This window comes from Helcobacillus sp. ACRRO, from assembly GCF_022347125.1.
Lineage (GTDB): Bacteria > Actinomycetota > Actinomycetes > Actinomycetales > Dermabacteraceae > Helcobacillus > Helcobacillus massiliensis.
Genome location: NZ_JAKRNG010000004.1, coordinates 1 through 57671, shown reverse-complemented (window position 1 = coordinate 57671; position 57671 = coordinate 1). Strand labels below are relative to the sequence as shown.

Here is a 57671-nt window from a genome sequence, read left to right as displayed (position 1 = left end):
GCATCATCGCGCTGGCCGCGGCCTCCGGGGTGCTCGTGTGGGCGACCGGTGCCGAAGTGACGCTGCTGATCCAGATGTACATCGTGGGCGTGTTCGTGTCCTTCGCGTTCGGGCAGGCGGGCATGGTCCGTCACTTCAATGCGCGCCTGCGGGTCGAGGCGCAGTCCGCCCGCCGGCAGCGGCTGCGCCTCGGCCGCCTGATCAACCAGATCGGTTTCGTCATCGTGGCGACCGTGCTCGCGGTCGTCGTGATCACGAAGTTCGCCGAGGGCGCCTGGGTGGCGCTGCTGCTGATGGCGGTCCTTCTGCTGCTGATGACCGGCATCTCCCACCACTACGAGGACGTCCGCTCGCAGCTGGAGCTGCCGCAGACGGCCGCTGACTCGGACGCGGCGGCCCCCGTCGGCATCCAGGACGCCGCCGGCGACTCCGCCGGGGAGCGCACCTCCTCCAGTGCCGACCAGGACTCCGACTCCGGCTTCAGCTGGCAGCGCCGCGCCCTCTCCTCCCGTGCGGTGGTGCTGGTGACAGCGCTGAACCGGCCCGCGATTCGGGCCCTCGACGTCGCCGCCGCATCCCGCCACATGGAGGTGGAGGCGCTGACGGTGAAGAACGACGAGGCCCGCACTCGTCAGCTCATCGACCGGTGGCGCGACCTCGACATCCCGATGTCCCTGCGGATCGTGTACTCGCCGTACCGCGAATTCTCCGGTCCGATCCTCGCGTACGTCTCATCCCTTACCAGGCGACACCCGGATGATGTTGTGGTCGTCTACATTCCGGAGTACCTCGTGGGACACTGGTGGGAGGCACTGCTGCACAACCACGCGATGAACCGTCTCAAGCACCAGCTGACGATGCTGCCCCGCGTGGTCATCGCAACCGTGCCGTGGCAGCTCACATCAGCGCGCGAGCGGTCGAGGTTCTTCCGCGACCATCTTCAGCGCGCCCGAACCAGGAGAGGGCGCAGACCATGACGGACGCCAGTGCGACCGAGGGACGCATCATCACGGTCACCACGTCGAAAGCGGCGAACGGGGGCACCTTCGTGGCCCGGCATGAGGGCCGCGTGGTCTTCGTCCGCGGCGCCGCACCCGGGGAGACCGTCGCCGCCCGTGTTCTTCCGGAGGACGACCGCGACAGCGCCCGCTTCTGGCGCGCCGAAGTCATCGAGGTCATCGACCCGTCCCCGGACCGCGTGGAGTCGATCTGGCCCGAAGCCGGCACCGGCGGACTCGGCGGTGCCGACTTCGCCCACATCGCCCTGAACGCACAGCGCCGCATCAAGACCGACATCCTGCAGGAGCTGCTCACGCACGCGCGTCTGAGCACGATCGACATCGCCGATGTCTCCGTGGAGCCGGCCCCCGGAGACTTCGACGGACTCGGTTGGCGCAGCCGAGTCCGGTTCTCCGCCGACGGCGGCCGCATCGGCATGCGCGGCTGGCGGTCCCACACGGTCCACGGCGTGGGGGACAACCCGCTCGCCGCGGAGCCGATCGCCCAGATGCACCTGTCGGACATCACCGTGCCGGAGTGCGTCGGTGCGATCGACGCGGTGGCCCCGTCGGCCTCCGGACCCCTTCTCGTGATCCGGTCGCACCAGCCGCTCACCCTGGAGGACCTGGCGCTGCCGAGGCGCCTGGACGATGTGGACGTCGCCGTGGTGACGCGCCGCGGCAGCGACGTGCTGCGCGGCAGTGAGCGGGTTCGTGAACGGGTCGGCGAGGACGAGTTCGAGCTGTACGGCGGCGGCTTCTGGCAGATCCACCGCTCCGCCCCGCGGGTTCTGACCACCGTGGTCTCCCGCATGCTCGGCGCCCAGGAGGGGGAGACGGTCTGGGACCTGTACGGCGGCGCCGGTCTGCTCAGCGTCGGTGCGGCCCGCGCCGTGGGGGAGAGCGGCTCCCTCGTGTCCGTGGAGGGATCGGCGCGCGCGAGCCGTGACGCCGAAGGCAATCTGTCCGCCTTCCCCCAGGCGTCGGTCGTCGCCGCGGATGTCACCGATTTCGCGGCCCGCGCCGACACGGGCGCCGATCGGATCATCATGGACCCGCCGCGCGCCGGTGTCGGGGAGAAGACGATCCGCCGCCTGCTGGAGCTGACGAGGCAGCGGGCCGTGTACGTGTCCTGCGAGCCCTCCACCCTCGCCCGTGATCTGCGCGCCGCCGAACAGGCGGGCTGGCGCATCATCGACTTCCGCGCCTTCGATCTGTTCCCGCACACTCACCACCTCGAATCTGTGGTGACGCTGGAACCGGCGACGGCCGGGTGAGGCTTCGCACACGGCGGAGCCTCGTGATAGATTTATCTTGAGATCAAGATATCTGTGAGGAGATGCCCGTGAGCACCGTCAATTCCTTCGACGCCAAGACCTCGCTCAAGGTCGGCGACACCGACTACGAGATCTACGACCTCGGCAAGGTGGAGGGCGCCAGCCGCCTCCCGTACTCGCTGAAGATCCTGCTGGAGAATCTTCTGCGCACCGAGGACGGCGCTGACATCACCGCTGACCACGTCCGCGCCCTCGCCGAATGGGACCCGAAGGCGGACCCGTCCACCGAGATCCAGTTCACCCCCGCCCGCGTTATCATGCAGGACTTCACCGGCGTGCCCTGCGTGGTGGACCTCGCCACCATGCGCGAGGCCATGGAGGACCTCGGCGGCGACGCCTCCAAGATCAACCCCCTCGCACCGGCCGAAATGGTCATCGACCACTCCGTCATGATCGACGTGGCCGGCCGCCTCGACGCCCTCGAGAAGAACATGGAGCTCGAGTACGGCCGCAACCGTGAGCGCTACCAGTTCCTCCGCTGGGGCCAGAACGCCTTCCAGGACTTCAAGGTCGTGCCCCCGGGCACCGGCATCGTCCACCAGGTCAACATCGAGTACCTCGCCCGCACCGTCATGACCCGCGAGGTCGACGGCGTCCTGCGCGCCTACCCGGACTCCTGCGTCGGCACCGACTCCCACACCACGATGGTCAACGGCCTGGGCGTGCTCGGCTGGGGCGTGGGCGGCATCGAGGCGGAGGCGGCGATGCTCGGCCAGCCCGTGTCCATGCTGATCCCGCGCGTGGTCGGCTTCAAGCTCACCGGCGAGATCCCGCCGGCCGCCACCGCGACCGACGTCGTCCTCACCATCACCGAGATGCTCCGCAAGCACGGTGTGGTCGGCAAGTTCGTGGAGTTCTACGGCGAGGGCGTGGGCCAGGTGCCGCTCGCCAACCGCGCCACCATCGGCAACATGAGCCCCGAGTTCGGCTCCACCTGCGCCATCTTCCCGATCGACTCCGTCACCACCGACTACCTCCGCCTCACCGGCCGCTCCGAGGAGCAGGTGGAGCTGGTGGAGAAGTACGCGAAGGCCCAGGGACTGTGGCACGACCCCGCGAACGAGGTCGAGTACTCCGAGTACCTCGAGCTGGACCTGTCCACCGTGGTGCCGTCCATCGCCGGCCCGAAGCGCCCGCAGGACCGCATCGTGCTGTCCGAGGCGAAGAAGGGCTTCCGCGAGGTGCTGCCCGCCTACGCCCGTGACGCCGCTGCCGGTGACGACACCGTCGCCGTGGACGAGGGCGACGGCTCCTTCCCCGCCTCCGACCCCGCGAACGAGGGTCACGAGGAGGACAAGCCGGCCCGCGAGAAGGTCGCCGGCCGCGCCTCCAACCCGACCCCGGTGAAGGGCCACGACTTCGAGATCGACCACGGCATCGTGTCGATCGCGTCGATCACCTCCTGCACCAACACCTCGAACCCGTCGGTGATGATGGCCGCGGGCATCCTGGCGAAGAACGCCGCTGAGAAGGGCCTGGAGGTGAAGCCGTGGGTCAAGACGTCCATGGCTCCCGGCTCTCAGGTGGTCACCGGCTATTACGAGAAGGCGGGCCTCTGGCCGTACCTCGAACAGCTGGGCTTCCACCTGGTGGGCTACGGCTGCACCACCTGCATCGGCAACTCGGGCCCGCTCGCCCCGGAGATCAGCGAGGCCATCGCCGAAGGCGACCTCGCCGTCACCTCCGTGCTGTCCGGCAACCGCAACTTCGAGGGCCGCATCAACCCGGACGTGAAGATGAACTACCTCGCGTCCCCGCCGCTCGTGATCGCCTACGCACTCGCCGGCACCATGGACTTCGACTTCGATGTTGATCCGCTGGGCCAGGACAAGGACGGCAACGACGTGTTCCTCAAGGACATCTGGCCGAACCCCGCCGAGGTGGAGAAGGTCATCGGCGAGTCCATCACCCGCGAGATGTACCAGAACGACTACGCCGACGTGTTCCAGGGCGATGAGCGCTGGCGCTCCTTGGAGACTCCGGAGGGCGACACCTTCGCCTGGGACGAGGACTCCACCTACGTGCGCAAGCCTCCGTACTTCGAGGGCATGGGTGCTCAGCCGGAGCAGCTCACCGACATCTCCGGTGCTCGCGTCCTGGTGAAGGTCGGCGATTCGACCACCACCGACCACATCTCGCCCGCCGGCTCCATCAAGGCGGATTCGCCCGCCGGCGTGTACCTGAAGGAGCACGGCGTTGACCGCAAGGACTTCAACTCCTACGGGTCCCGCCGCGGCAACCACGAGGTGATGATCCGCGGCACGTTCGCGAACATCCGCCTGCGCAACCAGCTTCTGGACGATGTGGAGGGCGGCTACACGAAGAACTTCCTCACCGGGGAGCAGTCCTTCATCTACGACGCTGCGCAGGACTACGCCGCCAAGGACATCCCGCTGGTGGTCATCGCCGGCAAGGAGTACGGCACCGGCTCCTCCCGCGACTGGGCTGCGAAGGGCACCAAGCTGCTCGGCGTGCAGGTCGTCATCGCGGAGTCCTACGAGCGCATCCACCGCTCGAACCTCATCGGCATGGGCGTGCTGCCGCTGCAGTTCCCGGAGGGGCAGACCCCGGACTCGCTCGGCCTGACCGGCGAGGAGACCTTCTCCTTCACCGGCATCGAGGCGCTGAACGACGGACCGATCCCGTCGACCGTGCACGTCACGGCCGAGCGCGAGGGCGGCGAGACGGTCGAGTTCGACGCGGTGGTCCGCATTGACACCCCGGGCGAGGCGTCCTACTTCCGCAACGGCGGCATCCTGCCGTACGTGCTGCGCCAGCTCGCGGCGAAGTGATGGCTCCGGCCTGACCCGCGCAGCGGCCCCGTTCCCCTCCATCGATGGGGGAGCGGGGCCGCTGCCCTGTGAAGGGCGGCGCGGCGTGTGCACACGCCGTTCTCACACTTGTGATCATCTGGTGAATTTCTGCACGTATGTGCAGATGCGCTCGGAAACCGCAGATGGGGAGCGTAGTCTCGCGGTATGAGCAGAACGCAGACGGAGATCGTTGAGCACGCCGCCACCCCCGCGGCCGCCCCGTCCATCCCCGCCGACCCGGCAACCCTGCGCGCCCTGAGCGCCGCCGAGGTCGATGCTCTGCTGCCGCACCTGCGGCGCAGCCTGCTCGACATCGTCGCCGCCAGCGGCGGCCACGTGGGCCCGAACCTCGGCGTCCTCGAACTCACCGTGGCCCTGCACCGCGTGTTCGACTCCCCGCGCGACCCGATCGTGTTCGACACCGGCCACCAGGCGTACGTCCACAAAATGCTGACCGGCCGCCCCGACCTCGCGGGGCTGCGCACCGAAGGCGGCATCTCCGGCTATCCGAGCCGATCGGAGTCCGAGCACGACCTCGTGGAGAACTCCCACGCCTCCGGCTCGCTCGCGTGGGCGCTGGGTCTCGGCATGGCGTTCTCCGCCGACGCGGCTGCGCTGTCCGACGGGTCCCGCTCCCGCACCTCCGTCGCGGTGATCGGCGACGGCGCCCTCACCGGCGGTGTGGGGCTGGAAGCACTGAACCTCGCGGTCGATCATCCCCACGCACGCACCGTGTTCGTCCTCAACGACAACACCCGCAGCTACGCCCCCACCATCGGCGGTCTGGCTCGCTGCCTCAGTGAGCTGCGCAGCGGCACTGCTGCCGCGAACCCGTTCGAGGTGCTCGGCTACCGCTACATCGGTCCTGTCGACGGGCACGACGTCCACGCCCTCGAAGCCGCCCTGACGCAGGCGCGGGACGCCGCCGGCCAGGGCGCGGTTCCGCTCGTCCACGCCGTCACAGCGAAGGGCCGCGGCCTTCTCGCCGCCGAACTGCACGAGGTGGACCTGTGGCACGCCCACGGCCCGTTCGACATCACCACCGCCCAGTCGACCCCCGACCCGGTGCCGACCGGCCCCGGCGCCACCTGGACCGACCGCTTCGCCGCGACCGTGCTCGGCATCGCTGACCAGCGCGACGACATGGTGGCGCTGAGCGCCGCCATGATCGACCCCGTCGGCCTCACCCCGATGCAGCAGGCCCACCCCGCACGGGTCCTCGACACCGGCATCGCCGAGCAGGTGACCCTGGACATCGCCGCCGGCCTCGCGAACGCCGGCCAGCGGCCCCTGGTGGCGCTGTACTCCACGTTCCTCACCCGCGCGATCGACCAGCTGCTGATGGACATCGGCCTGCACAGCGAGCCGGTGACGATCACCCTGGATCGCGCCGGTGTCACCGGTGATGACGGCGCCAGCCATCACGGCATCTGGGACCTTGCGCTCGCTGCGCAGGTGCCGGGCCTGGAGGTGTGCGCGCCGCGCGACGGGCAGCGGCTGGAGGACGCCCTGCGCCGCCGCCTCGGTGGTGATGAGGCGCCGACGGGTCCCGGCCTGATCCGGTTCCCGAAGGGCTCAGTCGGCCCCGATGTGGCCGCGGCGGCCTCGGTGCCCGCCGGAGATGTCCTGTTCGCGTCCTCCGACGCCGCGCTGGCGTGCGCGACGGGCGAGGCGCTCGATGCTGAGGCGCCGACGCTGATCATCACGATCGGGTCGCTCGCTGGCCGCGCCGTGGCGGCGGCGAAGACGCTCGCCGCGACCGGCGCAGAGGTGCTGGTCATCGACCCCGTCATCGCCCTGCCGCTCGCGGGACCCCTCCTGGACCTGTGTGCGCGTGCGTCGGCCGTGGTGACGATCGAGGACGGCGTGCGGGAGCGCGGCATCGGGGCGGCGCTGCGGTTCGCCCTCGCGGACCGCGGCGTGCAGGTGCCGAGCGCCGTGCTCGGTGTGGACCAGGCGTTCATCGATCACGCGAAGCGCGACGCGATCCTCAGCCGTGAGGGCCTGGACGCGGAGGCGATTGCGGAGGCTGCGGCGCGCCTGCGCTGACCAGCGGGCCCGCGCCGCTCTGCTGAACGGGTGCGGTTCAGGCGATGCTGGAGCGCGGCGACGGGTCGTCGGCGCGGCCGGTCAGGATGATCGGAGCACCGTCGGTCACGATCAGCGTGTGCTCCGCGTGGGCGCCGGTGGAGCCGTCATCGGTCTCGACCGTCCAGCCGTCCCGCTCGGTGATGAACAGGGACGCCGTGGTGGGGGACAGGAACGGCTCCACGGTGATAGCCATTCCCGCCTCCAGGCGCTGACCCGTCCCGGGCTGACCCCAGTTCGGGATGAACGGCTCCTCATGCATGGTGCGACCCACGCCGTGCCCACCGAAGCGGGTATTGATGCTGTAGCCGAGTGCGTGCGCCCGTGACTCGACCGCGTGCCCGATGTCGCCCACGCGAGCGCCGGCGACGGCGGCGTCGATCCCCGCCCACATGACGTCCTCGGTGTCCTGGATGAGGCGGCGGTGCGCGTCGGACTGCTCACCCACGCTGATGGACAGGCAGGAGTCGGCGACCCAGCCGTCGAGTTCGACGGCGAAGTCGAGGGACAGCAGGTCCCCGTCGGCCAGGACGCGGTCGTAGGGGCGGCCGTGCAGCACCGCCTCGTTGACGGAGGTGCAGATGACGTGCCCGAACGGGGAGCCGCCGAAGCTGGGGTGGTAGTCGAGGTAGCAGGAGGCGGCGCCGGCTTCGCGGATCAGGCGGTGCGCTTCGGCGTCGATCTCCAGCAGGTTCATGCCGGGCTCCACGACCGTGCGCAGGTGGGAGAGCACACCAGCGACGAACTCGCCGGCGGGCCGCAGCTGCTCGGGGCTGGGGCGGTTAGTGCGCGGGCGTCGGCGTCGCAGCATGGGCGCCGGCCTCCTCATGGTCGACTGCGGTCTTCTCCCGCCACGTGTACAGGCTGGAGCCCACCCAGGAGATGCCGCCGGCGAACAGGGCGGCGCCGGTCATGTGCAGCGCCACGAGCAGCTCCGGCAGCCCCAGCAGGTACTGGGTGTAGCCGATGACGGCCTGCAGGGCGGTCACCACGACGAGTGCGAGGGCGGCGCGGCGGGCGGGGCGGTGCGCCCCGGAGGCGACGAGCGCGACCAGCAGGCCCACAAGGAGCCCTGCGAACAGCATGACGACGTCCGCGTGCAGCCAGGAGATGGTGCGCGGATCCACCATGAAGCGAACCATCGTGTTCGCGTCACCGGAGTGGGGGCCGGAGCCGGTGACGATGGTGCCGAGGATGAGCACGAGGAACCCGGCCGCTGCCATCGGCCAGAACAGCAGCCGCACTGGGCGGGCCACGGCGGGACGGCCGGTGTCATTGCCGTCGTACAGGCGGTACAGCAGCAGGCCGGAGACGAACACCAGGATGGGGGAGACCAGGAAGTGCAGGCTCACCCATTTCGGGTCGAGGTGCAGCACCACCACGCCCATGCCGAGCAGCGCCTGTACGAGGGTGAGGATGAGCGGCACCCACGCGAGGACGCGGAAGCCGGCCCCCTTGTGCTTGAGCCACAGATAGGTGAGGACCAGGACCGCGACGGCAAACACCACCAGCACTCCGGTGAGGGTGCGGTTGCCGAACTCGATGAACGGCCGGATGCCCATCTCAGGGTGGTAGCGGGGCGTGAACTGGCCCGGTTCGCAGTTCGGCCAGGTGGAGCAGCCGAGGCCGGACCCGGTCAGGCGGACCACGGCGCCGGTGACGATGATGCCCATCTGGGAGATCATGTTGCCCCAGAAGGCGATGCGCAGCAAGAGCGACTGCTTCGGGGTGAGGCCGATCAGGCCCTGGTGCGGGGTGGAGCTCATGCGGTCATTGTAGGAAGGGGCCATCGGGACGAACGTCTCACGCACTGGTCCATTTGAAGAACCTCACCGTGAGGACCGTGAACAGCACGGTCCAGCCGGCGAGGATGAGCGCGGAAAGCCAGGGCAGCGCAGCACCGTTGAGGGCGGCGCGGACCAGCGCCATCAGCGCGCCGGAGGGCAGCAGCTGCACGAGCGGCTGCGCCCATGAGGGGAACGATTCGACCGGAAGGGCGACCCCGCCACCGGCGACCAGGGCGATGAACGCGAGGTTCGCCAGCGCCAGCACTCCTTCCGCGCGCAGCGTCCCGGCGATGAGGAGCCCGAGGGCGCCGAACGCGGCGGTGCCGAGCAGCCATGGGAGCACCGCGGTGAGGACCTGGGCGGCCGACGGGTGCCAGCCGAGCGCGAGGGCGAGGGCGCCGAGGGCGGCGACCTGCAGCAGATGGATGAGACCGAGCGCGAGGAGCTTGCCGGCCATGTAGCCGGAGCGGCCCAGGGGAGTGGTGGCGATCCAGCGCAGCACGCCTGCCCGTCGGTCGAAGCCGGTGGCGATGGACTGCGAGGTCATCGAGGTGGCGATGATCGCGGTGACGGCGGTGGCGGCGACCTTGTCGCCCATGGTGAGGGCACGACCGTCGAACATCGAGTCGGGCAGGGGGATGAGGTGCAGGCCGAGCAGGACGAGGGCCGGCAGGACGATCGCGACCATGAGCTGTTCGCCGTTGCCGAGGAGGGTGCGGGCCTCCAAGGAGGCGTGGGTGAGGATGCGGCGGCCGGTGCTGGCGGCGCGCTGCGGCGTCGGGGCGGCCGCCGGCGTCTGCGGGGCGGTGGCGGTGCTCATGCGCGGACCTCCTCAGCGTCGTTGGTGAGCTGCACCAGGATGTCCTCCAGCGCGTCGGAAGCCGGCGCGGCCTCCAGGGTGAGGCCCTTCTCGACGGCGGCGCGGTGCATCTGCTCGGTGAACGCGGCACGGTCCTCATCGGTGCCGCCGCCCAGGGTGAGGGTGGTCCGGGTCGGAGCGGAGTCCTGCAGCTGGGACACCACGTCGGCGGTGGAGCCGGAGGCGAGCATGCGGCCCCCGGCGATGACCACGACGTGGTCGGCGAGGGCCTCGACGTCGTCGATGGCGTGGGTGGTGAGGATGACCGCGGCGCCGCGGTCCGCTTCGGCGCGGATGATGTCACGGGTGCGGCGGCGGATGGCGGCGTCCATCCCAGCGGTGGGCTCGTCCAGGAACAGCAGGTCGGGTTGCGCGATCAGGGCGAGCGCGAGGGACAGCCGCTGCTTCTGGCCGCCGGAGAGCCGCCGCACGATGGTGGAGGCGAACTGGTCGATTCCGAGCTGGCGGGCGAGTGCGTCAGCGTCCCGGGGCTGCTGCACCATGCGGGCGGCGTAGGCGAGCAGCTGGCGGGGCTTCGCGCTGGTGCTGAGGCCGCCGTCCTGCAGCATCACACCGATGCGGGCGCGCCCATCCGCTGTGGTCCGCAGGGGGTCGGCGCCGAGGGCGCGGATGGTGCCGGAGTCGGGAGCGAGCAGGCCGGTGGCGCAGGCGATCGTGGTGGATTTGCCGGCGCCGTTGGGGCCGAGGATGGCGGTGACCTCACCGCGGCGGGCGGTCAGACTCACGCCGTCCACGGCGGTGACGGACCCGAAGCGCTTGGTGAGGGAGTCGATGACCAGGCCGTCGGAGGCGCGGGCTGGATGGGGCAGTTCAGTCATGGCTGCTCCATCGTAGGCCCGCCCCGTCGAGCTGGGTGTGACCGGGGTGGTCATCGGTGCTGCGCGGTGCTGCACACCTCAGCGGTGCGTGATCTCCAGCGGCGTGTTCTCCTGGGCGACCGTCTCGGATTCCAGCGGGGGCAGCGGTGCGGTGCCGCCGTCGCCCCACGTGTTCGTCTCGAACCGGTCGCGGCCGTGCGGCTCCAGCAGCCACTCCATAGTCGGCCCCTTCGGCACGATCTGGGTGGGGTTCACGTCTTCCTGGACGATGTAGTAGTGGTCCTTGATCTGCTGGAAGTCGACGGTGTCGCCGAAACCGGGTGTCTGGAACAGGTCGGCGAGGTAGCCGGAGAGGTTCTCCATCGAGCGGATGGTCTGGCGGTTCGCCTTGAAGTGACTGTGGTAGACGGGGTCGAAGCGCACCAGCGTGACGAACAGGCGCACATCGGCCTCCGTGATGGAGCGGCCCATCAGGTAGCGGCGGGCCGAAAGGCGCTCATCGAGGACGTCGAGGGCGTCCCACAGCTCGTCATAGGCCTCCTCGTAGGCCTCCTGCGTGCCGGCGAAGCCGCACTTGTACACGCCGTTGTTGACGCGGTGCAGGATGAAGTGGTTGAGCTCCTCCATCTCCTCGGCATGCTCGGCGGGCCACAGGTTCGGGGCACCGTCACGGTGGAACTCGGTCCATTCGGAGGAGAAGTCGCGGGTGATCTGGTCGAAGTCGTTGGTGACGACTTTGCCGTCGCGGGTGTCGACGATCGCGGGGACGGTGATGCCGCGCTCGTAGTCGGGGAAGCGCTGGAAGTACGCCTCCTGGAGGCGTTCGATGCCGAGCACCGGGTCCTTGCCGCCTTCGTCGAGGTCGAACGTCCAGGAGCGGGCATCGTGCGTGGGCCCCGGCATGCCGACCGAGATGGCCTCTTCGAGGCCGAGCAGGCGTCGGACGATGAGGGTGCGGTTGGCCCACGGGCAGGCACGGGCGGCGATGAGGCGGTAGCGGTGCGCTTCGACCTCGTAGCCGTCGCGCCCGTCGCGGGTGATGCGAGTGGGGATGTAGGTCATGTCGCGCTCGAAGGCTTCGCCCTCATGCACGTAGGAGCCCTTGGTGGAATGCTGGGTGGTGTCGTCGGGAGTCATGGTGCCTCCTTCTCCGGCGGTGGGCCGACGGATGCTCGTCGGCGGTTGGAGTCCACTCTAGCGACCGATAGTTGAATAGTGAAGCATCGTGGGCAAGCGGCCGATGACTTAGGTCCCCCTTCGTTTCTTTTCGCAACGGCCGGGTTGTAGAATCGGTGTCAATGTCGTCGAGCAGCGGAAAGAGGTGAACGATGACCGATCAGAGTCCCGCACCCGCGGGAGTCGGTGCTCCTGAGAGCACCCGTGATCGCCTCGTCGAAGCCATCTCCGTGGACGGCCCCATCGCAGCCGGTGACCTCGCCGAGCGCTTCGGCCTCACTGGCGCCGCCATCCGCCGCCATCTCGCTCAGCTGGAGGCCGACGGCGTCATCGAGGAGCGCGAACCGGCCACCGTCAAGCGCGGTCGCGGGCGCCCCCGCCGCGAATTCGTCCTCGCCTCCTCAACGCCTCGCGACCTCGCCTCCTCCGAGGCGGACGAGATCGCCATCGCCGCCATGCGCGAGCTGGAAGCAGCTGGGGGAGCGGAGGCCGTTGTGCGCCTCGCCCGCGCCCGCACTGATCGCTGGGAGCGCGAGTTCGCCAGGCGCCTCACGGCCGAGCAGGCCGACGGGGCCGAGGTCACCACGGCCCGCCGTCTGGAGATCGTCGTCGACCTGCTGCAGGAGCGCGGCTATGCCGCCTCCATGCGTCCCGTCGCAGTGCGCCTTCCCGGAGGTGGGCGGACTCTGCGCACCGTTCAGCTGTGCCAGGGGCGCTGCCCCATTCAGGACATCGCAGCTGAGCACCCTGAGCTGTGCGACGTCGAGACGTCCGCACTCGCCCGCATGCTGGGGGCGCCGGTCCAACGGCTGGCGACCCGCGCTTCGGGCGCCCATGTCTGCACCACCCACGTCACTCCGATGCCGGGTGGTGGGGACGAGCTGCCCGACCACGAATTGTTCACAGAAGGAAGGACACCATGACGAGTGCACCTGAACAGCTGACCCAGGACGAGATCATCTCGTCCATCGGAAGCTATGAGTACGGCTGGAGGGACTCTGACGAAGCAGGTCAGAACGCCCGCCGCGGTCTGTCCGAGGATGTTGTCCGCAACATCTCCGAGCTGAAGGACGAGCCGGAGTGGATGCTCAAGCGCCGCCTGCGCGCCCTCAGCCTGTTCGAGAAGAAGCCGATGCCCACCTGGGGCCCCGACCTCTCCGGCATCGACTTCGACAACATCAAGTACTTCGTGCGCTCCACCGAGAAGCAGGCCACCAGCTGGGAGGACCTGCCGGAGGACATCAAGGAGACCTACGACCGCCTCGGCATCCCCGAAGCGGAGAAGGAGCGCCTGGTCGCCGGCGTCGCCGCGCAGTACGAGTCCGAGGTCGTCTACCACCAGATCCGCGAGGACCTCGAGGCCCAGGGCGTCATCTTCGTGGACACCGACACCGGCCTGCGGGAGTACCCCGAGCTGTTCGAGGAGTACTTCGGCACCGTTATCCCGTCGGGCGACAACAAGTTCGCCGCTCTGAACACCGCCGTGTGGTCCGGCGGCTCCTTCGTGTACGTCCCGCCGGGTGTCCACGTGGAGATCCCGCTGCAGGCCTACTTCCGCATCAACACGGAGAACATGGGCCAGTTCGAGCGCACGCTGATCATCGCGGACGAGGGCTCCTACGTCCACTACGTCGAGGGCTGCACCGCCCCGATCTACAAGTCGGACTCGCTGCACTCCGCCGTGGTGGAGATCGTCGTGAAGAAGGACGCCCGCGTCCGCTACACCACGATCCAGAACTGGTCGAACAACGTGTACAACCTCGTAACCAAGCGCACCACGGTGGAAGAGGGCGGCACCATGGAGTGGGTCGACGGCAACATCGGCTCCAAGGTCACCATGAAGTACCCGGCTGTCTGGCTGATGGGCGAGCACGCCCGCGGCGAGACCCTCTCGATCGCGTTCGCCGGCGAGGGGCAGCAGCAGGACACCGGCTCGAAGATGGTGCACATGGCACCGAACACCTCGAGCTCGATCGTCTCGAAGTCCGTCTCCCGCGGCGGCGGCCGATCCTCGTACCGCGGCCTGGTGCAGGTGAACAACAATGCCCGGCACTCGGCCTCCACCGTGCTGTGCGACGCCCTGCTGGTGGACACCCAGTCCCGCACCGATACCTACCCGTACGTGGATGTGCGCGTGGACGATGTCCAGATGGGCCACGAGGCGACCGTCTCCAAGGTCAGCGAGGAGCAGCTCTTCTACCTGATGAGCCGCGGCCTTGAAGAGACCGAGGCGATGGCGATGATCGTGCGCGGCTTCATCGAGCCGATCGCGCGTGAGCTCCCGATGGAGTACGCGCTCGAGCTCAACCGACTCATTGAACTGCAGATGGAAGGAAGCGTTGGCTGATGACAGTCACAGACCACTCGAAGGCTGAGCTGGAGTCCGAGGGCATCGCCCTCGGTGCCCACACGGAGGATTCCCGCGCGTACCGCTACGCCGCGTTCGGCGTGGACAACCACGAGATCCCGACCGGCCGCGAGGAGGAGTGGCGCTTCGCCTCCCTGCGCGAGATCTACCCGCTCCTCCAGGCCACCGAGACCACCGTGTCCGAGGACGTCGTCGCCTTCGACGTCGACGAGGTCGAGGGCATCACCGTCGGCTCCCTGGGGGCCGACGAGGCGCCCCGCAACACCCTGCTCGTCCCGGAGGACCGCATCGCGGCCGCAGCCGCTGAGCTGACCGCGAACGCCCTCCACCTGAAGGCGCCGAAGAACACCGTGGTGGAGCAGCCGCTGCGCGTGGAGATTACCGGCAAGGACGGCTCCACTGCCTCGCACGCCGCGATCGTGCTCGAAACCGAGGAGTCGGCTCGCGCCACCTACATCCTCAACCACACCGGCACCGCCCTGTTCGGTGAGAACGTGGAGATGGTCGTCGGCGACAACTCCGAGATGACCGTCATCTCCCTGCAGGACTGGGACGACGACGCCATCCATGTCGCCACCCACGTGGCGCACCTGGGCCGCGATGCGAAGCTCAAGCACATCGTCGTCTCCCTGGGCGGCCGTGCCGTGCGCGTGAACTCCACGTCGAAGTTCAACGCCCCGGGCTCGGAGATCGAGCAGATCGGCCTGTACTTCGCCGATGACAAGCAGCACCTCGAGCACCGCCTGTTCGTGGACCATGCCGCCCCGAAGTGCACCTCGGACGTCACCTACAAGGGGGCGCTGCAGGGCAAGGGCGCTCGGTCCGTGTGGGTCGGCGATGTGCTGATCCGCAAGGAGGCCGAAGGCACCGACACCTACGAGCTGAACCGCAACCTGGTCCTCACCGAGGGGGCGCGCGCGGACTCCGTGCCGAACCTGGAGATCGAGACCGGTGAGATCGAGGGCGCCGGCCACGCCGCCGCCACGGGTCGCTTCGATGACGAGCAGCTGTTCTACCTGCGCTCGCGCGGCATCCCCGAGATCGAGGCCCGCCGCCTGGTGGTCCGCGGCTTCTTCCAGGAGCTGATCCAGAAGATCGACGTTCCGGAGATCCGCGAGCACCTCACCGACTCCATCGAGGACGAGCTCCGTCGGAGCATGAACTGATGACCCCGACCTTCCACGCGGCTGCGAACATCGCGGACATCGCCCCCGGAGAGGTGCTCAGCGTGAGCGTCGCCGGTGTCGATGTCGCCCTGGCGCGCGACGCCGACGGCACCCTCCACGCCCTGGAGGACCGCTGCAGCCATGGGGAGGTCGCCCTGTCCGACGGAGACGTGTTCGAGGGCACGCTCGAATGCTGGAAGCACGGCAGCCAGTTCGATCTGCGAACCGGTCGTCCCCGCCAGCTGCCCGCCACCGAACCCGTGGCCGTCTATCCCGTATCCATCGATGAGGCCACCGGCGCGATCAGCGTTGCGGTGACCGACCCCCACAGCTGACTGAAACTCGAAAGGACATCATGTCTGTTCTTGAAATCAAGGACCTCCACGCAACCGTGGAGACCCCCGAAGGCGACACCAAGGAGATCCTCAAGGGCGTCAACCTGACCATCAAGTCGGGTGAGACCCACGCGATCATGGGCCCGAACGGCTCCGGAAAGTCCACCCTCGCCTACGCCGTCGCCGGCCACCCGAAGTACGAGATCACCCAGGGCGAGGTCCTGCTCGACGGTGAGGACGTGCTGGAGATGTCCGTGGACGAGCGCGCCAAGGCGGGCCTCTTCCTCGCCATGCAGTACCCGGTGGAGGTGCCGGGCGTGACCGTCTCGAACTTCCTGCGCACCGCGAAGACCGCCGTGGACGGCGAGGCCCCGAAGCTGCGCACCTGGGTGAAGGACGTCAAGGGCGCCATGGACCAGCTGCGCATGGACCCGAAGTTCGCCGAGCGCAACGTCAACGAGGGCTTCTCCGGCGGCGAGAAGAAGCGCCACGAGATCCTCCAGATGGAGCTGCTGAAGCCGAAGATGGCGATCCTGGACGAGACCGACTCGGGCCTGGATGTGGACGCTCTGCGCGTCGTCTCCGAAGGCATCAACCGCGTGAAGGAGAACGAGGGCCTGGGCGTCATGCTCATCACCCACTACACCCGCATCCTGCGCTACGTGAAGCCGGACTTCGTGCACGTGTTCGTCAACGGCCGTGTTGCTGAGCAGGGCGGCCCGGAGCTCGCTGCGCGCCTGGAGGAAGAGGGCTACGACCGCTTCCTCACCGCAGCGAACGCCTGAGACCTGAGCGCACCCGCGCAGAAACGAGGCAGACATGGCTGAATCCAAGCCCGTTACTGAAGAGGACCTGATCGAGGCCCTCAAGGACGTCATCGACCCGGAGCTCGGCATCAACATCGTTGATCTGGGTCTGGTGTACGGCGTCACTCTCGAGGACGGTCACGCGGTCGTGGATATGACACTGACGTCCGCGGCGTGCCCGCTGACCGATGTGCTGGAGGAGCAGACCTTCGCCGCGCTGGATCCGATCACCGAGTCGCACCGCATCAACTGGGTGTGGATGCCGCCGTGGGGCATGGAGAAGATCACGGAGGATGGTCGCGAACAGCTGCGCGCGATCGGCTTCAACATCTGACGCCTGTCCCTGACAGTCACCGGCGCCGTTCCCCTTCGTGGGGGCGGCGCCGGTGGCGTTCCAGGAGGGGGCCGACGAGTGCCCGCGAGTGTGGAATCCGGGTGGGGGGCAGGATGGTTCGTTCGGTCACACCACGGTTGCGTCCGAATCGACCCGAATGATCAGTAGCTTTCTAGGGTGGCCGATGGGGCGAGGAATGGACCAACGCCCCGTGTCCCCTCGTCTCAGAAGGACTTTCATGACCAATCAGATTTCCCGCCGAACCCTGGCACGCGGTGTCGCGTGGTCGGTTCCCGTTGCCACGGTGAGCGTCGCCGCTCCCGCCTATGCGGCGAGTGGACCCTGCAAACCTGTCCTGGACTCAGGCGGCGGTTACTCATACGACTGGGGAGTAGCGAATACGACGACCGTTCAGACCCTGAAGGCGGCAGGCAGTCTGACGGTCAGGAACCTTCCGGCCGACGCTGTCATCACCACGGTGGATTACCGTCTCATCGTCATGAACCGCGTTGATGGCCCGGCGGGCACCAACTGGCAGGACTACGGCGCCTACGACCCGGGCCACGGCAAGGTGAATTGGAAGGACTACTACGGCCACCGTACGACGTGCTTGGCCGATTACAGCACGATTAAGGGCTGTGACTTCACCGCGCTCTACAACACGACGGTGGCGCCCGGTAGCGCTGCGCTGGAATCGAAGACCTGCGGAAAGCTGCTCTACCGGAGCTCGTCGGGAACCGACCCGATCTGGGTTACCGGCAACGCTCAAATCTTCCTCGAAAGCAACTGGGTGGACCGGACCTTCCAGGATGGTAAAAAGGGCAAGGCCTGGACGCTGAAGTTCCAGTCCGACCCGAGCAAACTCACGCCATCCCACTGGACCACGAATTCCACCACCGGGTGCAAGACGCTCACCATCAAGGACACCCCGATCTTCGAACTCGGGTACAGAAGTGTCAGCGGTCCCACCGCCAAACAGTCGACGTGGCCGACAGCCGACTGGCAAGTCGTTGTCGAATACACCACCAAGGATGGCCGGAAGTGGCGCATGACCCGGGTCTGCCCGAGCGACCCGCGAACCGGTGGAACCTGCACTTCGTCCACAGTTCAGATCTGAAGCCGACCATATGACGAAGCGGCGGGCCCCTGTGGGGGCCGGCCGCTTCGTCATTCCCGCGTGGAAACTGTCCACGAGGCGGGGAGCGCCTCAGCCGAGAACGCTGCTGATCTCCTTCACGTCGATCCCGAGTGCTTCGCCCACACCGGCGTTGGACAGAGAGCCGCCATGCGTGTGCAGGCCCTTCGCGAGTGCTGCATCGTCGGCCAGCGCAGCCCTCCAGCCCTTGCCCGCGATCGCCATCACGAACGGCAGCGTCGCATTGTTCAGCGCCGTCGTCGCGGTGCGCGGAACCGAGCCCGGCATGTTCGCCACGCAGTAGAACGTGGTCTCATGCACCCGGAACGTCGGATCATCATGCGTGGTCGGCCGGCTGTTCTCGAAGCAGCCACCCTGATCGATCGCCACATCCACCAGCACCGCGCCCGGCTTCATGCCGCGCACCATCTCATCGGTCACCAGCTTCGGCGCCTTCTTACCCGGGATCAGCACCGACCCCACGACCACATCCGCGTCCCGCATGTGCTCCGCCAGATCGAGGCTGGTGGAATACGCAGTGCGGATCGACCCACCATGCGTCAGATCGATCTGACCCAGGCGCGCCACATTCACATCCATCACGGTGACGTCGGCCTGCATGCCGCGCGCCATGATCGCGGCCTGCTCACCGACCACACCGCCGCCCACCACCAGGATCCTCGCCTTCGGTGTGCCCGGGACACCGCCCATCAGCACACCCGCACCGCCCAGCGGAGCCATCAGATGGTAGGCCCCCACCTGCGCCGCCAGACGCCCAGCGATCGCGCTCATCGGCGCCAGCAGCGGCAGCGACCCATCCGGGCGCTGCACCGTCTCATACGCGATTGCGGTGGTGCCCGCCTCCAGCAGAGCCCGAGTCAGCGACTCATCCGCCGCCAGATGCAGGTAGGTGAACAGGATCAGGTCACTGCGAAGGTATCGGTACTCCTCCTGCAGCGGCTCCTTCACCTTCACCACCATGTCCGCCCCAGCCCACACCTCGTCAGCAGAGGGCAGAACCGATGCGCCGGCCTGCTCATACGCGGCGTCATCGAAACCGGCGCCCACACCCGCACCCGCCTGAACGGACACGCTGTGCCCGGCCGCAACGAGCTCATGCACCGCGGCGACCGACAGGCCCACCCGATACTCGTGGTTCTTGATCTCCTTCGGCACTCCGATGCGCACAGCAGCTCCTTCCTGTTGATGGGGAGCGCCGGCCGCTCCGACACTCACCCCGGCTGGTCACCTCCATCACATCACAGAGGTCTCGGGACCTGTGTCGGTGCGCGTAGGATCAACAGGGCCCGAAACAGCGAGACGCAGAGGTGTTCATGATCAGCGTGCAGGACCTGGAGATCAGAGTGGGCGCACGCCTCCTGATGGAGAACGTCAGCTTCCAGGTGAACAAGGGGGACCGCGTCGGCCTCGTCGGCCGCAACGGCGCCGGCAAGACCACCCTGACCCGCACCATCGCCGGCGACCTCCAGCCCGCGAACGGCACCATCGACACCCGCGGCCAGATCGGCTTCCTCCCGCAGGACACCCAGGTCTCCGATCCCACCCAGACCGTCCTCGCCCGCATCCTCTCCGCCCGCGGCCTCGACGAGATCCACCGCCGCCTGGCCAAGGCGGAACATGAGATGGCGGACATGTCCATCAGTGCGGACCGCCGGGAGAAGGCCCTCAACCGCTACAGCCGCCTCTCCAATGAACTGGAGATCCAGGGAGGCTACGCCGCTGAGGCGGACGCCAAACAGCTCGCCGCGAACCTCGGCATCCCCAACAGCCTCCTTGAGAACGAACTCGGCACCCTCTCCGGTGGCCAGCGCCGCCGCGTGGAACTCACCCGCATCCTCTTCTCCCAGGCCGAAACCCTCATCCTCGACGAACCCACCAACCACCTCGATGCCGACTCCGTCAGCTGGCTGCGCGACTTCCTCATGACCTACCCCGGCGGGATGGTGATCATCTCCCACGACGTCGCCCTCGTGGAACAGGTGGTCAACAAGGTGTTCTACCTCGACGCCAACCGCCACGTCATCGACATCTACAACATGGGCTGGAAGAACTACCTGACCAAGCGTGAGGACGATGAGAAGCGCCGCCGCCGCGAACGCCTCTCCGCCGAGAAGAAGGCCGCAGCCCTCACCACCCAGGCCGAGAAGATGAAAGCGAAGGCCACCAAAGCCGTCGCGGCGCAGAACATGCTCCGCCGCGCCGAACGCCTCCTCGACGGGGTCGAGGAGGACCATCAGCGGGACAAGGTTGCGAAGCTCCGCTTCCCATCCCCGGCGCCCTGCGGACGCACCCCGCTGAAGGCCGACGGGCTCTCGAAGTCCTACGGGTCCCTGGAGATCTTCACCGGTGCCGACCTCGCCATCGACCGCGGCTCCCGCGTGGTCGTGCTCGGCCTCAACGGCGCCGGCAAAACCACCCTTCTGCGACTCCTCGCCGGAGTGGAGACCCCCGATTCCGGCGAGGTCATCGCCGGGCACGGCCTGCGCCTCGGCTACTACGCACAGGAGCACGAAACCCTCGACGGTGACCGCACCGTCCTGGACAACATGCAGCGCGCCGCCGGCGATATGGCTGAAGTGGAGGTGCGCAAGATCCTCGGCTCGTTCCTCTTCACTGGGGACGATGTGCACAAGCCCGCGCGAGTCCTCTCCGGCGGCGAGAAGACCCGCCTGGCCCTCGCCACGCTGGTGGTCTCCAGCGCCAACGTCCTCCTGCTCGATGAGCCCACCAACAACCTCGACCCCGCCAGCCGTGAGGAGATCCTCGGTGCCCTCCACGCCTTCGAAGGCGCGATCGTGCTGGTCAGCCACGACCCGGGCGCCGTGCGCGCCCTCAACCCGGAGCGCGTGCTCGTGATGCCGGATGCGACCGAGGATCTGTGGGGCCCCGACTACGAGGAGCTGATCGAGCTCGCCTGACGCAGTGCTGCGTCCCGTGTGTTCAACGGGTCACCACCGTCTGCGACCTGCACGATCACCGGGCCGGCTCTTGTAGGATGGGGCGGACATGCGCCCGCGACCGGGACGAGCCCGAACGAGAGCGCTCAGAGACTATCGAGGAGACCCATGGCAACGAGCAACGACCTCAAGAACGGCATGGTGCTGAAGATCGACAACGGCCTCTGGCAGGTCGTGGAGTTCCTGCATGTGAAGCCCGGCAAGGGCCCGGCCTTCGTGCGCTCCAAGCTCAAGAACGTCCTCACCGGCAAGACCGTGGACAAGACCTTCAACGCCGGCGTCAAGGTCGAGACCGCCACCATCGATCGCCGCGACATGCAGTACTCCTACAAGGACGGCGACATGTTCGTCTTCATGGACACCAGCACGTGGGAGCAGACCAACCTCACCGAAGAGCTCGTCGGCGACAGCGCTGACTACATGCTCGAAGGCCAGGACATCGTTATCGCCTTCCACGAGGGCAACCCGCTGTTCGTGGAGCTGCCGCCGTCGGTGGTCCTCACCATCACCCACACCGAGCCGGGCCTGCAGGGCGACCGCTCCTCCGGCGGCACCAAGCCCGCCACCCTCGAAACCGGCAAGGAGATCCAGGTGCCGCTGTTCCTCGAACAGGACACCAAGGTCAAGGTCGACACCCGCACCGGCGAATACACCGGGCGCGCCTGAGCATGACCGACCTCCCCCTTCCGGAGCGCGACGGAGCGGACGTCGAGCTCGTCCGCTCCGTCGCTGCGGACACCTCCGGCTTCAGCGCCACCACCCGCGCACGCCTGCGCGCCGTCGATGTGCTGTTCGAAGCCGATCTGCGCGGCGCCGACACCGCCGAGATCGCCGAGAGCCGCACCCAGCGCTCCACGGCCCAGACCACCCTGCCCGAACGGGTCCGCGCCTTCGCCGACCTCTACGCCCGCCACCGCGCAGATGTCGACGACGCTCTGCACACCCACTCCGAAGCGTGGCAGCTGTCGCGCATGCCGGCCGTGGACCGTGCCATCCTGCGCCTGGGCACAGCGGAGATCCTCTTCTCCGAGCAGGACACCCCGCCGGCGATCATCATCCGCGAGTACGTCCGGATCGCGGAGCAGATCTCCACGGAGAAGTCGCCCGCGTTCGTCAATGCGCTCCTGCAGCGGATCGCCGACATGAAGGAGCTCCTCGGCTGAACCCGTCGGCCCGGGCGCTCCGCCCACCCGCCCTTTAAAATCGCGTCCAGAGAGGCGCGGAAGGGAGCCACACATGACCGATACACCCACCACCCGCACCGAGGTCCTCCGGGCGGACGAGATCAGCCGAGCGCTCACCCGCATCGGCTTCGAGATCGTCGAAGCGCAGAAGGGCGAAGACGACTTCGTCATCCTCGGCATCCACAACCGCGGCGTCCCCCTCGCACGCCGCATCGGCGAATCGCTGCGCCGCACCGGCGCCACTGACCGCGAGATCGACGACTTCGTCGGCACCCTGGACATCACCATGTTCCGCGACGACCTCGCTCAGCACCCCACGCGCGTCCCGTACTCCACGGACCTGCCGCCCAGCGGCATCGACGGCCGCACCGTCGTCCTCGTCGACGACGTCCTCTTCTCCGGCCGCACCATCCGCGCCGCATTGGACGCCCTCAGCTCCCTGGGCCGCCCGCGCAACGTGCGCCTGGCCGTCCTCGTGGACCGCGGCCACCGCGACCTGCCGATCCGCGCAGACTTCGTCGGCAAGAACCTCCCCACCTCCCGCCGCGAAGCCGTCCGCGTCCACCTCACCGAGACCGACGGCGACGACGCTGTCCTCCTCGAACGCCCCCTCACCGAGGAGGAGACCCGATGAAGCACCTCATCTCCATCGACGACCTCACCCGCCAGGACGCCATCGACGTCCTCGACACCGCGGAGCACATGGCGCAGACCCAGTCCCGCTCCATCCGCAAACTCCCCACCCTCGTGGGCCGCACCGTGGTCAACCTCTTCTTCGAGGACTCCACCCGCACCCGCATCTCCTTCGAAGCGGCCGCCAAGCGCCTCAGCGCCGACATCATCAACTTCTCCGCCAAGGGCTCCAGCCTGTCCAAAGGGGAGTCTCTGAAGGACACCGCGCTCACCCTCGACGCCATGGGGGCGGACGCCATCGTGGTCCGCTCCTCCTCCTCGGGCGCCGCGCACCTGCTCGCCAATGCCGGCTGGATCGACAAGCCGATCGTCAACGCCGGTGACGGCACTCACGAGCACCCCACGCAGGCGCTGCTGGACGCGTACACGCTGCGCCGCCGCCTCGTGGAGGGGCCGACGGGCTCCGACCTCGCCGGCAAGCGGGTCATCATCGTCGGCGACATCCTGCACTCCCGCGTGGCCCGCTCCAACGTGAAGCTGCTCAGCCTGCTCGGAGCATCCGTCACCCTCGTCGCACCGCCCGCCCTCATCCCCATCGGCGTCCAGTCGTGGCCGTGCGAGGTGTCCTACAGCCTGGACGCCGCCATCGCCGAAGGCGCCGACGCCGTGATGATGCTGCGCGTGCAGCGCGAGCGCATGGTCGGCGGCGGATTCTTCCCCACCGAAGGGGAGTACTCCCGCCGGTTCGGCCTGTCCACCGACCGCGCCGACCGCCTCCCGGACCACGCCGTCGTCCTGCACCCCGGCCCGATGAACCGCGGATTCGAGATCGCCAGCGATGTCGCCGACGGTCCCCGCAGCGTCATCGTCGAGCAGGTCAACAACGGCGTCAGCGTCCGCATGTCCGTCCTCTACCACGTCCTCGCAGCCCACACGGAGGAAGCATCATGACCTCGATCCTCATCACCGGCGCCTCGCTGTACGGCGACACCATCGCCGACGTCCTCATCGACGGCGAGGACATCGTCGCCGTCGGCCCCGAAGCGACCGGCCGCGTCACCGCCACCACCGAAAAGGTCGACGGCACCGGATGCATCCTCCTGCCCGGCCTCGTGGACCTCCACACCCACCTGCGCGAACCGGGCGGCGAAGAGGCCGAAACCGTCGACACCGGCACCATGGCCGCAGCCCGCGGCGGCTTCACCGCCGTGCACGCCATGGCCAACACCACCCCCACCGCCGACACCGCCGGTGTTGTGGAGCAGGTGCACCAGCGCGGTCAGGAAGCCGGGCACTGCGACGTGTTCCCCATCGGCGCGGTCACCGTCGGCCTCGAAGGCGAACGCCTCGCCGACCTCGGTGCCATGGCCGAATCCGCTGCCCGCGTCCGCGTCTTCTCCGACGACGGCAAATGCGTGTTCGACCCCCTCCTCATGCGCCGCGCCCTCGAATACGTCAAGACCGTCAACGGCGTGATCGCGCAGCACGCGCAGGACCCCGCCCTGACCCCCAACGCGCAGATGCACGAAGGCGCCGTCAGCGCCGAGATCGGCCTCATGGGCTGGCCCGCCGTCGCCGAGGAGTCGATCATTGCGCGCGACGTCCTGCTCGCCGAGCACGTCGGCTCCCGCCTGCACGTGTGCCACCTGTCCACCGCCGGCAGCGTCGACATCATCCGGTGGGCGAAGCAGCGCGGCATCGCCGTCACCGCCGAAGTGACCCCGCACCACCTCATCCTCACCGACGAGAAGGCCCGCACCTACAGCGCCCGCTACAAGGTGAACCCGCCGCTGCGCACCCAGAAGGACGTCAACGCCGTCCGCGAAGGACTCGCCGACGGCACCATCGACATCGTCGCCACCGACCACGCCCCGCACCCGCGGGACGCGAAGGACACCGAATGGGACCGCGCCGCCTTCGGCATGACCGGGCTGGAGACCGCCCTCAGCATCGTGCAGGCCACCATGGTGGACACCGGCCGCCTCACCTGGCGGGACGTCGCCCGCATCATGAGTGAGAAGCCCGCCCAGATCGGGCTCGACGCCCGCCACGGCCGCCCCATCGCGGCAGGGGAGCCGGCGAACCTGCTGCTGTGGGACCCGTCGACCACCGCCACCGTGGACCCCGCCGACCACGCCTCGCGCTCCTCCAACACCCCCTTCGAGGGAATGGACCTGCCCGGCACGAACCGCGCCACCATATTCAACGGCCGGTTCACCGTGCGCGACGGGGAGCTCGTGCATGGATGAGCTCCTCAGACCCGACCGCTTCATGCCGCTGGCGGTCCTCGGCGTCCTGTTCATCGGCATCCTCGTCGCCATGTGGTTCGGATGGAAGAACCGCACCGACTCCGACTCCGACCTCCCTGAACCGCTCCCGGTCTCGAACCTCGACCTTCCCAGTGAGGACGAGATGACCGAAGCGGTCGAGGAGCACCCGGCGCCGTCCGCCTCGGACCGCTGGGAGGCCGACGGGATCTACGTCTCCACCACGAAGGCGCGCCAGCCGCTGGAACGGGTCACCGTCCACAACATGGGCGCCCGCAGCGAAGTGACCGTCCGCCTCGGCAGCGACCGCATCCAACTGGTCCGCTCCGGCGCCACCAGCTTCGAAATCCCCATGCAGTCCGTTCTGCAGATCACCACCGCGCGCGGCATGGCCGGCAAGGTCGTCGGCAGGAACGGCCTGTCCGTCATCCGCTGGCGACTGGGGGAGCGGGAACTGGACACCGGCATCCGCTTCCACACCCGTGACGACCACAACGAATTCCTGACCCGCAGCACCACAATCCACCAGGAGAACTCATGACGCGCGATGGCGCCCTTCTGATCCTCGAAGACGGCACAGTCTTCCGCGGCGACGCCTACGGCGCGCGCGGCACCACCCTCGGCGAAGTGGTCTTCACCACCGGGATGACCGGCTACCAGGAGACCCTCACCGACCCCTCCTACACGGGCCAGATCGTGGTGCAGACAGCCCCGCACATCGGCAACACCGGCACCAACGCCGAGGACATGGAGTCCTCCCGCATCTGGGCCGCCGGATACGTTGTGCGCGACGCCGCCCGCCGCACCTCCAACTGGCGCAGCGAGAAGCCCCTCGTCGACGCCCTCACCGACGCCGGGATCGTCGGCATCGCCGGCATCGACACCCGCGCCCTCACCCGTCGGCTGCGGGAGTCCGGCGCCATGCGCGGCGGCATCTTCTCCGGCCCCGCCCTCGACCAGGCCGACGAGGCTGCCCTCCTCGAGCAGGTCCGCACCGCTCCCACCATGGAAGGCGCCTCCTTCGTGGACGAGGTGACCACCCGCGAGGCGTACATCATCCCCGCGGAGGGCGAGAAGATCGGCACCGTTGCGGCGCTCGACCTCGGCATCAAGTCCGCCACCCCGCGCCACATGGCCGCCCGCGGACTCGACGTCCATGTCCTGCCAGCCGCCTCGGGCATCGAGGACATCCTCGCGATCAGCCCCGACGCGGTCTTCTTCTCCAACGGCCCCGGTGATCCCGCCACCGCCGATGAGCAGGTGGAGGTGCTGCGTGAGGTCCTGCGCCGCGGCCTGCCGTTCTTCGGCATCTGCTTCGGCAACCAGCTGCTCGGCCGCGCCCTCGGCTTCGGCACCTACAAGCTCAAGTACGGCCACCGCGGCATCAACCAGCCCGTGCAGCGCCTTTCCACCGGCCAGGTGGAGATCACCAGCCACAACCACGGATTCGCTGTCGACGCACCCATCGGCGAGGCCGTCACCGCCCCGCACAACGACGGCGAGTTCGGCCGGGTCCGCGTCAGCCACGTCTGCCTGAACGACGACGTGGTCGAAGGCCTCCACCTGGAGGACCGGCCCGCGTTCTCCGTCCAGTACCACCCCGAATCCGCGTCCGGCCCGCACGACGCCAACTACCTGTTCGACGCCCTCGTGGACATGATCCGCACCCACCGCGCAGGAAAGGACTCCTGATGCCCCGCCGCACTGACATCTCCTCCGTCCTCGTCATCGGCTCCGGCCCGATCGTCATCGGCCAGGCCGCCGAGTTCGACTACTCCGGCGCTCAGGCGTGCCGCGTCCTGAAGGAAGAGGGCCTGCGGGTCATCCTCGTCAACTCCAACCCGGCGACCATCATGACCGACCCGGAGATGGCCGACGCCACCTATGTCGAGCCCATCGACCCGGACGTCATCCGCACCATCATCGCCAAGGAACGGCCCGACGCGATCCTGCCGACCCTCGGCGGGCAGACCGCGCTCAATGCCGCCATCGCGCTCGATGAGCGCGGCATTCTCAAGGAGTTCGGCTGCGAACTCATCGGCGCCTCCATCCCCGCCATTGAGAAGGCGGAGGACCGCCAGCAGTTCAAGGACGTGGTGGAGCGCGCCGGTGCCGAATCGGCCAGGAGCCGCATCTGCAACTCCATGCAGGAATGCCTCGACGCCGCTGACGAGCTCGGCTACCCGATGGTGGTCCGGCCGTCCTTCACCATGGGCGGCCTCGGCTCCGGCATGGCGTACGACGAAGAGGACCTGCGGCGCATTGCTGGCGACGGCCTCCACTACTCGCCCACCACCGAGGTGCTCCTCGAGGAGTCCATCCTCGGCTGGAAGGAGTACGAACTGGAGCTGATGCGCGACCGCAACGACAACTGCGTGGTCGTCTGCTCCATCGAGAACGTGGATCCCGTCGGCGTCCACACCGGTGACTCCATCACCGTGGCCCCGGCGATGACGCTCACCGACGTGGAGATGCAGAAGATCCGCGACATCGGCATCGCCATCATCCGCGAGGTCGGCGTCGACACCGGCGGCTGCAACGTCCAGTTCGCGATCCACCCCACCACGGGCCGCATCGTCGTCATCGAGATGAACCCGCGCGTCTCCCGCTCGTCGGCGCTCGCCTCCAAGGCGACCGGCTTCCCGATCGCGAAGATCGCCACCCGAGTCGCCCTCGGCTACACCCTGGACGAGATCCGCAACGACATCACCGGCACCACCCCCGCCAGTTTCGAACCCGCCCTCGACTACATCGTGGTGAAGGTTCCGCGCTTCGCGTTCGAGAAGTTCCCCGCCGCCGACCCCACCCTCACCACCACCATGAAGTCGGTCGGTGAGGCGATGGCGCTCGGCCGCAGCTTCACCGAAGCGCTCGGCAAGGCGCTGCGCTCCATCGACGTCAAGGGCGCCGGGTTCCACTGGCGCGGAGACGCCCCCACCGGGGAGGAGCTGGACGCCCTCATCGAGCAGGCCGCCACCCCCACGGATCGCCGCCACGTGCAGGTGCAGCAGATCCTCCGCGCCGCCGCCTGCGGCGACCGCGGGGCCGACGAGCTCATCGACCGGCTCTACGAATCGACCGGCATCGACCCGTGGTTCCTCGACCAGATCCTGCTCGTCAACGAAGTGGCCGCCGAACTGCGCGACGCCGCCGTGCTCGACGAGCCGCTGCTGCGCCGCGCCAAGCGCCACGGCCTCAGCGACGAACAGGTCGCTGAGATCCGCGGCATCAACGACGACGTCGTGTTCGGGGTCCGCAAGGCCCTCGGCGTGGTGCCCGTGTTCAAGACCGTCGACACCTGCGCCGCCGAATTCGAGTCCCGCACCCCCTACTACTACTCCTGCTTCGATGAGGAGACCGAGGTGGAGCCGCGGGAGAAGCCGGCCGTGCTGATCCTCGGCTCCGGTCCGAACCGCATCGGCCAGGGCATCGAGTTCGACTACTCGTGCGTCCACGCCGCCATTGCGCTGCGCAACCCGGAGCTCGGGTACGACTACGAGACCGTCATGATCAACTGCAACCCGGAGACGGTCTCCACCGACTACGACATCGCTGACCGCCTCTACTTCGAACCGCTCACCTTCGAGGACGTCCTCGGGGTGTACGAAGCGGAGAAGGCCGCCGGCCCCGTCGCCGGTGTGATCGTGCAGCTCGGCGGCCAGACCCCGCTGTCGCTCGCGCGCCGCCTCGAAGAGGCCGGTCTGCCGATCATCGGCACCAGCCCCCACGCCATCGACATGGCGGAGGACCGCGGCCACTTCGGCTCCGTGCTGCAGGACGCGGACCTGCCCGCCCCTCCGTACGGCACCGCCTACCAGCTCGACGGCGCCCTCGAGGTCGCGAACACCGTCGGCTACCCCGTCCTGGTGCGCCCCTCGTACGTGCTCGGCGGCCGAGGCATGGAGATCGTGTACGACGACGAGCAGCTCCGCTCCTACGTCCAGCGCAACCTCCCCGAATCCGGCCGCGCCGACGCCCCGATCCTCATCGACCGGTTCCTCGACACCGCCATCGAGATCGACGTCGACGCCCTGTTCGACGGCGAGGAGCTGTTCATGGGCGGCGTCATGGAGCACATCGAAGAGGCCGGCATCCACTCCGGTGACTCCGCCTGCACCCTCCCGCCGATCTCCCTGTCCGATGCCCAGTGCGAACGCATCCGCGAATCCACCGAGGCGATCGCCCGCGGCGTCGGGGTGCGCGGACTGATCAACATCCAGTTCGCGATGACGCAGGACATCCTGTACGTGATCGAAGCGAACCCGCGCGCCTCCCGCACCGTCCCGTTCGTCGCGAAGGCGACCGGGGTGCCGCTGTCCCGCGCCGCCGCCCTGATCATGGCCGGCTCTTCGATCCAGGACCTGCGCGAGCGCGGCGTGCTCCCGGCCGAGGGCGACAACACCCTCATGCCGCTGACCCAGCCGATCGCGGTCAAGGAGGCCGTGCTGCCGTTCAAGCGCTTCCGCACCGCCAGCGGCCGCTCTGTGGACTCCATCCTCGGCCCCGAGATGCGCTCCACCGGCGAGGTGATGGGCATGGACCGCACCTTCCCGCGCGCCTTCGCGAAGGGGCAGCTCGCCATCGCCGGGAAGGGCCTGCCCACCAGCGGCACCGTGTTCATCTCCGTCGCCGATTCGGAGAAGCGCGCCATCGTGTTCCCCGCGAAGCGCCTGCTCGACCTCGGCTTCGAGATCGTCGCCACCGCCGGCACCGCCGGCATCCTCCGCCGCAACGGCGTGGACTGCACCCTCACCCGCAAGAAGTCCGAAGCGGCCGACGGCAGCAGTGAGCCCACCATCATCGACCTGATCGACACCGGGAAGATCGACATGGTGGTCAACACCCCGACCGGCTCGTCCGCGCGGGCCGACGGGTACGCGATCCGTGCCTCCACCACCTCAATCGACGTGCCCATCATGACGACGATCTCGGAGTTCTCCGCGGCTGTGCAGGCCATCGAATCCCTCGCCGACGGGCCCTTCGACGTCATGTCGCTGCAGGAGCACCAGCGGGACCTGGAGGGCGTGCGCCGATGAGCTTCGGAACCGATCTGCAGGCGTCCGTCGCCGAACGCGGCCCGATCGTCGCCGGCATCGACCCCCACGCCTCCGTTCTGGAGCAGTGGGGCCTGCCGAACACCGCGGCCGGTGCCCGTGACCTGTCCCTGCGCATGCTCGAGGCGGTCCAGGGCCGGGTCAGCGCGATCAAGCCGCAGGCCGCGTTCTTCGAACGCTTCGGCGCCGACGGGTTCGCCGTCCTCGAGGAGCTGCTGCAGGCCGCCCGCGCCGCGGGCGTCCTCACGATCCTCGATGCGAAGCGCGGCGACATCGGCTCCACGATGGGTGCCTACGCTGAGGCGTTCCTCGCGCCCGGCGCACCGATGGAGGTCGACGCCCTGACCGTCTCCCCGTACCTCGGCTACGGCTCCCTCGAGCCCGCCGCCGAACGGGTGTGCTCAGCCGGCAAGGGCATGTTCGTCCTCTCCCTCACCTCCAACCCCGACGGCCCCGAAGTGCAGCACGCCCGCACCGCGGACGGCGTTCCGGTCGCCTCCGTGATGGCTCGCCACGCCGCCGAGGCGAACGCTCAGGCGCGCGCCGCGGGGGAGTGGGGGAGCGTCGGACTCGTCGTCGGTGCGACCATCGGCTCGGCCGCCGCGGACCTCGGCATCGATCTGGACGCCGTGGGCGGGCCGCTGCTCGCTCCCGGATTCGGTGCCCAGGGCGCCGGTCCCGCACAGCTGCGCAGCGTGTTCGGCTCTGCCGCGCCGCGCGTGCTGGTGTCGATGTCGCGTTCGCTGATGGCGGCCGGCCCCGATGCCGGTGCGATCAGCGCTGCCTGCGAGAGCACCCGCGCCGACTACGCGCTCTGACCGGCCACGCGCCTGTCTGGGGATTCATCCCCGAGAGGGTGGGTTCTGACCATATCGCTCCGCTATCCTCAGTCGTGAGCGGGATCGCAGGCACACCCGGTGCTGTGCACCCGTCGGCCATTGGAATGAAGAGGTGACGAAGATGGCTCTTCCGACACTGACCCCCGAGACGCGCGCCGCTGCGCTCGAGAAGGCGGCGCGGCTCCGTCAGGAGCGGGCCGCGGTCAAGGCGCGCCTGAAGTCCTCGACCGGCAGCCGAGCGGACGAGATCCGCCGCCTGCTCGGCGAGGTCGACGAGTCCGAGGCCGTAGCGCGGCTCAAGGTCTCCGCCATGCTCGAATCGCTGCCCGGCATCGGCAAGGTGAAGGCAGCGCAGATCATGGAGGAGATCGGCATATCGCCGTCCCGCAAAATGCGCGGCCTGGGACGCCACCAGGCGCAGAAGCTCCTTGACCACTTCGCCGACTGACTGACTGATTGAGACACGTGACGACCCCTTCCTCTCGAACCCCCCGTACGACCCCCTCGCCGGCGGCTGAACCAGCCCGCGTGACCGTTCTGGCCGGTCCCACAGCCGTCGGCAAGGGCACGGTCGTGAACCGCCTGCTGGAGAAGCAGCCGAACCTCCACCTGTCGGTCTCGGCGACCACCCGGCCGCCGCGCCCCGGTGAGAAGGACGGCGAGCACTACCACTTCGTCAGCGAGGACGAGTTCACCTCCCTCGTGGACGCAGGCGACATGCTGGAATGGGCCATCGTGCACGGCAAGCACCGCTACGGCACCCCGCGCGGCCCCGTCGTCGAACAGCTCCAGGCGGGCCGGCCCGTCCTGCTCGAGATCGACCTCGCCGGCGCCCGCCAGGTGCGCGCCTCAATGCCGGAGGCGCAGTTCGTGTTCCTCGCCCCGCCGTCCCGCGAAGAACTGGTCCGCCGCCTCATCGGCCGCGGCACCGAAACCGCTGAGGAGCGCGAACGCCGGCTGCTCACCGCTGAGACCGAGATGGCGGCCGAAAAGGAATTCGATCTGACGATCGTCAACGACGACCTCGACCGTGCCGTTGAGGAGCTCGCCCGCGTCATCGGCGTGGGAGACGTCACCGCCGCCTGAGGCGGCCGCTCCTTCCACCCGAACACCCCACCGCCTATGATGGTGGGTTGCAGTACGAACCGCTCGATGAAAGGACACCTGTGTCCGGAACAGTCGCACAGCCCGAAGGCGTCACGAATCCGCCGATCGACCGTCTCCTGGAGACCGTCGATTCGAAGTACGCTCTCGTGCTCTACTCGGCGAAGCGTGCTCGCCAGATCAACTCCTACTACTCGCAGATGGAGGACGGCCTCCTCGAGCACGTGGGACCGCTGATCGACACTGATCCGCAGGAGAAGCCGTTGTCGATCGCGCTGCGCGAGATCGATGAAGGCCTGCTCACCGCCAAGGAGCATGATGACTCCGAGCCGGAGAAGCCAGCGCGTCAGCCGCTCAAGCTCGGCGATGACGCCCCCGAGGCACCGATCAGCTTCGAACTCTGAGCACCCCCGGACCCGGCATGACGCATCAGCCCCTGGCAGGTGAGCGCATCGTCGTCGGCGTCACTGCGGGAATCGCCGCGTACAAGGCCGCGCATATCGTGCGCGGCCTTGCCGCGTGGGGAGCGGACGTCCGCGTCATCCCCACCCCGTCCTCCCTCGAGTTCGTCGGCGCCGCCACCTGGGAGGCCCTCACCGGGCACCGCGTCCTCACCTCCGTGTTCGAGGACGTCGACCAGGTCGCGCACGTCGCCACCGGCCAGGACGTCGACGCGATCCTCATCGCCCCCGCCACTGCGGACTTCCTCGCCCGCGCCCGCATGGGCCGAGCCGACGACCTGATGACCGCCTCCCTCCTCGTGGCCCGCGGCCCCGTCATCATGGCGCCCGCCATGCACACCGAAATGTGGGAGCACCCCGCCACCCGCGACAACGTGACCGTCCTGCGCGAGCGGGGAATCGACGTGATGGAGCCCGCCGTCGGCCGCCTCACCGGCCCCGACTCCGGGCCCGGCCGCCTGCCCGAACCCGAGCAGATCCTCCACCGCGTCCTCGCGACCCTGCGCGCACCCCGCGCCGCCGCACCCACCGGCAGCGCCCGCGCTGCCGCTGCTGGCGCGCCCCTGCGCGACCTCGCCGGCCGACGGGTCCTCATCACCGCCGGCGGCACCCGCGAAGCGATCGACCCGGTCCGCTTCATCTCCAACCACTCCTCCGGCAAACAGGGCGTCGCCCTCGCCCATGCTGCCGCAGCCCGCGGCGCCGATGTCACCCTCATCCTCGCCGGCGCCGTCACCGAACCGCTGCCCACCGGCATCGCCGTGGAGCGCGTCGACTCCGCTGCCGAGCTCGCCGAGGCCGTCCACCGCCACGAAGCAGACCACGACGCCGTCATTATGGCCGCCGCCGTCAGTGACTTCGCCCCGACCGGTGGGGGAGCGGGCAGCAAGCTGAAGAAGACCTCGCCGAAGGCCGGCCTCACCCTCCAGATGGAACAGACCGAGGACATCCTCCGCAGCCTTGTGACGAATCGTGAACGCGCCGGCAGCGGGCCTACTGTCATCGTCGGCTTCGCCGCCGAAACCGGTGACGAGCACGCCACCGCGCTGGACCACGCGCGCGACAAGGCTCGCCGCAAGGGCGCGGACCTCCTCGCATTCAACAACGTTGCGGAGCACGCATTCGGCTCCGCGGACAATGCCGTCGTACTGTTGGACGGCTCCGGCAGCGAGATCGACCGTGCTGACGGCACCAAAACGGATGTCGCCCACGCCATCCTCACCGCCATCGCCCGCCTGCTCACCCCGAGCGGCGGAGCCTCTGACCCCGAACGAAAAGGACGCCGAGAATGACCCAGGGACTGCGCTACTTCACCTCCGAGTCGGTCACCGGCGGCCACCCGGACAAGATCTGCGACCAGATCTCCGACGCCATCCTCGACGACATGCTCGCCCAGGACCCCAGCTCCCGGGTCGCCGTCGAAACCCTCGTCACCACCGGCCTCGTCCACATCGCCGGCGAAGTTCGGACCGAAGGCTACTCGGACGTCAACCGCATCGTCCGCGACACCATCCGGAAGATCGGCTACGACTCCTCCGAGAAGGGCTTCGACGCCGACTCCTGCGGCATCGAAGTGTCCATCGGCAACCAGTCCGAGGACATCGCCCTCGGCGTGGACACCTCCCACGAGCACAAGTCCGGCCTCACCGAGACCGGCAACCTTCAGGGCGCCGGCGACCAGGGCCTCATGTTCGGCTACGCCTGCAACGACACCCCCGAACTGATGCCGCTGCCGATCCACAGTGCGCACCGCCTCGCCCTCAACCTCACCACCGCCCGCGAAGACGGCATCCTGCCGTTCCTCCGCCCCGACGGCAAGACTCAGGTGACCATCGGCTACGACGACGACAACATCGCCCGCAGCGTCGAGGCGATCGTCGTCTCCAGCCAGCACGCCGCCGACGTCGACCTCGCCGACCAGCTCACCCCCGGCATCCGCCAGGTGGTCATCCAGCCCGTCCTCGACGAGCTGGCCGAGCTCGGCCTCGACACCTCCCAGACCCGCCTCCACATCAACCCCACCGGCCGCTTCATCATCGGCGGTCCAAAGGGGGACGCCGGCCTGACCGGCCGCAAGATCATCGTCGACACCTACGGCGGCATGGCCCGCCACGGCGGCGGCGCATTCTCCGGCAAGGACCCGTCGAAGGTGGACCGCTCCGCCGCGTACGCGCTGCGCTGGGTGGCGAAGAACGTCGTCGCCGCTGGGCTCGCTGAGCGCTGCGAAGTGCAGGTCGCCTACGCCATCGGTGTGGCGGCGCCCGTCGGCCTGTACGTGGACACCTTCGGCACCGGCAAGGTCGCCGACTCCGCCCTCGCCTCCGCCATCACGAAGGTGTTCGATCTGCGACCCGATGCCATCATCGAGCAGCTCGACCTGCTGCGCCCGATCTTCTCCCAGACCTCCGTGGGCGGCCACTTCGGCCGCGAGCTGCCGGACTTCGAGTGGGAGAAGACCACCCGCATCGACGAGCTCACCCGCGCCCTGTGAGCGCCGAGGCCGCCTCCATCCGCTGGGGGGCCGACGGGCTCATCCCCGCCGTCGTGCAGGACCACACCAGCCGTGAGGTGCTCATGCTCGGCTACATGGACGCCGAAGCGCTGCGCCGCACCCTCGAGGAGGGCCGCGTCACCTTCTGGTCCCGCTCCCGCCGCGAATACTGGCGCAAGGGCGACACCTCCGGCCACGCCCAGTACGTGCGCCGCGCCCGCCTCGACTGCGACGCCGACACCATCCTCATCGAGGTGGAACAGATCGGCGCGGCCTGCCACACCGGCACCCGCACCTGCTTCGAGGAGGAGGGCGCCGACGGGTCCGTGCGCGGCCGGGACCTGCCCGCAACCATCGACGCTGCCCCAGAGGAGACCACGCAGTGAGCACCGAGCAGTCCCGCACTATGCAGAGCGCCCAGATCTACCCCGAGCAGATCCAGGGCCTCACCAGTGAACGCCTCGGCGAGGTCTGGCCGGACCGCGAACAGTTCCGGGTCCTCGCCGCGCAGCAGCGTGTGGTGCCGGTGGTGCACCGCGTCCTCGCTGACCAGGACACCCCCATCAGCGTGTACCGCAAACTCACCGCCGCCACCGGCACCGACGGCACGTTCCTGCTGGAATCCGGTGGCGAAGGGGAGGACGCCCGCTGGTCGTTCATCGGCACCCGCGCCCGCGCTTCTCTCACCGAGAAGGACGGCGCCGCCCGCTGGTTCGGCGACGTCCCCGCCTCCGTCCCCACCGACGGGGACCCCCTGGAGGCACTGCGCGCCACCGCGGATGAGTTCCGTGCGGCGCGCCTGCCGAACCTGCCGCCGTTCACCGGTGGCCTCGTCGGCTTCATCGCGTACGACGCCGTCCGCCGCTGGGAGCGACTCGGCGAGAAGCCCGCCGACGAGATCGGCACCCCCGATCTGTGCATGCTGCTCGCCGAAGACGTCGCCGTGTACGACCACGTCGACTCCACCGTGCTGCTCGTCGCCAACGCCCTCAACATCAACGCCCTCGACACCGGGGTCGACGCCGCCTACGACGCCGCCCTGCAGCGCCTCGAGGTGATGCGCCGGGCTCTCGCCGCCCCTGTGGACACCGCGCCCGTGGTGTACGAGAACCGCGACGGCGACGGCGGCACCTCCCACCTCGACCAGGCCCTCTTCGAAGAGATCGTCCGCACCGCTGTGGACCGCATCCGCGACGGCGACATCTTCCAGGTGGTGCCGTCCCGCCGCGTCTCCCACGACAGTGCCGCCGACCCCCTGGACGTGTACCGGGTGCTGCGCCGCCTCAACCCCAGCCCGTACATGATGCTGGTGCGCGCGCACGACGGCGACGGGAACCCGATCGACATCGTCGGCGCCAGCCCCGAAACCCTCGTCCGCGTCCGCGCCGGCGAAGCGATGACCTACCCCATCGCCGGGTCCCGCCCGCGCGGCCGCACCGCGGAGGAGGACGCCCACCTGCGTGACGACCTCCTCGCCGACCCGAAGGACGCCAGCGAGCACGTCATGCTCGTGGACCTGTCCCGCAATGACCTGCAGAAGGTGTGCGAACCCGGCAGTGTGGTGGTGCGCGAATTCAAGCACGTGGTGAAGTACTCCCACGTCATGCACATGGTCTCCACCGTCACCGGCCGCCTCCGGGACGGAGCCACCAGCTTCGACGCTCTGCGCGCCACCTTCCCCGCCGGCACCCTGTCCGGCGCGCCGAAGCCCAGCGCCATGCAGATCATCGACGAAGTGGAGCCGGTTTCCCGCGGCATCTACGGCGGCACCGTCGGCTACCTCGACTTCGCCGGCGACATGGACATGGCGATCGCGATCCGCACCACCGTCATGAAGGACGGCCGCGCCCACGTGCAGGCCGGCGGGGGAGTGGTCGCCGACTCCAACCCCACCATGGAGTTCCGCGAATCCGAGCAGAAGGCTGCCGCCGCGGTCCGCGCCGTCGCCTCCGCCGCCACGCTCCGCCCCGACACGCCCGCGCCGCGCACGGAGCCGGGGGCCGACGGGTCCCGAGGGGACGCCTGATGCGCTCACTGAAGCTCCTGCCGCTGCTCGGCATCGCCCTCGGCGCCGGCACCCTCGGCCTCACCCGCACCGTGTGGCTGCACGCCACCGCTATGGACCTGACCGGCACCGCTGTCGCGCAGAACGTCGTCGGCTCCTCCGCCGCACCCGCCGCCGCAGCCCTCGCCGTGGTCGTCATCGCGGCGTTCCTCGCCTCCGCGCTGGCCCGCGGTACCGCCCGCACCGTCATCGCCGGGATCGCGGTCCTCGCCGGGGTCAGTGCCGCCGTCGCCTCCCTGCTGGTGCTGCTCGACCCGGAGGCAGCGGCCGCAGGCGCCGTCTCCGAAGCAACCGGTGTGCTCGGTGGTGAGGTGGTCGCCCGCACCACCACCATGCCGATCCTCGCCGCTCTCGCGGCCTTCGCCGCCGCAGCGGTCGCCAGTGCGCTGACCGTGACGAGCCGCCGCGCCGCACGCGCGGACGGGCAGGACCCGTCGGCCCCCACCGCCAGCCGCTACAGCCGCTCCGCCGACCGCTCCGCCACCGGCGCGAAGACCGCCCGGTCCGACGCCTCCGATTGGGACGCCCTCAGCCGCGGTGACGACCCCACGTGAGCGTGCGCGGCCGAGTCCCTGGCACATGGCACAATAGGGGAGGAGCAGCCCGCTCCTCCCGACCCCTTCCGATCCCGTTCGATGGAGAGATCACCTGATGTCGAAGACCTACATGGTTCCGCCGTCCCCGCCCGCGAACGAGGGCAAGACCCTCGCAGCCTGGGTGCTGTCCGTGCTGGTGGTCGTCGGTGCGATCGTGGCGGCCTTCGGCCTCGCCACCGCGTCGCAGCTGGTCATGATCATCGGCGCCGCCGTCATCGTGGTCGGCCTCATCGCCGGCTTCGGCCTTGCGAAGGCGGGCAAGGGCCAGCCGCGCGAGCACACGGCCTGAGCACTCCCACCTGCTGAACACCGGCGGCCCCGCACCCGGGGCCGCCCCTTTGGCGGCGCCCTGACGAAAGGTTCCCATGAGCACCACTGTTCTGGATTCGATCATCGACGGCGTGCGCGCCGACCTCGACACCCGCCGCGCCGCGACCCCCCTCGCGCGCATCCGCGACCTCGCCGCCGAGACCACCGCCCAGCGGCCCGCCGCCGACGTGTGCGCCCGGCTCGACGGCCGCGACACCGTCGGCCTCATCGCTGAGATCAAGCGCTCCTCACCCTCCAAGGGCGCCCTCGCCGACATTCCCGAACCCGCGGACCTCGCCCGCTCCTATGAGGCCGCCGGCGCCACCGCCATCTCCGTCCTCACCGAACAGCGACGCTTCGGCGGGTCCCTCCACGACCTCGACCGCGTCCGCACCGCAGTCGACATCCCGCTGCTGCGCAAGGACTTCACGGTCGAGGAGTACCAGATCTACGAGGCCCGCGCCCACGGCGCCGACATCGTTCTGCTGATCGTTGCCGCCCTCACTGACGCCCAGCTCGCCGAGCACCTGCAGCTCACCCACGAGCTCGGCATGCGGGCACTCGTCGAAGCGCACAGCGCCGACGAGCTCGAGCGCGCCCTCGCCACCGACGCCCGCCTCATCGGAGTCAACGCCCGCAATCTCAAGACCCTCGACCTCGACCTCGACGGCGCCGCCGCCCTGCTGCCCACCATCCCCGGTGACCGCTTCGCCATCGGCGAATCCGCGGTCCTGAAGAAGGCTCACGTCGAGACGTACGCCCGCCACGGTGCCGACGCGGTCCTCGTCGGCGAAGCCCTCGTCACCGACGGCGACCCGGAAGCGACCGCACGCGACTTCCTCAGCGTTCCCGCGCAGACCGACGAAAGAAGGAACCGATGAACATCACGGACGTCCAGGGACCCTACTTCGGCGAGTACGGCGGCCGCTGGCTCCCCGAAGCGCTCATCCCCGCACTCGACGAGCTCGCCGAAGCATGGGAGAAGGCGAAAGCCGATCCCACCTTCGATGCGGAGGTGCAGCGTCTGTTCCGTGACTACACCGGGCGCCCCTCTCTGCTGACCGAAGTGCCGCGCTTCTCCAGGATCGCCGGCGGTGCCCGCATCTTCCTCAAGCGCGAGGACCTCAACCACACCGGCAGCCACAAGATCAACAACGTTCTCGGCCAGGCCGTTCTCACCAAGCGGATGGGCAAGAAGCGCGTCATCGCGGAGACGGGCGCCGGTCAGCACGGCGTCGCCACCGCCACCGCCGCCGCCCTGCTCGGTCTCGACTGCACCGTCTACATGGGCAGGGTCGACACCGAACGCCAGGCCCTCAACGTGGCCCGCATGCGCCTGCTCGGCGCCGAAGTGATCTCCGTGGAGCAGGGCTCCGCCACCCTCAAGGACGCCATCAACGAGGCGTTCCGCGACTGGGTCGCGAACGTGGAGACCACCCACTACCTGCTCGGCACCGTCACCGGCCCCCACCCGTACCCCACGATGGTGCGGGAGTTCCACTGCTGCATCGGTGAGGAGGCGCGCGACCAGATCCAGGAGCAGATCGGCCGCCTCCCGGACGCGGTCGTCGCCTGCGTCGGCGGCGGTTCCAACGCCATCGGCCTGTTCCACGCGTTCCTCGACGACGAGGACGTCCGAATCATCGGCTGCGAAGCCGGCGGCTCCGGCATCGAATCCGGTGAGCACTCCGCCACCATCAACGCCGGCTCCCCGGGCGTCCTCCACGGCGCTCGCTCCTACGTGATGCAGGACGAGGACGGCCAGACCATCGAATCGCACTCCGTCTCCGCCGGCCTCGACTACCCGAGCGTCGGCCCCGAGCACTCGTTCCTGCACGACATCGGCCGGGTCGACTACCGAGCCGTCAACGACACCGAGGCGATGGAGGCGTTCGCGTACCTCTCCATGACCGAAGGCATCATGCCGGCCATCGAATCGGCGCACGCCCTCGCCGGCGCCATCGATCTCGGCCGCGAGATGGGGGAGGACGCGGTCATCATCGTGAACCTCTCCGGCCGCGGCGACAAGGACGTGCACACCGCCTCCGCCTGGTTCGGCCTCGTCGGCGACGACGGACGCGCCGATCTCGCCGAGATCCGCCGCACCGTCGCCGACGCTCTCGAGAACGCACCCGTCGGCCCCGCTGCGCCGGCCGCACCCGCCGGAAAGGACGAGAACTGACATGACCCGCCTCCGCTCCGCCGACGTCATCGACCGGGCCCGTGCCGAGGGCCGCAGCGCCCTCATCGCCTACCTGCCCGTCGGCTTCCCCACCCTCGACCGCTCCATCGACGCCGCCCACGTCCTCACCCAGTCCGGTGTCGACGCCATCGAATTCGGCGTGCCCTACACCGATCCGGTGATGGACGGCCCCGTCATCCAGCAGGCCGCCGACATCGCCCTGAAGAACGGCACCCGCCCGCGCGACGTCATCGCCGCCATCGATGAGCTCTCCGGCCGCGACTGCGACGCCGCTCTGCTCGTCATGAGCTACTACAACCCGATCCTCGCCTACGGACCCGACGCGTTCGCCCGCGACCTCGCCGCCGCAGGCGGCGCCGGCGTCATCACCCCGGACCTCGTGCCCGACGAAGGCGCCGAATGGATCGACGCCGCAGCGAAGCATGAGGTGGACCGCGTTTTCCTCGTCGCCCCCAGCTCCGACGCGCAGCGCCTGGAGTACGTGGTGCGCAGCGCCAGCGGCTTCATCTACGCCGCCTCCACGATGGGCGTGACGGGCATGCGCGCCTCCGTCGGCTCCCGTGCCCGTGACCTTGTGGACCGCACCCGCCGCGCCGGCGCTGAACGGGTCTGTGTGGGCCTCGGCGTCTCCACCGGCGCACAGGCGGCCGACATCGCCTCCTACGCCGACGGCGTCATCGTGGGCAGCGCGTTCGTCCGCGCCATCCTCGAAGCCGACGACCGCGCCGATGCCCATCGCCGCCTCGAGGCCCTCGCAACGGAGCTGCGCCGCGGCGTGGAGGGCGCATGAGCCTCGCCACCATCCCCAGCCCGACGGTCAACGCGATCTCCCTCGGACCGCTGACGATCCACTTCTACGCCCTCTGCATCCTCACCGGCATCGGTGTGGGTCTGTTCTGGGCGACGAAGCGGTGGCAGAAGCGCGGCGGCACCTCCGACAGCATCTTCGACATCTGCTTCGTCGCGATCATCGCCGGCATCATCGGCGCCCGCCTCTACCACGTGCTGATCACCGACCCGGCCACCTACTTCGGTCCTGGCGGCAACCCGATCGAGATCCTGCAGATCTGGAAGGGCGGCCTCGGCATCGGCGGCGCCGTCGTGGTGGGCGGGCTCGCCGCCTGGGTGATGTGCCGCATGAAGGGCGTGAGCATCGCCGTGCTCGCTGACTCGATCGCACCGGCGCTGTTCGTGTCGCAGGCGATCGGCCGCATCGGCAACTGGTTCAACCAGGAGCTGTACGGCGGCCCCACCGACCTGCCGTGGGGTCTGGACATCACCTGCGAGCAGAACGGCCAGATCATCGCCGGCTGCGTCGCCGGCGCATACCACCCCACCTTCCTGTACGAAGCGCTGTGGAACCTCACCATGTGCGTGCTCGTGCTCGTCATCTCCGAGCGTCTGCGCATCGGCGGCGGCCGCGTCTTCTGGATGTACGTGATGGGCTACTCACTCGGCCGCTCCTGGATGGAGACGATCCGGATCGACGACGCCCCGATCATCGCGGGCCTGCGCATCCACTTGTGGGTGTATCTGATCGTGTTTTTGATCGGCGCGCTCGTGTTCGCGGCCCTGACGGCCCGGTATCGTCGGCGCAGCTGGGAGGCCCGACGGGTGCACGACATCCACGGCCCCACCGCCAGCGCTGCCGGCCCCGACAGCGACGATGAGGACGTCCCGGCGATCGCACGCGCTGTCGACGAGCGCGCCGAGCGCACCGATCAGGACTGATCTCCTGGCACATGCGCGCAATGTGACCTAGACTCGAGACAAGGATCTCGGCGTCGCGACCTGTATGGCTCTAGACCCGATCCCGCATCCGTCCACCCATGCTGGTCCGGCCCGACAAGCAACGAATTGGGTTGAGATGCGCAAAGCGAAGATTGTCTGCACACTTGGTCCGGCGACCAACACCTACGACCAGATCAGGACTCTGATCGAGTCGGGGATGAACGTGGCCCGGATGAACTTCAGCCACGGCACGCACGAGGACCATCGCCAGGTCTACGAGAACATCCGCGCTGCGGCTGACGACCTCGGTCGGTCCGTCGCCGTCCTCATGGACCTGCAGGGCCCGAAGATCCGCCTCGGCAAGTTCGAGAACGGACCTTATGAGCTGAACGTGGGCGACACCTTCACCATCACCACCGATGACATCCTCGGCACGGCCGAGCGCGTCTCCACCACCTTCTCGGGTCTCCCCGGGGACTGCCGCCCCGGCGACATCCTCCTCATCGACGACGGAAAGGTCTCCGTCCGCGTCCTCGAAGTCTCCGACACCGACGTGAAGACCGTGGTCGAGGTCCCCGGCCCCGTCTCCGACAACAAGGGCATCAACCTGCCCGGTGTCGCCGTGTCCGTGCCGGCGCTCAGCGAGAAGGACATCGAGGACCTCCGCTGGGGCCTGGAGCTCGGTGCCGACATGGTCGCCCTGTCCTTCGTGCGGGACGCCCACGACATCGACGGGGTGCACCGCATCATGGACGAGGTCGGCATCCGTCGGCCCGTGATCGCGAAGATCGAGAAGCCCCAGGCGGTGCGCTCCCTGCGCGCCATCGTGTCCGCATTCGACGGCATCATGGTCGCCCGCGGCGACCTCGGCGTGGAACTGCCGCTGGAGCAGGTGCCGCTGGTGCAGAAGCGCACCATCGAGCTGGCGCGCCGCAACGCGAAGCCGGTCATCGTCGCCACCCAGGTGCTGGAGTCGATGATCGAGAATCCCCGCCCCACCCGGGCCGAAGCATCCGACTGCGCCAACGCCATTCTCGACGGCGCCGACGCCGTCATGCTGTCCGGTGAGACCTCCGTGGGCAGCTACCCGTTCGAAGCGGTCCGCACGATGGCCCGCATCATCTCCAACACGGAGCAGAACGGTGCGGACCGCATCATGGAGCTCGGCACCATCCCGCACACCCGCGGCGGCGCCATTACCCGCGCGGCCGCCGAGATCGGCGACCAGCTCTCCGCCCAGTACCTGGTGACATTCACCGAATCCGGTGACACGGCGCGCCGACTGTCCCGGCTGCGCCCCACCATCCCCCTGCTCGCGATCACCCCGTACGACCATGTCGCGAACCAGCTCGGCCTGTCCTGGGGCATCGAGGCCTTCCTGGTGTCGATGCAGAAGAACACCGACGAGATGATCGAGGGCGTGGACCGGCTGCTGCGGGAGAAGAAGGGCCTGCAGCCCGGCGACCTCGTGGTGATCGCCGCCGGTTCGCCCCCGGGCCAGCGCGGCTCCACCAATACGCTGCGCGTGCACCGCATCGGCGACTTCGACGGCACCGCCGCGGCGCGCGTCGAGGCAGAGGCGATCGCGCGCGGCGAGTCCCCGACCCACCGCTGACCCGCGCGGCCGCTCGGCGGCGACTGCCGCGCGGCCCCGTCCGCAGCAGAAGAGCCCCGGAGCGATCCAGGGCTCTTCTGCTGAAACGGTTCTCCCGGGACTGCTGCCCGGGAGGGATGCGGTGCCGGATGCGGGACTCGAACCCGCACGCCCGAAGACAAGGCATTTTGAGTGCCCCGCGTCTACCATTCCGCCAATCCGGCGAATCCGCTGACTGTCCAGCCAGCGGGCCGCTCTAGGATACAGTTGACGGCTTCGCCTCCCACCCGGCCCCGCCGGATCGGTGGTGAACCTCGCACAACCATCCGCGCACGATCGCGAGATCCCAAGGAGGGACCATGACCGACGTCCACGACCCCATCGAGCCGGACACCGCCGCCGAGGCGGACGCCCTCGAGGACACCGCAGCTGATGAGACCGCATCCCGTCAGCGCACCGCCGTGGTCGCCGAAGATGAGTCCCTGATCCGCATGGACATCGTGGAGACCCTCTCCGAAGCGGGCTACGAGGTCCTCGCCGCCGTCGGCGACGGCGCCTCCGCCGTGGAGAAGGTGCGCGAACTGCGCCCCGACATCGTGGTGATGGACGTGAAGATGCCGCAGATGGACGGCGTCACCGCGGCCGAGAAGATCGGCGAGGAGAACCTCGCCCCCGTCGTGATGCTGACCGCCTTCAGCCAGAAGGAGCTGGTGGAGCGGGCCCGTGACGCCGGTGCGTTCGCGTACGTCGTCAAGCCGTTCACCCCGGCTGACCTGCTGCCCGCGATCGAGATCGCCGTCTCCCGCTTCCAGCAGATCACCGCTCTGAACGAAGAGATCAAGGATCTCGGGGATCGGTTCGAGACCCGCAAGCGGGTGGACCGGGCGAAGGGCCTGCTGCAGTCGAACATGAACCTGTCGGAGCCGGATGCGTTCCGCTGGATCCAGAAGACGTCCATGGATCGCCGCCTGACCATGCGCGAGGTCGCCGACGCGGTCATCGACCAGCTCGGCTCCGCCAAGTAGTCCCTGCCGCTCGGCGTGAGCCTCAGTCGCGCGGCGGCAGCATCTGCACGCTCATCATGACGGTGGACAGCAGGCGCTCGTCCTGGTCGCGCACATCCACCATGTAACTGGCGACGGTGCGGCCCAGGTGCCGCGCCGTCGCCGTTGCCGTCACCAGGCCGCTCCGCCCGGACCGGTAGTGGGTGGCGGACGCCGTCGTGCCGACGCCCTGAGCCGTTGGTCCGTAGAGGTTCCTGGCGCGCAGGATCCCCGCGAACGACGCCAGGGACTCCGCCAGCGCGATCGTCGCGCCGCCGTGCAGCAGGCCCGCGGGCTGCGTATTGCCCTGAACGGGCATCGTCATGACGCCGCCGTCCTCAGACAGCTCCGTCAGGCGCATTCCGAGTCGTTCGCAGAGGGTGCCGCGCAGCATGTCGTTGAGCTGGTCGAGTTCAGCGGGGGAGAGGCTGGTCGAAGTCATGGGCCCAGCGTGCCACACTTATGCTCATGAGTGAGCAGTCCTCCCACCAGCGCATCATCCTGATCGACGGCCACGCCATGGCGTTCCGCGCGTTCTTCGCGCTGCCGCCGGAGTCGTTCAAGAACGGTCAGGGCCAGGCCACGAACTCCGTCTACGGGTTCGCCCGCATGGTCTTCAACGTCATCAAGAACGAACAGCCCACTCATATCGCGGTCGCGTTCGACCTCGCCGGCGGCACCTTCCGCGACCGCATCTATGACCAGTACAAGGGCGGGCGCGACGCCACCCCGGAGGAGTTCAAGGGCCAGGTCAAACTGACCCAGAAGATGCTCGACGCCTTCGGCATCACCTGGTACACGGTCGAGGACTACGAAGCGGACGACATCGTCGCCACGCTCGCCACCACCGCGGAGAAGGCGGGGGTGGAGCCGCTGCTGCTCACCAGCGACCGCGACGCGATCCAGCTCGTCACCGACAGGACCACGCTCCTGCAGCCCGTCAAGGGCGTCACGGAGCTGCGGCGCATGGACCCGTCGGCCGTTCAGGAGAAGTACCTGGTGCCGCCCCACCTGTACCCCGACCTCGCGGCCCTGGTGGGGGAGAGCGCCGACAACCTGCCCGGCGTGCCGGGCGTGGGCCCCAAGACCGCCGCGAAGTGGATCGGCCTGTACGGCGACCTCGACGGCATCCTCGAACATGCGGAGGAGATCAAGGGCAAGGCGGGGCAGAGCCTCCGCGACAACCTGGAGGCGGTGCGGCGCAACCGGCAGCTGAACGAAGCGGTCCGTGACCTCGACCTGCCGGGCGACCTCGACACCTGCAGGCTCGGCCGCGGCGACCTGGTCGCCATCAACTCCGTGTTCGACGAACTCTCGTTCGGCCCCACCATCCGCCGCGACATCCCCACCGCCCTCCTCAGCGAATCCTCCCAGAAGGAGGAGCGGGTGATCGTGGCGAACCCCGAACTGCCCGTCATCGAACCGGCCGACGGGGAGCTGAACGCCGTCCTCGGGGAGCACGCCGCCGTCGGCGCCGTGGTGCAGGCCGACGGGACCTGGGCGGAGGGCCAGGCGGACCTCCGCGCCCTGGTGCTGTCCAGCGACACCGCGTCGATCGTGCTGCAGCCCAACGAGCTCGGCGGCGACGACCGCGCCGCCCTCGAGCGCTGGCTGCGCAACAGCGTCATCCCGAAGCGGGCGTTCTCCACGAAGCTGACCGGACACCTCCTGTCCGGCGCGGACCTCCAGGTGCGCGGCTGGGAGTTCGACCTCGCGCTGGCGGAGTTCCTCTGCCGCCCCGATCAGCGGCCGACGGACGAGGCCGGTCTGGCTATGCGCCACCTGCAGGAGGACATTGCGCAGGCCGCGGACTCGGGCGCGCAGCAGTCGCTGGACCTCGACGGTGTGGATTCGCAGGCGCTGGTGCGGCGCGCCTCCGCGGTCCGCCGCATGGTGCCGATGCTGCGCGCCGAACTGGAGGAGCGCGGCGCGCTCGGTCTGCTGCGGGACCTGGAGCTGCCGCTGGCGGTGATCCTGCGGGAGATGGAATCCGTCGGCATCGCCGTGGACCGCGAGAAGCTTGATGAGCTGGATGCTGAGCATGAGCGTCAGCAGGCGCAGGTGGCGGAGGAGGCGTTCAGCCACATCGGTGGCGAGCAGATCAACCTCGGCTCCCCGAAGCAGCTGCAGAGCGTCCTGTTCGACCGCCTCAACATGCCGCCCACCCGGAAGACGAAGACCGGCTACTCCACCGATGCGGAGTCGCTGAACACTCTGTTCGCGCAGACCCAGCATCCGTTCCTGGAGGCGCTGCTGAAGCACCGCGACGTCACGAAGCTGCGCCAGATCATCGAAACGCTGCGGAAGGCCGTGACGCCGGAGGGCCGCATCCACACCACCTTCTCGCAGAACGCCGCCGCGACGGGCCGCCTCGCCTCGTCCGCACCGAACCTGCAGAACATTCCGGCGCGCTCCGAAGCGGGCCGGCAGATCCGCTCCGCGTTCCGCGCGTCCGACGGATTCGCGAGCCTCATGACCGCGGACTATTCGCAGATCGAGATGCGGATCATGGCGCACCTCTCCGAGGACGAGGGGCTCATCTCGGCGTTCCGTTCGGGCGAGGACCTGCACAGCTTCGTCGCCTCCCAGGTGTTCGGAGTGGAGGCCGACGAGGTCGACACCGCCATGCGGTCGAAGACGAAGGCAGTGTCCTACGGCCTCGCGTACGGCCTGTCCGCGTTCGGTCTGGGCCGCCAGCTCGGCATCCCGCAGTCGGAGGCGACGGCGCTGCGCGACCAGTACTTCGAACGCTTCGGCGGGGTCCGCGACTACCTGCGCGAATCCGTGGAGGAGGCGCGCGAGCGCGGCTACACCGAGACGATCCTCGGCCGCCGCCGCTACCTGCCGGACCTCACCAGCGACCGCCGCCAGGCCCGCGACAACGCGGAGCGGGTGGCGCTGAACTCCCCGATCCAAGGCAGTGCCGCGGACATCATCAAACTCGCCATGCTGCGGGTCCGTGAGGGCCTCGAGCAGGCGGACCTGCGCAGCCGTCTGCTGCTGCAGGTGCATGACGAGCTGGTCCTGGATGTCGCCGAGGGCGAGGAGGAGCAGGTCATGCAGGTGGTGAAGGACGGCATGGAGGGCGCGTACGAGCTCTCGGTGCCGCTGGATGTGTCGGTGGGCACGGGTCGCACCTGGCTGGAGGCCGCGCACTGACGCCCGAGGCGGCCGCAGCGCCGCCCTGCTCCGCGGTCGCAGGTCAGGGCACTCACAATTCGCCGACAATTAACCGAAAAGGGTTGGCTGAGGCCTGTTCGGAAGGTTAGGCTGGAGCCTGTCTGCTTTCCCGCCTGCTCGAAGGGCGGCAGCGGGCATCGCAAGCAAGTATCCCTACGACTTTTGTCCCGACGGAGTTCCTACCTACATGACCACCACCAGCAATGCACCTCAGGTCGCTATCAACGACATCGGCAGCGAAGAAGAGCTGCTCGCAGCGATCGATGAAACCATCAAGTACTTCAACGATGGCGACATCGTCGAGGGCACCGTCGTCAAGGTAGACCGGGACGAGGTCCTGCTTGACATCGGCTACAAGACCGAGGGTGTCATCCCCTCCCGTGAGCTCTCCATCAAGCACGATGTGGATCCGGACGAGGTCGTCGAGGTCGGCGACGAGGTCGAGGCCCTGGTCCTCCAGAAGGAGGACAAGGAAGGTCGCCTGATCCTGTCCAAGAAGCGCGCACAGTACGAGCGCGCCTGGGGCTCGATCGAGGAGATCAAGGAGAACGAGGGCGTCGTCACCGGCACCGTCATCGAGGTGGTCAAGGGCGGCCTCATCGTGGACATCGGTCTGCGCGGCTTCCTCCCCGCCTCCCTCGTGGAGATGCGCCGCGTGCGCGACCTCCAGCCGTACATCGGCCAGGAGCTCGAAGCGAAGATCATCGAGCTGGACAAGAACCGCAACAACGTGGTCCTGTCCCGTCGCGCCTACCTGGAGGAGACCCAGGCGTCGGTCCGCAGCGACTTCCTGCAGACCCTGCAGAAGGGCCAGGTCCGCGACGGCCACGTGTCCTCCATCGTCAACTTCGGTGCCTTCGTGGACCTCGGCGGTGTGGACGGCCTCGTCCACGTCTCCGAGCTGTCCTGGAAGCACATCGACCACCCGTCCGAGGTCGTCGAGGTCGGTCAGCCGGTCACCGTCGAGGTCCTCTCCGTCGAGATGGATCGCGAGCGCGTCTCCCTGTCGCTGAAGGCGACCCAGGAGGACCCGTGGCAGGCATTCGCCCGCACCCACGCCATCGGCCAGGTCGTGCCGGGCAAGGTCACCAAGCTCGTTCCGTTCGGTGCGTTCGTCCGCGTTGAGGACGGCATCGAGGGCCTCGTGCACATCTCCGAGCTCGCGCAGCGCCACGTGGATCTGCCGGAGCAGGTCGTGACCGTGGACCAGGAGGTCTTCGTCAAGGTCATCGACATCGACCTGGAGCGTCGCCGCATCTCCCTGTCGCTGAAGCAGGCCAACGAGGGCGTGGACCCGGAGGGCGACGACTCGACCTTCGATCCGGCTCTGTACGGCATGGCCGCCGAGTACGACGAGAACGGCGAGTACAAGTACCCCGAGGGCTTCGACCCGGAGACCAACGAGTGGCTCGAGGGCTACGACGAGCAGCGTCAGGCCTGGGAGGCCGACTACGCTCGCGCCTACGAGCGCTGGACCCAGCACAAGGCGCAGGTCGCCGAGGCTCTCAAGGCCGATGCTGACGCCGCCGCCACCGCCGCTGTGGGCGAGGCACCGGCCTCCTACCAGTCCGCACCGACCGACGAGGGCACCCTCGCATCGGACGAAGCACTGGCAGCCCTCCGCGAGAAGCTCACCGGCAACTGATCACCTGATCACACGCTGAACCGGCACGGCGCCGTTCCCACACTGTGGGGGCGGCGCCGTCCGCGTCCCGGCGCCGAGTACCATGGAGCGCACCGCGGACCCCACCGTCCCGCATCCACCACCGCCGACCCCCGTCGGCCTGACCGAAGGAGCCCAGTGCTCACCTGGCTCACCGCTGGCGAATCCCACGGACCCTCGCTGACCGCCCTGATCGACGGCTTCCCCGCCGGCGTCACCATCACCTCCGATGATGTCCGCCGCCACCTCTCGCGTCGCCGCCTCGGCTACGGCCGCGGCTCCCGCCAGAAGTTCGAACAGGACGCCCTGCGCATCCTCGGCGGTGTCCGCCACGGCACCACCCTCGGCTCGCCGATCGCCATGGAGATCGGCAACAGCGAATGGCCGAAATGGGAGAAGGTGATGAGCCCCGACCCCGTTGACCCGGCCGACCTCCTCATCGACGCCGGCACCGGCGACGAACGCGAAATCGCCCGCAACCGCGCCCTCACCCGCCCCCGCCCGGGTCACGCCGACCTCGCCGGCATGGCGAAGTACGGGTTCGAGGAGGCCCGTCCCGTTCTGGAGCGCGCATCGGCCCGCGAAACCGCCGCCCGCGTCGCCATCGGCGCATTCTGCGCCGCCCTCCTGGAACAGGCGGCCGGCATCCGCCTGGTCTCCCATGTCCGCTCTGTCGGCACCGCCGCCATCGCCGCGGACGCACCCGTTCCCACCCCGGATGACGAGCAGCGCCTCAACGACGATCCCGTCCGCTGCCTCGACCCCGAAGCCTCCGCCCGCATGGTCGCGGAGATCGACGCCGCGAAGAAGGACGGCGACACCCTCGGCGGTGTTGTGGAGGTCCTCGCCTACGGCGTCCCCGTCGGCCTCGGCTCCCACACCCAGTGGGACCGCCGCCTCGACGGCCGCCTCGCCCAGGCGATCATGTCCATCCAGGCGTTCAAGGGCGTGGAGATCGGCGACGGATTCGCCACTGCCGCCCGCCGCGGCTCCGCCGCCCACGATGAGATCCTCACCGGCGGTGACGGCCCCGCCGCCACCAGCCGCGCCACGAACCGCGCCGGCGGTCTCGAAGGCGGCATCTCCAACGGCCAGGTCATCGCCGTGCGCGGCGCCCTGAAGCCGATCTCGACCGTGCCCCGCGCTCTGCGCACCATCGATGTCGCCACCGGTGAGGAGTCCACCGCCAACCACCAGCGGTCCGATGTCGCCGCGGTCGCTCCCGCCGCCGTCATCGCCGAAGCGATGGTGGCGATCACCCTCGCTGATGCGCTGCTGGAGAAGGCCGGCGGCGACAGCGTCGCAGAGATCCGCCGCCACCTCGAGGCCACCGCCGCGCTGCAGGCCGACGCCCTCTGCCCGCGCGAGGCATGACCGACACGTCCCGCACCACCGCCCCCGCCCCGAGCAGAGGACCGGTCGCTGTTCTGATCGGGCCGATGGGCTCCGGGAAGACGACCGTGGGCCGCGCCCTCGCCCGGCTCCTCGGCGTGCCCTTCGCGGATTCGGACGCCGCCATTGTGGAGGCCGACGGGCGCACCATCCCGGTCATCTTCGAGCAGGACGGCGAGACCGGTTTCCGCACTGTCGAGCAGCGCGTCATCGCGCGGCTCCTCACAGACCACCGGGGGGTGCTCGCCCTCGGTGGGGGAGCCGTCACCACCGGCGCCACCCGCGAGGCCCTGACCGGCCACACGGTGATCCTGCTCGACGTCGACGAGGACGCCGTCGGTCCCCGCATCGGCACGGGGGAGGGGCGTCCCCTGCTGGCAGGCGGGCCCGACCCCCTGGCCGCGTGGCGGGAGCGCACCGCCTCACGCGCACCCCTGTTCGCCGCCTGCGCAACCCACACCGTTGACACCACCGGGCGCACCCCGGACCAGATCGCCCGCACCATCGCCGACATCACCGGCACGAAGGAGCAGCCATGACTACCACGATTCCCGTCGGCTCCGGCCAGGCGGCCTACGACGTCCACGTGGGCCGCTCCATCCTGCCGCGCGTTCCCGCCGCCCTCCCGGATCGGTGCGAACGCGTCATGATCATCCACCAGCCGTCCACCCGCGTCCTCGCCGATGAGCTCCGCGGCGCCATCGCCGACACCGGGCGCGAGGCGTACCTCGCCGAAGTGCCCGATGGCGAAGAGGCGAAGACCGCGCAGGTCGCCGGGTTCCTCTGGCAGGCCCTCGGCCAGGCCGACCTCACCCGCACCGACATCGTCATCGGCTTCGGCGGCGGCGCCGTCACCGACCTCGCCGGGTTCGCCGCCGCCACCTGGCTGCGCGGCATCGACATCATCCAGCTGCCCACCACTGTCCTCGGCATGGTGGACGCCGCAGTCGGCGGCAAGACCGGCATCAACACGGCGGAGGGCAAGAACCTCGTGGGCGCGTTCCACACGCCCCGCGCCGTGTTCGCCGACCTCGACACGCTGCGCACCCTCCCGCCGAACGACGTCGCCGCCGGCCTCGCCGAGGTCGTCAAATGCGGGTTCATCCGCGACCCGCAGATCCTGGACATCATCGAGGACGACCCCGCCGCTGCCCTGGACGTCACCTCCGAGCCGTTCGCCGACATCGTCGCCCGTGCCATCCGCGTGAAGGCCGACGTGGTCAGCAGCGACCTGCGCGAGGTAGGGGAGCGGGAGATCCTCAACTACGGCCACACGTTCGGCCACGCGATCGAACACAATGAGCGCTACCAGTGGCGCCACGGCGCCGCCGTCGCCATCGGCATGGTGTTCGCCGCCGAACTCGCCCACCTCGCCGGCCGCATGGACGAAGCCCTGCTCGACCGCCACCGGTCCATCCTCACCTCGCTCGGCCTGCCGGTCGCGTACCGGGGCCGCCAGTGGCCCCGCCTGGCCGATGCGATGAAGCGCGACAAGAAGACCCGCGGCAGCATGCTCCGCTTCGTGGTGCTGGACGCCCTCGCCTCCCCGGGCCGCCTCGAAGGCCCGGACCCGCAGCTGCTGCTCGCCGCGTACGCCGCCGTCACCGACGAGGCGCAGCCCTGATGCTGCCGCAGGTGATCGTCCCGATCATGCCCGCCGGCCCCACCGCAGCCGCCGCTGCGGCCGCTGCCGCGGACCAGGCCAGCGCAGCCGTCGCGGCGGGGGCCGACGTCATCGAATGGCGCGTCGATGCGCTCGGAGAGGCCGCGCTCGACCCAGCGGTGCGGGCGGAGGCTGCGGACGCGATCTCCCGCGCTCTCGCCGCGCACGCCGACCCGGCGGCACAGGCAGGCGCAGCATCGCACCCCGGCCGGACGTTGCAGGCCCGACGGGTCCCGCTGCTCGCTGCGGTTCGCACCGTCGCCGAAGGCGACGGCATCGCCCTCGGCGACGACGCCTACGCCGATTTGCTGCTCGACCTCGCCGCTCGCTCCGGCATCGACGCGATCGACGTGGAGGCCGCCCGGCTCGATCCCGCCTCTGCCCGTGACCTCGTCACCGGCATCGCACAGACCGGCGCCGCGGTCATCGGCTCCAGTCACGACTTTCGGCGGACCCCGTCGGCCCCCGAGATCCACGCCCTTCTCGACGCTCTCCACGCCGCCGGCTGCCGCACGCTGAAGATCGCCGTGATGCCGACCAGCCGCGCCGACGTCCTCACCCTTATGCAGGCCGTTGAGTCGTATCAGTCCGCGCAGCCCGCCCCGAGCCGGAAACCGGTGATCGCCATGTCGATGGGTCCGCTCGGCGCCGTCACCCGGATCGCTCCGCAGGCGTTCGCATCCGCCGCCACGTTCGCCGCCGTCGGCCGCGCCAGCGCCCCCGGGCAGATCCCGATCGACCAGGTCCGCGCCGCCCTCCCGCTCAGCGGTGAGCTGCCGGGCTCAGCGGCCGCGGTGGTGCTGCGGGCCTGACTCGAACGGCGCCTCATCGTCGTCATCATCATCGACGTGCATCGCGCCGTCATGATCGTGCTCGCGCCGCAGTGACGGGAAATGGATCTGGAACGGCGGCGCAGCCGCCCTGGAGTCCGGCTCCTCAGGTGTTCCCTCCACGTTGAAGAAGGAGTCGTGCACGAGGTCCTGCGGGTCCAGCACCGGGATCTGCCCGGTCTCCGCCGCCACCCGCTGCCGCTCCTCGCGCCGCACCCGCCGCACGAACGCCCGCATCTGCACCGGTGACAGGGTCACGGCGAGATCGGGGGCCGTCGGCAGGGACCAGCGGCGCCACTGCGCCAGGATCGCCACCGCCGTGCCCGCGAGCGCCGCCAGCACCACGATCCAGCTCGGCAGGTTGAGGGCATCCACACCCCAGGTGAGGACCGCGGTCAGCAGTGCGGCCGTCGCATACAGAGGGCCGCCGGTGAAGATCCCGGGGATACGGCCCACCATGACGTCGCGGATCACACCGCCGCCCACCGCCGTCGTGAGCCCCAGCAGGATCGACGGCAGCGGTGACAGGCCCGCCCCGAGCGACTTCGCGCACCCGATCGCGGCCCACACGCCGAGAGCGACCGCGTCCAGCACCGTGGTGGAGTGCCTCCAGATCCTGGCGTCCACGGAGATGAGGAACGCGATGAGGACGCCGGCGAGGCTCGCCGCGAGGTACCACGGGGTGGAGAAGGCGGCCGGCACGCCCTGGGCGAGGATGAGGTCGCGGATGATGCCGCCGCCGAGACCGGACACGATGCCGATGAATGCGAAGCCGACCGCGTCGAACTGGAGGCGCCGGGCGAGCGCACCGCCGACGATCCCCATCACGAACACGCCGATGAGGTCCATCGCGCGCATCATGTCGTTCGTCAGCAGGAACGTCTCGGGGGTCGCGGCAGAGCTGGGCATATCAGTAGCCTACGTCTATGCGTCACCACCTTCAGCGCGTCGGTCTGACCGGCGGGATCGGTTCCGGAAAGACGACCGTGGCGGACCGGTTCCGCGAGACCGGCATCACGGTCATCGACCTCGATGAGCTGTCCCGCGCCGTCCTCGACCAGCCCGGCGAAGGCGTCGATGATATGGTCGCCCGCTTCGGCGCCGAGTACCTCAACAGGGCCGGCACTGCGGACCGGGCGAAGCTCGGCGACCTCGTATTCTCCGACGCCGCCGCCCGCGCCGACCTCGAACGCATCGTCCTCACCCGCGTCGCCGAACAGGTCAGCGCCCTCGATGAGGCGGCCGCGGCGGCGGGGGAGGAGTTCATCGTGCACGACTCGCCGCTGCTGCTGGAGAAGGGGCACGACGCCGACTTCGCCGTCATCATCGGTGTCCTCGCCCCCGTCGAGGAGCGCATCCGTCGGGTCATGCAGCGCTCGAACAAGACCCGCGAGTGGGTGGAGCGCGTCATCGCCGCGCAGACCACCGATGATCAGCGCCGCCGCCGCTGCCACATCCTCATCGACAACACCGGCACCCGTGAGGACCTCGCCGCCGCCGCGGACGCTGCGGTGGGGGAGGTCCGACGGATGCTCGCTCCCAGTGATCCCCACTAGTGTGGCCGCATGCGTCCCGTCACTGATCTGGTCCGAGCCCGGCACCCCTTCGAGGTCGTCAGCGAGTACGAACCCGCCGGTGACCAGCCGAAGGCGATCGACGAACTGGCGCGCCGCATCAACGACGGCGAACAGGACGTGGTCCTGCTCGGCGCGACCGGCACCGGCAAGTCCGCGACCGCGGCGTGGCTGATTGAGAAGGTGCAGCGCCCCACCCTGGTGATGGCGCACAACAAGACCCTGGCCGCGCAGCTCGCCAGTGAGTTCCGAGAACTGCTGCCGAACAACGCGGTCGAATACTTCGTCTCCTACTACGACTACTACCAGCCGGAGGCGTACGTCCCGCAGTCGGACACGTACATCGAGAAGGACTCCTCGATCAACGCGGAGGTGGAGCGGCTGCGCCACTCCGCCACGAACTCCCTGCTCACCCGTCGCGACGTGGTCGTGGTGTCGTCCGTGTCCTGCATCTACGGCCTCGGCACCCCGCAGGAGTACGTGGACCGGATGGTGCGCCTGTCCGTCGGCGAGGAACTGGACCGCGACGACCTGCTGCGCCGGTTCGTGGACATGCAGTACGACCGCAACGACGTCTCCTTCGTCCGCGGCACCTTCCGGGTGCGGGGCGACACGGTCGAGATCATCCCGATGTACGAGGAGCTCGCCCTGCGCATCGAGTTCTTCGGCGACGAGATCGACGCCCTGTACACCCTCCACCCCGTCACCGGTGAGGTGATCCGCGAGGAGGAGCAGGTCCACATCTTCCCCGCCTCCCACTACGTGGCGGGCCCCGAGCGACTCCAGCGCGCCATCGGCGACATCGAGAAGGAGCTCGCCTGGCGGCTCGAGGAGCTCGAAGGGCAGAACAAGCTCCTGGAGGCGCAGCGGCTGCGGATGCGCACCACCCACGACATCGAAATGCTCCGCCAGACCGGCTCCACCAACGGTGTGGAGAACTACTCCCGCCACTTCGACGGGCGCGGACCCGGCACCCCGCCGAACACCCTCATGGACTACTTCCCGGAGGACTTCCTGCTGATCATCGACGAGTCGCACGTGACCGTCCCGCAGATCGGCGCCATGTACGAGGGGGACCGTTCCCGCAAGCGGACGCTCGTGGACTACGGGTTCCGGCTCCCGTCGGCCCTCGACAACCGGCCCCTGAAGTTCGAGGAGTTCATCAAGCGGACCGGACAGACCGTGTACCTCTCGGCGACCCCGGCGCAGTATGAGCTGGAGCGGGCGAACGGGTACGTGGAGCAGATCATCCGCCCCACCGGTCTCGTGGACCCCGAAGTGATCGTGAAACCGGTCAAGGGGCAGATCGACGACCTGCGCGCAGAGATCGAGAAGCGCGTGGAGAAGGACGAGCGCATCCTCGTCACCACGCTGACGAAGCGGATGGCGGAGGACCTCACCGACTACCTCCTGGAGAACGGGGTGCGGGTCCAATACCTCCACTCCGATGTGGACACGCTGCGCCGCGTGGAGCTGCTGCGGTCCCTGCGCATGGGTGAGTTCGACGTCCTCGTGGGCATCAACCTGCTGCGTGAGGGTCTGGACCTCCCCGAAGTGTCCCTCGTGGCGATCCTCGACGCCGACAAGGAGGGATTCCTGCGTTCGCGCACCTCCCTGATCCAGACGATCGGCCGCGCCGCCCGCAACGTGTCCGGACAGGTGCACATGTACGCGGACACGATCACCGAGTCGATGCGCGAAGCGATCGACGAGACCACGCGCCGCCGCGAGAAGCAGATCGCGTTCAACAAGGAGAACGGCATCGACCCGCGGCCGCTGCGGAAGAAGATCGCGGACGTCACCGACATGCTCGCCCGCGAGGACGTCGACACCGAAACCCTCCTGGCCACCGACTACCGCGCCGGGAAGGAGAGGGTGGCGAGGCGCCACGGCCGCGGCGACTCCGTGCTCAACAACCGCTCGCTGGACCTGGGCGATGACCCGGTGGCGACGCTGAAGGACATGATCACGGAGATGACCACCTCGATGCACGCGGCAGCGGAGGCGCTCCAGTTCGAGGAAGCCGCCCGCATCCGCGACGAAGTGTCCGAACTGAAGAAGGAGCTGCGGCAGTTCGAAGGCTGACCGGAGCGACAGGAAAGGAAGAGCACTCATGCAGCTGACATCGCAGGCACTCACCGACGGCGAAGCGATCCCCCTGGAGTTCGCCGAACCCTCCAGCGGCGGCGAGAACACCATCCCCGACCTCGCATGGAGCGGCGCCCCGGACGGCACGAAGTCCTACGCCCTCACCGTGTACGACCCGGACGCGCCGACGGGCTCCGGCTTCTGGCACTGGGTCGCGTTCGACATCCCCACGTCCGTCACGTCCATCGCGAAGGGAGGTGCCCTCGAGTCCCCGGCGCGCGAATGGGAGAACGACTACGGCTACAAGGGCTACGGCGGTGCAGCCCCGCCGGCCGGCCGCACCCACCGCTACATCCACACGGTGCACGCTCTGAACGTGGAGAAGCTGGAGGTGCCGGAGGGCGCGACCCAGACCCAGGCGCGGTTCATGCTGATGGCCGCACAGATCGACTCAGCATCCATCACCCCGGTGTTCTCGCAGCCCGAGGAGGACTGACCGGACGCGCTCCGACGGGGCCCGGGGATCAGTCGATCTCATGAACGGAGCTCTCGAGGACGGTGTGCTCGGGGGGGTGTCCCTATGTTTCGAGTCAAGCCGCGAGAGCGGTCGGCTCGGGGGTAGGGGCGGTTGTCGGTGGCTGGTAGTAGGTGCCGTCGCGGAGCATGGCGTAGATGACGTTGCAGCGGC

The 57671-nt window shown here is 69.1% G+C and carries 53 protein-coding genes and 1 tRNA gene (1 of these 54 running past the window's edge); 45 read left to right on the top strand and 9 right to left on the bottom strand.

Going from position 1 to position 57671, the window contains the following annotated elements:
• The 4 genes from MHY20_RS02370 to MHY20_RS02355 form a co-directional block, all read left to right on the top strand.
• Nucleotides 1-977 carry the 3' end of an APC family permease gene (locus MHY20_RS02370; RefSeq protein WP_239374360.1) on the top strand. 1141 nt of this gene lie to the left of the window's left edge, so only the last 977 of its 2118 coding nucleotides appear in the window; its start codon lies off the left edge, out of view; its stop codon occupies nt 975-977.
• Nucleotides 974-2275 (top strand): TRAM domain-containing protein, encoded by a 1302-nt coding sequence (locus MHY20_RS02365; RefSeq protein ID WP_183374226.1) that lies wholly within the window; start codon nt 974-976, stop codon nt 2273-2275. The genes MHY20_RS02370 and MHY20_RS02365 overlap by 4 nt, the downstream gene beginning before the upstream one ends.
• 68 nt (nt 2276-2343) lie before the next feature.
• Nucleotides 2344-5127, top strand: coding sequence for an aconitate hydratase AcnA (acnA, locus tag MHY20_RS02360; protein WP_285261567.1), 2784 nt, complete (start codon nt 2344-2346; stop codon nt 5125-5127).
• A gap of 186 nt (nt 5128-5313) precedes the next feature.
• Nucleotides 5314-7197, top strand: coding sequence for a 1-deoxy-D-xylulose-5-phosphate synthase (locus MHY20_RS02355; RefSeq protein ID WP_239374356.1), 1884 nt, complete (start codon nt 5314-5316; stop codon nt 7195-7197).
• A gap of 37 nt (nt 7198-7234) precedes the next feature.
• Here MHY20_RS02355 and map read toward each other — a convergent pair whose 3' ends face one another.
• From map to MHY20_RS02330, 5 genes are all read right to left on the bottom strand, one after another.
• Nucleotides 7235-8047, bottom strand: a complete 813-nt coding sequence (gene map, locus MHY20_RS02350; protein WP_239374354.1) for a type I methionyl aminopeptidase — start codon at nt 8045-8047, stop codon at nt 7235-7237.
• On the bottom strand, nt 8019-9002 hold the full coding sequence (locus tag MHY20_RS02345) for a COX15/CtaA family protein (protein WP_239374352.1): 984 nt from the start codon (nt 9000-9002) through the stop codon (nt 8019-8021). The genes map and MHY20_RS02345 overlap by 29 nt, the downstream gene beginning before the upstream one ends.
• A 37-nt stretch (nt 9003-9039) precedes the next feature.
• A complete protein-coding gene (locus tag MHY20_RS02340; protein ID WP_239374349.1) occupies nt 9040-9843 on the bottom strand; it encodes an ABC transporter permease in 804 nt (267 codons plus the stop codon).
• Complete coding sequence (locus MHY20_RS02335; RefSeq protein WP_239374346.1) at nt 9840-10721, bottom strand: ABC transporter ATP-binding protein; 882 nt, start codon at nt 10719-10721, stop codon at nt 9840-9842. The genes MHY20_RS02340 and MHY20_RS02335 overlap by 4 nt, the downstream gene beginning before the upstream one ends.
• Before the next feature lie 78 nt (nt 10722-10799).
• On the bottom strand, nt 10800-11858 hold the full coding sequence (locus MHY20_RS02330) for a glutathione S-transferase C-terminal domain-containing protein (RefSeq protein WP_239374343.1): 1059 nt from the start codon (nt 11856-11858) through the stop codon (nt 10800-10802).
• Between the two features lie 191 nt (nt 11859-12049).
• Here MHY20_RS02330 and MHY20_RS02325 point away from each other — a divergent pair, with 191 nt between their 5' ends.
• The 7 genes from MHY20_RS02325 to MHY20_RS02295 all read left to right on the top strand — a co-directional run bounded on the left by MHY20_RS02325 (nt 12050) and on the right by MHY20_RS02295 (nt 18023).
• Nucleotides 12050-12820, top strand: coding sequence for a winged helix-turn-helix transcriptional regulator (locus MHY20_RS02325; RefSeq protein WP_239374340.1), 771 nt, complete (start codon nt 12050-12052; stop codon nt 12818-12820).
• Entirely contained in the window at nt 12817-14244 is a 1428-nt protein-coding gene (gene sufB, locus MHY20_RS02320) for a Fe-S cluster assembly protein SufB (protein ID WP_183374242.1), read from the top strand. Before MHY20_RS02325 ends, sufB begins: the two co-directional genes overlap by 4 nt.
• Nucleotides 14244-15431, top strand: a complete 1188-nt coding sequence (gene sufD, locus MHY20_RS02315; RefSeq protein ID WP_183374244.1) for a Fe-S cluster assembly protein SufD — start codon at nt 14244-14246, stop codon at nt 15429-15431. Before sufB ends, sufD begins: the two co-directional genes overlap by 1 nt.
• A complete protein-coding gene (locus tag MHY20_RS02310) occupies nt 15431-15766 on the top strand; it encodes a non-heme iron oxygenase ferredoxin subunit (RefSeq protein WP_183374246.1) in 336 nt (111 codons plus the stop codon). Before sufD ends, MHY20_RS02310 begins: the two co-directional genes overlap by 1 nt.
• Nucleotides 15767-15786: 20 nt before the next feature.
• On the top strand, nt 15787-16551 hold the full coding sequence (gene sufC / locus MHY20_RS02305) for a Fe-S cluster assembly ATPase SufC (RefSeq protein WP_183374248.1): 765 nt from the start codon (nt 15787-15789) through the stop codon (nt 16549-16551).
• Between the two features lie 34 nt (nt 16552-16585).
• Entirely contained in the window at nt 16586-16906 is a 321-nt protein-coding gene (locus MHY20_RS02300; RefSeq protein WP_183374250.1) for a metal-sulfur cluster assembly factor, read from the top strand.
• Between the two features lie 238 nt (nt 16907-17144).
• Nucleotides 17145-18023 carry a hypothetical protein gene (locus MHY20_RS02295; protein WP_239374337.1) on the top strand — a complete coding sequence of 293 codons (879 nt, stop codon included), beginning with the start codon at nt 17145-17147 and terminating at the stop codon, nt 18021-18023.
• A gap of 90 nt (nt 18024-18113) precedes the next feature.
• Here MHY20_RS02295 and ald read toward each other — a convergent pair whose 3' ends face one another.
• Nucleotides 18114-19229, bottom strand: coding sequence for an alanine dehydrogenase (gene ald / locus MHY20_RS02290; protein WP_239374334.1), 1116 nt, complete (start codon nt 19227-19229; stop codon nt 18114-18116).
• A gap of 146 nt (nt 19230-19375) precedes the next feature.
• On the opposite strand from ald, the gene MHY20_RS02285 reads away from it, so the two are divergent.
• From MHY20_RS02285 to pyk, 24 genes are all read left to right on the top strand, one after another.
• The gene (locus tag MHY20_RS02285) at nt 19376-20980 is read left to right on the top strand and encodes an ABC-F family ATP-binding cassette domain-containing protein (protein WP_183374255.1); all 1605 of its coding nucleotides are present in this window, start codon (nt 19376-19378) and stop codon (nt 20978-20980) included.
• A 147-nt stretch (nt 20981-21127) separates the two neighbouring features.
• Nucleotides 21128-21685, top strand: coding sequence for an elongation factor P (gene efp / locus MHY20_RS02280; protein ID WP_183374257.1), 558 nt, complete (start codon nt 21128-21130; stop codon nt 21683-21685).
• Nucleotides 21686-21687: 2 nt separating this feature from the next.
• A complete protein-coding gene (nusB, locus tag MHY20_RS02275) occupies nt 21688-22182 on the top strand; it encodes a transcription antitermination factor NusB (RefSeq protein ID WP_239374331.1) in 495 nt (164 codons plus the stop codon).
• A 73-nt stretch (nt 22183-22255) separates the two neighbouring features.
• The gene (pyrR, locus tag MHY20_RS02270) at nt 22256-22837 is read left to right on the top strand and encodes a bifunctional pyr operon transcriptional regulator/uracil phosphoribosyltransferase PyrR (protein ID WP_183374261.1); all 582 of its coding nucleotides are present in this window, start codon (nt 22256-22258) and stop codon (nt 22835-22837) included.
• Nucleotides 22834-23787, top strand: a complete 954-nt coding sequence (locus tag MHY20_RS02265) for an aspartate carbamoyltransferase catalytic subunit (RefSeq protein ID WP_239374328.1) — start codon at nt 22834-22836, stop codon at nt 23785-23787. Before pyrR ends, MHY20_RS02265 begins: the two co-directional genes overlap by 4 nt.
• Nucleotides 23784-25085, top strand: coding sequence for a dihydroorotase (locus MHY20_RS02260; protein ID WP_239374325.1), 1302 nt, complete (start codon nt 23784-23786; stop codon nt 25083-25085). Before MHY20_RS02265 ends, MHY20_RS02260 begins: the two co-directional genes overlap by 4 nt.
• A complete protein-coding gene (locus MHY20_RS02255) occupies nt 25078-25644 on the top strand; it encodes a hypothetical protein (RefSeq protein ID WP_183374267.1) in 567 nt (188 codons plus the stop codon). The genes MHY20_RS02260 and MHY20_RS02255 overlap by 8 nt, the downstream gene beginning before the upstream one ends.
• Nucleotides 25641-26795 carry a glutamine-hydrolyzing carbamoyl-phosphate synthase small subunit gene (gene carA, locus MHY20_RS02250; RefSeq protein WP_239374322.1) on the top strand — a complete coding sequence of 385 codons (1155 nt, stop codon included), beginning with the start codon at nt 25641-25643 and terminating at the stop codon, nt 26793-26795. The genes MHY20_RS02255 and carA overlap by 4 nt, the downstream gene beginning before the upstream one ends.
• Nucleotides 26795-30139 (top strand): carbamoyl-phosphate synthase large subunit, encoded by a 3345-nt coding sequence (carB, locus tag MHY20_RS02245; protein WP_239374319.1) that lies wholly within the window; start codon nt 26795-26797, stop codon nt 30137-30139. Before carA ends, carB begins: the two co-directional genes overlap by 1 nt.
• Nucleotides 30136-30975 carry an orotidine-5'-phosphate decarboxylase gene (gene pyrF / locus MHY20_RS02240; protein ID WP_183374287.1) on the top strand — a complete coding sequence of 280 codons (840 nt, stop codon included), beginning with the start codon at nt 30136-30138 and terminating at the stop codon, nt 30973-30975. The genes carB and pyrF overlap by 4 nt, the downstream gene beginning before the upstream one ends.
• A gap of 142 nt (nt 30976-31117) precedes the next feature.
• The gene (gene mihF / locus MHY20_RS02235) at nt 31118-31444 is read left to right on the top strand and encodes an integration host factor, actinobacterial type (RefSeq protein WP_183374289.1); all 327 of its coding nucleotides are present in this window, start codon (nt 31118-31120) and stop codon (nt 31442-31444) included.
• A gap of 80 nt (nt 31445-31524) precedes the next feature.
• On the top strand, nt 31525-32082 hold the full coding sequence (gene gmk, locus MHY20_RS02230) for a guanylate kinase (protein WP_239374316.1): 558 nt from the start codon (nt 31525-31527) through the stop codon (nt 32080-32082).
• A gap of 80 nt (nt 32083-32162) precedes the next feature.
• Complete coding sequence (gene rpoZ / locus MHY20_RS02225; protein ID WP_183374293.1) at nt 32163-32504, top strand: DNA-directed RNA polymerase subunit omega; 342 nt, start codon at nt 32163-32165, stop codon at nt 32502-32504.
• A 17-nt stretch (nt 32505-32521) separates the two neighbouring features.
• Nucleotides 32522-33853, top strand: coding sequence for a bifunctional phosphopantothenoylcysteine decarboxylase/phosphopantothenate--cysteine ligase CoaBC (gene coaBC / locus MHY20_RS02220; protein WP_239374313.1), 1332 nt, complete (start codon nt 32522-32524; stop codon nt 33851-33853).
• The gene (gene metK / locus MHY20_RS02215) at nt 33850-35052 is read left to right on the top strand and encodes a methionine adenosyltransferase (protein ID WP_183374297.1); all 1203 of its coding nucleotides are present in this window, start codon (nt 33850-33852) and stop codon (nt 35050-35052) included. Before coaBC ends, metK begins: the two co-directional genes overlap by 4 nt.
• A complete protein-coding gene (gene hisI, locus MHY20_RS02210; protein WP_183374299.1) occupies nt 35049-35438 on the top strand; it encodes a phosphoribosyl-AMP cyclohydrolase in 390 nt (129 codons plus the stop codon). The genes metK and hisI overlap by 4 nt, the downstream gene beginning before the upstream one ends.
• Nucleotides 35435-37078, top strand: a complete 1644-nt coding sequence (locus MHY20_RS02205; protein WP_317700119.1) for an anthranilate synthase component I — start codon at nt 35435-35437, stop codon at nt 37076-37078. The genes hisI and MHY20_RS02205 overlap by 4 nt, the downstream gene beginning before the upstream one ends.
• Nucleotides 37078-37671 carry a Trp biosynthesis-associated membrane protein gene (locus tag MHY20_RS02200; protein ID WP_183374301.1) on the top strand — a complete coding sequence of 198 codons (594 nt, stop codon included), beginning with the start codon at nt 37078-37080 and terminating at the stop codon, nt 37669-37671. Before MHY20_RS02205 ends, MHY20_RS02200 begins: the two co-directional genes overlap by 1 nt.
• Nucleotides 37672-37768: 97 nt before the next feature.
• Entirely contained in the window at nt 37769-38002 is a 234-nt protein-coding gene (locus MHY20_RS02195; protein ID WP_183374303.1) for an HGxxPAAW family protein, read from the top strand.
• 76 nt (nt 38003-38078) lie between these two features.
• Nucleotides 38079-38903: an indole-3-glycerol phosphate synthase TrpC gene (gene trpC, locus MHY20_RS02190; RefSeq protein ID WP_183374305.1), complete on the top strand. Its 825-nt coding sequence runs from the start codon at nt 38079-38081 to the stop codon at nt 38901-38903.
• On the top strand, nt 38900-40204 hold the full coding sequence (gene trpB, locus MHY20_RS02185; RefSeq protein ID WP_239374310.1) for a tryptophan synthase subunit beta: 1305 nt from the start codon (nt 38900-38902) through the stop codon (nt 40202-40204). Before trpC ends, trpB begins: the two co-directional genes overlap by 4 nt.
• A gap of 1 nt (nt 40205) precedes the next feature.
• On the top strand, nt 40206-41015 hold the full coding sequence (gene trpA, locus MHY20_RS02180) for a tryptophan synthase subunit alpha (RefSeq protein WP_239374307.1): 810 nt from the start codon (nt 40206-40208) through the stop codon (nt 41013-41015).
• Nucleotides 41012-41956, top strand: coding sequence for a prolipoprotein diacylglyceryl transferase (gene lgt, locus MHY20_RS02175; RefSeq protein WP_183374311.1), 945 nt, complete (start codon nt 41012-41014; stop codon nt 41954-41956). Before trpA ends, lgt begins: the two co-directional genes overlap by 4 nt.
• 136 nt (nt 41957-42092) lie before the next feature.
• Nucleotides 42093-43571: a pyruvate kinase gene (gene pyk / locus MHY20_RS02170; protein ID WP_239374304.1), complete on the top strand. Its 1479-nt coding sequence runs from the start codon at nt 42093-42095 to the stop codon at nt 43569-43571.
• Between the two features lie 122 nt (nt 43572-43693).
• Here pyk and MHY20_RS02165 read toward each other — a convergent pair.
• Nucleotides 43694-43774 (bottom strand) — tRNA-Leu (locus MHY20_RS02165).
• 135 nt (nt 43775-43909) lie between these two features.
• Between MHY20_RS02165 and MHY20_RS02160 the strand changes: the two genes are divergently transcribed.
• Nucleotides 43910-44575: a response regulator gene (locus MHY20_RS02160; protein ID WP_239374301.1), complete on the top strand. Its 666-nt coding sequence runs from the start codon at nt 43910-43912 to the stop codon at nt 44573-44575.
• A 22-nt stretch (nt 44576-44597) separates the two neighbouring features.
• On the opposite strand, the gene MHY20_RS02155 is transcribed toward MHY20_RS02160, so the two are convergent.
• Nucleotides 44598-45035 (bottom strand): PaaI family thioesterase, encoded by a 438-nt coding sequence (locus MHY20_RS02155; RefSeq protein WP_183374317.1) that lies wholly within the window; start codon nt 45033-45035, stop codon nt 44598-44600.
• A 26-nt stretch (nt 45036-45061) separates the two neighbouring features.
• On the opposite strand from MHY20_RS02155, the gene polA reads away from it, so the two are divergent.
• The 6 genes from polA (at nt 45062) to aroD (ending at nt 53303) form a co-directional block, all read left to right on the top strand.
• Nucleotides 45062-47752 carry a DNA polymerase I gene (gene polA / locus MHY20_RS02150; RefSeq protein ID WP_239374298.1) on the top strand — a complete coding sequence of 897 codons (2691 nt, stop codon included), beginning with the start codon at nt 45062-45064 and terminating at the stop codon, nt 47750-47752.
• Nucleotides 47753-47960: 208 nt separating this feature from the next.
• Nucleotides 47961-49418, top strand: a complete 1458-nt coding sequence (rpsA, locus tag MHY20_RS02145) for a 30S ribosomal protein S1 (protein WP_183374321.1) — start codon at nt 47961-47963, stop codon at nt 49416-49418.
• Nucleotides 49419-49574: 156 nt separating this feature from the next.
• The gene (aroC, locus tag MHY20_RS02140) at nt 49575-50810 is read left to right on the top strand and encodes a chorismate synthase (protein WP_183374323.1); all 1236 of its coding nucleotides are present in this window, start codon (nt 49575-49577) and stop codon (nt 50808-50810) included.
• The gene (locus tag MHY20_RS02135) at nt 50807-51367 is read left to right on the top strand and encodes a shikimate kinase (protein ID WP_239374296.1); all 561 of its coding nucleotides are present in this window, start codon (nt 50807-50809) and stop codon (nt 51365-51367) included. Before aroC ends, MHY20_RS02135 begins: the two co-directional genes overlap by 4 nt.
• Nucleotides 51364-52452: a 3-dehydroquinate synthase gene (gene aroB / locus MHY20_RS02130; RefSeq protein WP_183374327.1), complete on the top strand. Its 1089-nt coding sequence runs from the start codon at nt 51364-51366 to the stop codon at nt 52450-52452. The genes MHY20_RS02135 and aroB overlap by 4 nt, the downstream gene beginning before the upstream one ends.
• Complete coding sequence (gene aroD / locus MHY20_RS02125) at nt 52452-53303, top strand: type I 3-dehydroquinate dehydratase (protein WP_183374329.1); 852 nt, start codon at nt 52452-52454, stop codon at nt 53301-53303. The genes aroB and aroD overlap by 1 nt, the downstream gene beginning before the upstream one ends.
• Here aroD and MHY20_RS02120 read toward each other — a convergent pair.
• Nucleotides 53274-54230 (bottom strand): trimeric intracellular cation channel family protein, encoded by a 957-nt coding sequence (locus MHY20_RS02120; RefSeq protein WP_183374331.1) that lies wholly within the window; start codon nt 54228-54230, stop codon nt 53274-53276. The genes aroD and MHY20_RS02120 overlap by 30 nt on opposite strands.
• A 17-nt stretch (nt 54231-54247) precedes the next feature.
• Here MHY20_RS02120 and coaE point away from each other — a divergent pair, with 17 nt between their 5' ends.
• From coaE to MHY20_RS02105, 3 genes are read left to right on the top strand one after another with little or no spacing between them, the layout of a single operon-like run.
• Nucleotides 54248-54877 (top strand): dephospho-CoA kinase, encoded by a 630-nt coding sequence (gene coaE, locus MHY20_RS02115; protein WP_183374333.1) that lies wholly within the window; start codon nt 54248-54250, stop codon nt 54875-54877.
• A 9-nt stretch (nt 54878-54886) separates the two neighbouring features.
• Entirely contained in the window at nt 54887-56980 is a 2094-nt protein-coding gene (gene uvrB, locus MHY20_RS02110; RefSeq protein ID WP_239374293.1) for an excinuclease ABC subunit UvrB, read from the top strand.
• 28 nt (nt 56981-57008) lie between these two features.
• Complete coding sequence (locus MHY20_RS02105) at nt 57009-57479, top strand: YbhB/YbcL family Raf kinase inhibitor-like protein (RefSeq protein WP_239374291.1); 471 nt, start codon at nt 57009-57011, stop codon at nt 57477-57479.
• Nucleotides 57480-57671: the final 192 nt, after the last annotated feature.

Excerpts from the sequence above, each read along its gene's own strand:
- MHY20_RS02365 (WP_183374226.1), top strand. The coding sequence starts at position 974 with ATGACGGACGCCAGTGCGACCGAGGGACGCATCATCACGGTCACCACG.
- MHY20_RS02355 (WP_239374356.1), top strand. The coding sequence starts at position 5,314 with ATGAGCAGAACGCAGACGGAGATCGTTGAGCACGCCGCCACCCCCGCG.
- map (WP_239374354.1), bottom strand. The coding sequence starts at position 8,047 with ATGCTGCGACGCCGACGCCCGCGCACTAACCGCCCCAGCCCCGAGCAG.
- MHY20_RS02345 (WP_239374352.1), bottom strand. The coding sequence starts at position 9,002 with ATGAGCTCCACCCCGCACCAGGGCCTGATCGGCCTCACCCCGAAGCAG.
- MHY20_RS02340 (WP_239374349.1), bottom strand. The coding sequence starts at position 9,843 with ATGAGCACCGCCACCGCCCCGCAGACGCCGGCGGCCGCCCCGACGCCG.
- MHY20_RS02335 (WP_239374346.1), bottom strand. The coding sequence starts at position 10,721 with ATGACTGAACTGCCCCATCCAGCCCGCGCCTCCGACGGCCTGGTCATC.
- MHY20_RS02330 (WP_239374343.1), bottom strand. The coding sequence starts at position 11,858 with ATGACTCCCGACGACACCACCCAGCATTCCACCAAGGGCTCCTACGTG.
- MHY20_RS02325 (WP_239374340.1), top strand. The coding sequence starts at position 12,050 with ATGACCGATCAGAGTCCCGCACCCGCGGGAGTCGGTGCTCCTGAGAGC.
- sufB (WP_183374242.1), top strand. The coding sequence starts at position 12,817 with ATGACGAGTGCACCTGAACAGCTGACCCAGGACGAGATCATCTCGTCC.
- sufD (WP_183374244.1), top strand. The coding sequence starts at position 14,244 with ATGACAGTCACAGACCACTCGAAGGCTGAGCTGGAGTCCGAGGGCATC.
- MHY20_RS02310 (WP_183374246.1), top strand. The coding sequence starts at position 15,431 with ATGACCCCGACCTTCCACGCGGCTGCGAACATCGCGGACATCGCCCCC.
- sufC (WP_183374248.1), top strand. The coding sequence starts at position 15,787 with ATGTCTGTTCTTGAAATCAAGGACCTCCACGCAACCGTGGAGACCCCC.
- MHY20_RS02300 (WP_183374250.1), top strand. The coding sequence starts at position 16,586 with ATGGCTGAATCCAAGCCCGTTACTGAAGAGGACCTGATCGAGGCCCTC.
- MHY20_RS02295 (WP_239374337.1), top strand. The coding sequence starts at position 17,145 with ATGACCAATCAGATTTCCCGCCGAACCCTGGCACGCGGTGTCGCGTGG.
- MHY20_RS02285 (WP_183374255.1), top strand. The coding sequence starts at position 19,376 with ATGATCAGCGTGCAGGACCTGGAGATCAGAGTGGGCGCACGCCTCCTG.
- efp (WP_183374257.1), top strand. The coding sequence starts at position 21,128 with ATGGCAACGAGCAACGACCTCAAGAACGGCATGGTGCTGAAGATCGAC.
- nusB (WP_239374331.1), top strand. The coding sequence starts at position 21,688 with ATGACCGACCTCCCCCTTCCGGAGCGCGACGGAGCGGACGTCGAGCTC.
- pyrR (WP_183374261.1), top strand. The coding sequence starts at position 22,256 with ATGACCGATACACCCACCACCCGCACCGAGGTCCTCCGGGCGGACGAG.
- MHY20_RS02265 (WP_239374328.1), top strand. The coding sequence starts at position 22,834 with ATGAAGCACCTCATCTCCATCGACGACCTCACCCGCCAGGACGCCATC.
- MHY20_RS02260 (WP_239374325.1), top strand. The coding sequence starts at position 23,784 with ATGACCTCGATCCTCATCACCGGCGCCTCGCTGTACGGCGACACCATC.
- MHY20_RS02255 (WP_183374267.1), top strand. The coding sequence starts at position 25,078 with ATGGATGAGCTCCTCAGACCCGACCGCTTCATGCCGCTGGCGGTCCTC.
- carA (WP_239374322.1), top strand. The coding sequence starts at position 25,641 with ATGACGCGCGATGGCGCCCTTCTGATCCTCGAAGACGGCACAGTCTTC.
- carB (WP_239374319.1), top strand. The coding sequence starts at position 26,795 with ATGCCCCGCCGCACTGACATCTCCTCCGTCCTCGTCATCGGCTCCGGC.
- pyrF (WP_183374287.1), top strand. The coding sequence starts at position 30,136 with ATGAGCTTCGGAACCGATCTGCAGGCGTCCGTCGCCGAACGCGGCCCG.
- mihF (WP_183374289.1), top strand. The coding sequence starts at position 31,118 with ATGGCTCTTCCGACACTGACCCCCGAGACGCGCGCCGCTGCGCTCGAG.
- coaBC (WP_239374313.1), top strand. The coding sequence starts at position 32,522 with ATGACGCATCAGCCCCTGGCAGGTGAGCGCATCGTCGTCGGCGTCACT.
- metK (WP_183374297.1), top strand. The coding sequence starts at position 33,850 with ATGACCCAGGGACTGCGCTACTTCACCTCCGAGTCGGTCACCGGCGGC.
- MHY20_RS02200 (WP_183374301.1), top strand. The coding sequence starts at position 37,078 with ATGCGCTCACTGAAGCTCCTGCCGCTGCTCGGCATCGCCCTCGGCGCC.
- MHY20_RS02195 (WP_183374303.1), top strand. The coding sequence starts at position 37,769 with ATGTCGAAGACCTACATGGTTCCGCCGTCCCCGCCCGCGAACGAGGGC.
- trpC (WP_183374305.1), top strand. The coding sequence starts at position 38,079 with ATGAGCACCACTGTTCTGGATTCGATCATCGACGGCGTGCGCGCCGAC.
- trpB (WP_239374310.1), top strand. The coding sequence starts at position 38,900 with ATGAACATCACGGACGTCCAGGGACCCTACTTCGGCGAGTACGGCGGC.
- trpA (WP_239374307.1), top strand. The coding sequence starts at position 40,206 with ATGACCCGCCTCCGCTCCGCCGACGTCATCGACCGGGCCCGTGCCGAG.
- lgt (WP_183374311.1), top strand. The coding sequence starts at position 41,012 with ATGAGCCTCGCCACCATCCCCAGCCCGACGGTCAACGCGATCTCCCTC.
- pyk (WP_239374304.1), top strand. The coding sequence starts at position 42,093 with ATGCGCAAAGCGAAGATTGTCTGCACACTTGGTCCGGCGACCAACACC.
- MHY20_RS02160 (WP_239374301.1), top strand. The coding sequence starts at position 43,910 with ATGACCGACGTCCACGACCCCATCGAGCCGGACACCGCCGCCGAGGCG.
- MHY20_RS02155 (WP_183374317.1), bottom strand. The coding sequence starts at position 45,035 with ATGACTTCGACCAGCCTCTCCCCCGCTGAACTCGACCAGCTCAACGAC.
- polA (WP_239374298.1), top strand. The coding sequence starts at position 45,062 with ATGAGTGAGCAGTCCTCCCACCAGCGCATCATCCTGATCGACGGCCAC.
- rpsA (WP_183374321.1), top strand. The coding sequence starts at position 47,961 with ATGACCACCACCAGCAATGCACCTCAGGTCGCTATCAACGACATCGGC.
- MHY20_RS02135 (WP_239374296.1), top strand. The coding sequence starts at position 50,807 with ATGACCGACACGTCCCGCACCACCGCCCCCGCCCCGAGCAGAGGACCG.
- aroB (WP_183374327.1), top strand. The coding sequence starts at position 51,364 with ATGACTACCACGATTCCCGTCGGCTCCGGCCAGGCGGCCTACGACGTC.
- aroD (WP_183374329.1), top strand. The coding sequence starts at position 52,452 with ATGCTGCCGCAGGTGATCGTCCCGATCATGCCCGCCGGCCCCACCGCA.
- MHY20_RS02120 (WP_183374331.1), bottom strand. The coding sequence starts at position 54,230 with ATGCCCAGCTCTGCCGCGACCCCCGAGACGTTCCTGCTGACGAACGAC.
- coaE (WP_183374333.1), top strand. The coding sequence starts at position 54,248 with ATGCGTCACCACCTTCAGCGCGTCGGTCTGACCGGCGGGATCGGTTCC.
- uvrB (WP_239374293.1), top strand. The coding sequence starts at position 54,887 with ATGCGTCCCGTCACTGATCTGGTCCGAGCCCGGCACCCCTTCGAGGTC.
- MHY20_RS02105 (WP_239374291.1), top strand. The coding sequence starts at position 57,009 with ATGCAGCTGACATCGCAGGCACTCACCGACGGCGAAGCGATCCCCCTG.